The organism is Anaerotignum lactatifermentans, assembly GCF_016902535.1.
Lineage (GTDB): Bacteria > Bacillota > Clostridia > Lachnospirales > Anaerotignaceae > Anaerotignum > Anaerotignum lactatifermentans_A.
Genome location: NZ_JACSNY010000001.1, coordinates 227,836 through 285,506, shown reverse-complemented (window position 1 = coordinate 285,506; position 57,671 = coordinate 227,836). Strand labels below are relative to the sequence as shown.

General features: G+C 50.5%; 51 protein-coding genes, 1 other RNA gene and 1 other annotated feature (2 of these 53 only partly in view). Of the genes, 42 read left to right on the top strand and 10 right to left on the bottom strand.

Translation table 11 applies throughout. The features are described 5' to 3' along the window. The 7 genes from H9X84_RS01365 to H9X84_RS01335 form a co-directional block, all read left to right on the top strand. A protein-coding gene (locus H9X84_RS01365) for a penicillin-binding transpeptidase domain-containing protein (protein ID WP_205132522.1) crosses the window boundary here: on the top strand, positions 1-886 show its 3' end. The gene continues 1,064 nt to the left of window position 1, outside the view; only the last 886 of its 1,950 coding nucleotides appear in the window; its start codon lies beyond the left edge, outside the window; it ends in the stop codon at positions 884-886. A gap of 68 nt (positions 887-954) precedes the next feature. Beyond that, the gene (locus tag H9X84_RS01360; RefSeq protein ID WP_205132521.1) at positions 955-2,409 is read left to right on the top strand and encodes a UDP-N-acetylmuramoyl-L-alanyl-D-glutamate--2,6-diaminopimelate ligase; all 1,455 of its coding nucleotides are present in this window, start codon (positions 955-957) and stop codon (positions 2,407-2,409) included. Then, the gene (locus H9X84_RS01355; protein ID WP_205132520.1) at positions 2,406-3,788 is read left to right on the top strand and encodes a UDP-N-acetylmuramoyl-tripeptide--D-alanyl-D-alanine ligase; all 1,383 of its coding nucleotides are present in this window, start codon (positions 2,406-2,408) and stop codon (positions 3,786-3,788) included. Before H9X84_RS01360 ends, H9X84_RS01355 begins: the two co-directional genes overlap by 4 nt. A 1-nt stretch (position 3,789) precedes the next feature. After that, complete coding sequence (mraY, locus tag H9X84_RS01350; protein ID WP_330612216.1) at positions 3,790-4,776, top strand: phospho-N-acetylmuramoyl-pentapeptide-transferase; 987 nt, start codon at positions 3,790-3,792, stop codon at positions 4,774-4,776. Positions 4,777-4,794: 18 nt separating this feature from the next. Beyond that, positions 4,795-6,153, top strand: a complete 1,359-nt coding sequence (murD, locus tag H9X84_RS01345; protein WP_205132519.1) for a UDP-N-acetylmuramoyl-L-alanine--D-glutamate ligase — start codon at positions 4,795-4,797, stop codon at positions 6,151-6,153. Between the two features lie 21 nt (positions 6,154-6,174). Then, entirely contained in the window at positions 6,175-7,335 is a 1,161-nt protein-coding gene (gene ftsW / locus H9X84_RS01340; RefSeq protein WP_205132518.1) for a putative lipid II flippase FtsW, read from the top strand. A 67-nt stretch (positions 7,336-7,402) separates the two neighbouring features. Beyond that, positions 7,403-7,623 (top strand) — a binding site (T-box leader). A gap of 40 nt (positions 7,624-7,663) precedes the next feature. Further along, positions 7,664-10,294, top strand: coding sequence for a valine--tRNA ligase (locus tag H9X84_RS01335; RefSeq protein WP_205132517.1), 2,631 nt, complete (start codon positions 7,664-7,666; stop codon positions 10,292-10,294). Between the two features lie 238 nt (positions 10,295-10,532). On the opposite strand, the gene H9X84_RS01330 is transcribed toward H9X84_RS01335, so the two are convergent. Next, entirely contained in the window at positions 10,533-11,132 is a 600-nt protein-coding gene (locus tag H9X84_RS01330; RefSeq protein ID WP_205132516.1) for an AAA family ATPase, read from the bottom strand. Positions 11,133-11,331: 199 nt separating this feature from the next. Here H9X84_RS01330 and H9X84_RS01325 point away from each other — a divergent pair, with 199 nt between their 5' ends. From H9X84_RS01325 to ylqF, 12 genes are all read left to right on the top strand, one after another. Beyond that, positions 11,332-11,754, top strand: a complete 423-nt coding sequence (locus H9X84_RS01325) for a MarR family winged helix-turn-helix transcriptional regulator (protein ID WP_205132515.1) — start codon at positions 11,332-11,334, stop codon at positions 11,752-11,754. A 7-nt stretch (positions 11,755-11,761) separates the two neighbouring features. Next, on the top strand, positions 11,762-13,039 hold the full coding sequence (locus tag H9X84_RS01320) for a cytidylate kinase family protein (RefSeq protein WP_205132514.1): 1,278 nt from the start codon (positions 11,762-11,764) through the stop codon (positions 13,037-13,039). Between the two features lie 88 nt (positions 13,040-13,127). Continuing rightward, a complete protein-coding gene (aspS, locus tag H9X84_RS01315; RefSeq protein ID WP_205132513.1) occupies positions 13,128-14,945 on the top strand; it encodes an aspartate--tRNA ligase in 1,818 nt (605 codons plus the stop codon). Between the two features lie 165 nt (positions 14,946-15,110). Then, a complete protein-coding gene (locus H9X84_RS01310; RefSeq protein WP_205132512.1) occupies positions 15,111-15,770 on the top strand; it encodes a hypothetical protein in 660 nt (219 codons plus the stop codon). Positions 15,771-16,130: 360 nt separating this feature from the next. After that, on the top strand, positions 16,131-17,063 hold the full coding sequence (locus tag H9X84_RS01305; protein WP_205132511.1) for an ROK family glucokinase: 933 nt from the start codon (positions 16,131-16,133) through the stop codon (positions 17,061-17,063). 24 nt (positions 17,064-17,087) lie between these two features. Continuing rightward, positions 17,088-18,122, top strand: coding sequence for an aldose epimerase family protein (locus H9X84_RS01300; protein WP_205132510.1), 1,035 nt, complete (start codon positions 17,088-17,090; stop codon positions 18,120-18,122). Positions 18,123-18,206: 84 nt separating this feature from the next. Then, entirely contained in the window at positions 18,207-19,994 is a 1,788-nt protein-coding gene (recJ, locus tag H9X84_RS01295) for a single-stranded-DNA-specific exonuclease RecJ (protein ID WP_205132509.1), read from the top strand. A 5-nt stretch (positions 19,995-19,999) separates the two neighbouring features. Then, entirely contained in the window at positions 20,000-20,512 is a 513-nt protein-coding gene (locus tag H9X84_RS01290; RefSeq protein ID WP_205132508.1) for an adenine phosphoribosyltransferase, read from the top strand. 56 nt (positions 20,513-20,568) lie between these two features. Further along, positions 20,569-21,507: an AEC family transporter gene (locus H9X84_RS01285; RefSeq protein ID WP_205132507.1), complete on the top strand. Its 939-nt coding sequence runs from the start codon at positions 20,569-20,571 to the stop codon at positions 21,505-21,507. Positions 21,508-21,639: 132 nt separating this feature from the next. Continuing rightward, entirely contained in the window at positions 21,640-21,984 is a 345-nt protein-coding gene (rplS, locus tag H9X84_RS01280) for a 50S ribosomal protein L19 (protein ID WP_205132506.1), read from the top strand. A 132-nt stretch (positions 21,985-22,116) separates the two neighbouring features. Then, positions 22,117-22,677, top strand: coding sequence for a signal peptidase I (gene lepB / locus H9X84_RS01275; protein WP_205132505.1), 561 nt, complete (start codon positions 22,117-22,119; stop codon positions 22,675-22,677). 13 nt (positions 22,678-22,690) lie between these two features. Then, complete coding sequence (ylqF, locus tag H9X84_RS01270; RefSeq protein WP_205132504.1) at positions 22,691-23,635, top strand: ribosome biogenesis GTPase YlqF; 945 nt, start codon at positions 22,691-22,693, stop codon at positions 23,633-23,635. 127 nt (positions 23,636-23,762) lie between these two features. On the opposite strand, the gene H9X84_RS01265 is transcribed toward ylqF, so the two are convergent. The 3 genes from H9X84_RS01265 to H9X84_RS01255 are packed head-to-tail and all read right to left on the bottom strand — an operon-like array spanning position 23,763 to position 26,190. Further along, positions 23,763-24,401, bottom strand: a complete 639-nt coding sequence (locus H9X84_RS01265) for an NUDIX hydrolase (RefSeq protein WP_205132503.1) — start codon at positions 24,399-24,401, stop codon at positions 23,763-23,765. A gap of 4 nt (positions 24,402-24,405) precedes the next feature. Further along, positions 24,406-25,461, bottom strand: a complete 1,056-nt coding sequence (locus H9X84_RS01260; RefSeq protein ID WP_205132502.1) for a tyrosine-type recombinase/integrase — start codon at positions 25,459-25,461, stop codon at positions 24,406-24,408. Next, positions 25,462-26,190: a tRNA 2-thiocytidine biosynthesis TtcA family protein gene (locus tag H9X84_RS01255; protein ID WP_205132501.1), complete on the bottom strand. Its 729-nt coding sequence runs from the start codon at positions 26,188-26,190 to the stop codon at positions 25,462-25,464. It abuts the gene before it with no gap. A gap of 128 nt (positions 26,191-26,318) precedes the next feature. Here H9X84_RS01255 and H9X84_RS01250 point away from each other — a divergent pair, with 128 nt between their 5' ends. From H9X84_RS01250 to hisS, 5 genes are all read left to right on the top strand, one after another. Beyond that, a complete protein-coding gene (locus H9X84_RS01250) occupies positions 26,319-27,476 on the top strand; it encodes a glycoside hydrolase family 3 protein (RefSeq protein WP_205132500.1) in 1,158 nt (385 codons plus the stop codon). A 91-nt stretch (positions 27,477-27,567) separates the two neighbouring features. Continuing rightward, positions 27,568-29,823: a RelA/SpoT family protein gene (locus tag H9X84_RS01245; RefSeq protein WP_243423477.1), complete on the top strand. Its 2,256-nt coding sequence runs from the start codon at positions 27,568-27,570 to the stop codon at positions 29,821-29,823. A gap of 19 nt (positions 29,824-29,842) precedes the next feature. Continuing rightward, a complete protein-coding gene (gene dtd / locus H9X84_RS01240; protein WP_205132499.1) occupies positions 29,843-30,295 on the top strand; it encodes a D-aminoacyl-tRNA deacylase in 453 nt (150 codons plus the stop codon). Between the two features lie 21 nt (positions 30,296-30,316). After that, entirely contained in the window at positions 30,317-31,768 is a 1,452-nt protein-coding gene (hemZ, locus tag H9X84_RS01235; RefSeq protein ID WP_205132498.1) for a coproporphyrinogen dehydrogenase HemZ, read from the top strand. Beyond that, complete coding sequence (gene hisS, locus H9X84_RS01230; RefSeq protein WP_205132497.1) at positions 31,765-33,012, top strand: histidine--tRNA ligase; 1,248 nt, start codon at positions 31,765-31,767, stop codon at positions 33,010-33,012. The genes hemZ and hisS overlap by 4 nt, the downstream gene beginning before the upstream one ends. A gap of 54 nt (positions 33,013-33,066) precedes the next feature. Here hisS and H9X84_RS01225 read toward each other — a convergent pair whose 3' ends face one another. From H9X84_RS01225 to fba, 4 genes are all read right to left on the bottom strand, one after another. Continuing rightward, positions 33,067-33,384 carry a hypothetical protein gene (locus tag H9X84_RS01225; protein ID WP_205132496.1) on the bottom strand — a complete coding sequence of 106 codons (318 nt, stop codon included), beginning with the start codon at positions 33,382-33,384 and terminating at the stop codon, positions 33,067-33,069. Positions 33,385-33,396: 12 nt separating this feature from the next. After that, on the bottom strand, positions 33,397-34,752 hold the full coding sequence (locus H9X84_RS01220; protein WP_205132495.1) for an MATE family efflux transporter: 1,356 nt from the start codon (positions 34,750-34,752) through the stop codon (positions 33,397-33,399). A 179-nt stretch (positions 34,753-34,931) separates the two neighbouring features. Then, positions 34,932-35,819: an MBL fold metallo-hydrolase gene (locus H9X84_RS01215; RefSeq protein ID WP_205132494.1), complete on the bottom strand. Its 888-nt coding sequence runs from the start codon at positions 35,817-35,819 to the stop codon at positions 34,932-34,934. Positions 35,820-35,969: 150 nt separating this feature from the next. Next, on the bottom strand, positions 35,970-36,917 hold the full coding sequence (fba, locus tag H9X84_RS01210) for a class II fructose-1,6-bisphosphate aldolase (protein ID WP_205132493.1): 948 nt from the start codon (positions 36,915-36,917) through the stop codon (positions 35,970-35,972). 185 nt (positions 36,918-37,102) lie between these two features. Between fba and lspA the strand changes: the two genes are divergently transcribed. The 3 genes from lspA to H9X84_RS01195 all read left to right on the top strand — a co-directional run bounded on the left by lspA (position 37,103) and on the right by H9X84_RS01195 (position 40,247). Beyond that, on the top strand, positions 37,103-37,552 hold the full coding sequence (lspA, locus tag H9X84_RS01205; RefSeq protein WP_205132492.1) for a signal peptidase II: 450 nt from the start codon (positions 37,103-37,105) through the stop codon (positions 37,550-37,552). 78 nt (positions 37,553-37,630) lie between these two features. Continuing rightward, positions 37,631-37,820: non-coding RNA, 6S RNA (gene ssrS / locus H9X84_RS01200), on the top strand. A 120-nt stretch (positions 37,821-37,940) separates the two neighbouring features. Further along, positions 37,941-40,247 (top strand): SpoIID/LytB domain-containing protein, encoded by a 2,307-nt coding sequence (locus tag H9X84_RS01195; protein WP_205132491.1) that lies wholly within the window; start codon positions 37,941-37,943, stop codon positions 40,245-40,247. A gap of 98 nt (positions 40,248-40,345) precedes the next feature. Here the strand turns inward: H9X84_RS01195 and H9X84_RS01190 are convergent, their stop codons facing one another. After that, positions 40,346-40,795 (bottom strand): RrF2 family transcriptional regulator, encoded by a 450-nt coding sequence (locus H9X84_RS01190; protein WP_205132490.1) that lies wholly within the window; start codon positions 40,793-40,795, stop codon positions 40,346-40,348. A 25-nt stretch (positions 40,796-40,820) separates the two neighbouring features. Continuing rightward, positions 40,821-41,294, bottom strand: coding sequence for a YbaK/EbsC family protein (locus H9X84_RS01185; RefSeq protein WP_205132489.1), 474 nt, complete (start codon positions 41,292-41,294; stop codon positions 40,821-40,823). 427 nt (positions 41,295-41,721) lie between these two features. Here H9X84_RS01185 and metA point away from each other — a divergent pair, with 427 nt between their 5' ends. From metA to H9X84_RS01110, 15 genes are all read left to right on the top strand, one after another. Then, entirely contained in the window at positions 41,722-42,642 is a 921-nt protein-coding gene (metA, locus tag H9X84_RS01180; protein ID WP_205132488.1) for a homoserine O-acetyltransferase MetA, read from the top strand. Between the two features lie 16 nt (positions 42,643-42,658). Beyond that, entirely contained in the window at positions 42,659-43,942 is a 1,284-nt protein-coding gene (locus H9X84_RS01175) for an O-acetylhomoserine aminocarboxypropyltransferase/cysteine synthase family protein (RefSeq protein ID WP_205132487.1), read from the top strand. Between the two features lie 281 nt (positions 43,943-44,223). Beyond that, the gene (locus H9X84_RS01170) at positions 44,224-45,741 is read left to right on the top strand and encodes an amino acid adenylation domain-containing protein (RefSeq protein ID WP_205132486.1); all 1,518 of its coding nucleotides are present in this window, start codon (positions 44,224-44,226) and stop codon (positions 45,739-45,741) included. Further along, positions 45,719-46,513: a GNAT family N-acetyltransferase gene (locus H9X84_RS01165; protein WP_205132485.1), complete on the top strand. Its 795-nt coding sequence runs from the start codon at positions 45,719-45,721 to the stop codon at positions 46,511-46,513. Before H9X84_RS01170 ends, H9X84_RS01165 begins: the two co-directional genes overlap by 23 nt. A gap of 6 nt (positions 46,514-46,519) precedes the next feature. Next, on the top strand, positions 46,520-46,747 hold the full coding sequence (locus H9X84_RS01160; RefSeq protein WP_205132484.1) for an acyl carrier protein: 228 nt from the start codon (positions 46,520-46,522) through the stop codon (positions 46,745-46,747). A gap of 18 nt (positions 46,748-46,765) precedes the next feature. Continuing rightward, positions 46,766-48,364, top strand: a complete 1,599-nt coding sequence (locus H9X84_RS01155; RefSeq protein ID WP_205132483.1) for an MBOAT family O-acyltransferase — start codon at positions 46,766-46,768, stop codon at positions 48,362-48,364. Between the two features lie 3 nt (positions 48,365-48,367). Next, the gene (locus H9X84_RS01150; protein WP_205132482.1) at positions 48,368-49,393 is read left to right on the top strand and encodes a hypothetical protein; all 1,026 of its coding nucleotides are present in this window, start codon (positions 48,368-48,370) and stop codon (positions 49,391-49,393) included. A gap of 405 nt (positions 49,394-49,798) precedes the next feature. Continuing rightward, complete coding sequence (locus tag H9X84_RS01145; protein WP_205132545.1) at positions 49,799-50,488, top strand: ABC transporter ATP-binding protein; 690 nt, start codon at positions 49,799-49,801, stop codon at positions 50,486-50,488. Beyond that, positions 50,466-52,586 (top strand): COG1361 S-layer family protein, encoded by a 2,121-nt coding sequence (locus H9X84_RS01140; protein ID WP_205132481.1) that lies wholly within the window; start codon positions 50,466-50,468, stop codon positions 52,584-52,586. Before H9X84_RS01145 ends, H9X84_RS01140 begins: the two co-directional genes overlap by 23 nt. Next, positions 52,583-53,896, top strand: coding sequence for an ABC transporter permease (locus H9X84_RS01135; protein ID WP_205132480.1), 1,314 nt, complete (start codon positions 52,583-52,585; stop codon positions 53,894-53,896). The genes H9X84_RS01140 and H9X84_RS01135 overlap by 4 nt, the downstream gene beginning before the upstream one ends. Before the next feature lie 364 nt (positions 53,897-54,260). Then, on the top strand, positions 54,261-55,025 hold the full coding sequence (locus H9X84_RS01130) for an S-layer homology domain-containing protein (protein WP_330612220.1): 765 nt from the start codon (positions 54,261-54,263) through the stop codon (positions 55,023-55,025). A 116-nt stretch (positions 55,026-55,141) separates the two neighbouring features. Beyond that, positions 55,142-55,807, top strand: a complete 666-nt coding sequence (locus H9X84_RS01125) for a PrsW family glutamic-type intramembrane protease (protein WP_205132478.1) — start codon at positions 55,142-55,144, stop codon at positions 55,805-55,807. A gap of 107 nt (positions 55,808-55,914) precedes the next feature. Then, positions 55,915-56,373 carry an NUDIX hydrolase gene (locus H9X84_RS01120; RefSeq protein ID WP_205132477.1) on the top strand — a complete coding sequence of 153 codons (459 nt, stop codon included), beginning with the start codon at positions 55,915-55,917 and terminating at the stop codon, positions 56,371-56,373. A 22-nt stretch (positions 56,374-56,395) separates the two neighbouring features. Further along, positions 56,396-56,686 (top strand): hypothetical protein, encoded by a 291-nt coding sequence (locus H9X84_RS01115; protein ID WP_205132476.1) that lies wholly within the window; start codon positions 56,396-56,398, stop codon positions 56,684-56,686. Between the two features lie 148 nt (positions 56,687-56,834). Then, positions 56,835-57,671, top strand: the 5' portion of a protein-coding gene (locus tag H9X84_RS01110) for a sugar-binding transcriptional regulator (RefSeq protein WP_205132475.1). It continues 192 nt past the right edge of the window; only the first 837 of its 1,029 coding nucleotides appear in the window; it begins with the start codon at positions 56,835-56,837; its stop codon lies off the right edge, out of view.

Here is a 57,671-nt window from a genome sequence, read left to right as displayed (position 1 = left end):
GGTACAGAATTCCTGCAATCCCGTCTTTATGGAGGTGGCGGAGCGGCTGGGTGCCGAGACTTTTATGGAATATATGGAGAAATTCGGTTTTACGGAAAAGACCGGTGTGGATTTGGCGGGGGAGGCCGTGGGTATCCTGCATAAAGTGGAAAATGTGGGGCCGGTGGAGCTGGCGACCATGTCCTTCGGCCAGTCCTTCCAGATCACGCCCTTGCAGCTGCTACGGGCGGCCTCCGCTGTGGTCAACGGCGGTTACCTGGTGACGCCCCATTTTGCCATGGGGTTGGCCGATGAGGAAGGCAATCTGACGGAGACCTTTTCTTATGAAAAAGGGGAACAGGTCATTTCCGCCGAAACCTCGGCTCAGATGCGCCAGATTCTGGAAAGCGTTGTTTCCGAGGGAACCGGCAGCAAGGCCGCCATGGAAGGCTATGCCATCGGCGGAAAAACGGCCACTTCCGAAAAGCTGCCCCGGCGCAGCGGAAAGTACATTGCCTCGTTTATGACCTTTGCACCGGCGGATGATCCCCAGGTTATGTTTTTCGTACTCATTGACGAGCCGCAGGGAACGTATTACGGCGGGACTGTGGCGGGACCGGTGATTCTGGAACTGATGGAAAACGTACTGCCCTATCTGGGCTTTTTGCCGGAATATACCACAGAAGAACAGGAGGAACGTCTGACGGCCGTGCCGGATGTGACGGGTATGACAGCGCAGGAAGCGAAAAATGCCCTTTATCAGGCGGGACTTTCGGCGGACTGGAACGGAGACGGCGGTGTGGTGGTCTCTCAGCTGCCGCCGGCAGGGCAAAGGGTCAATAAAGATACCAAGGTGATCCTGACTTTGCAGGAGGAAAGTTTTTTTGAAAATACGGGGGAAAATTAGAAAAAAGTTTGGTTACGGGAGAGAAATGTGCTATAATCAACAGATATGGGTAAAAAGGAGGAAGTACCGTGAAATTGCGAGAACTGCTGGAGCAGATTCCTTATCAAATCATACAGGGCAGTGCGGAGACGGAAGTCAGCACCATTGCCTACGATTCCAGAAAAGTGGAGCGGGGCGGCCTGTTTGTGGCCATTTCCGGCTTTCAGACCGACGGCCATAAATTCATCCCCATGGCGGTGGAAAAGGGCGCGGCGGCCATTTTGGCGGAACATGCCGTAGAGGGCGTTCCGGAAAATATCCCTGTACTGGTAACAGAAAATAACCGGGCGGCGCTGGCGGCCGCGGCGGCGAAATATTACGAAGACCCTACGGCGTCCATGCAGGTCATGGGTGTGACGGGGACCAACGGAAAAACCACTACCACATATCTGGTACGGTCTGTATTGGAGCGCATAGGACGGAAGACTGGTCTTGTGGGCACCATTGAGAACCGCATCGGGGATACGGTGATCCCTACGGAGCGGACGACACCGGAGTCTCTGGAATTACAGGCTTTGTTCCGGCGGATGACCGAAGAAAGGGTAGAGGATGTGGTGATGGAGGTTTCCTCTCATTCTCTGGATTTGCACCGGGTAGACGGCATCCATTTTGATGTGGCGGTATTTACTAACCTGACACAGGACCATCTGGATTATCATAAAACCATGGAAAACTATAAAAAGGCCAAAGGGCTGCTTTTTGCCCGGGCGGATAAATCCGTCATCAATCTGGACGACGAGGCGGGGGCATACATGGCGGACTGCGCAAAAGGCAGCGTCATGACCTATGCCATCGACCATCCGGCGGACCTGCGGGCGGAGGATATTTCCATTACGGCGGAAGGCACCGCTTTTACGCTGGTCTATGAGGGCGGGCGCTATGGGGTGCGTCTGCATACGCCGGGGCGCTTCAGTGTATATAACGCCTTGGGCGCCATCGGCGCCTGCCTGTATCTGGGCGCGCCCATGGAGGAGATTCTGGCGGGACTGGCGGAAAATCCCGGTGTTTCCGGTCGATTCCAGACCATCCGCAGCAAAAAAGGCGTTCAGGCTATTGTGGACTATGCCCACACACCGGATGGACTGGAAAATGTGCTGAATACGGCGGCGGAATTTGTCAAAGGGCGGATTATTACCGTATTTGGCTGCGGCGGCGACCGGGATAAGACAAAGCGGCCCATTATGGGGCGGATCGCCGGGGAACGCTCCGGCTACTGCATCATCACTTCCGACAACCCCAGAACGGAAGACCCGGAACAGATCCTGCGGGATGTGGAAGCGGGCACCAAAGAAACAGGATGCCCGTATGAGAAACAGGTGGATCGAAGAGCGGCCATCTGCCGGGCCGTAGATCTGGCGAAGCCGGGCGATGTGATTGTGATTGCCGGAAAGGGGCATGAGACTTATCAGATCTTCCCGGACAGAACCATTCATTTTGACGATACGGAAGAAATTAGAAAAGCGTTTGGAGAGGACTGCTTATGAAAAAACTGACCATCGGGGATATCGCACAGGCAACCGGAGCGAAAATCCTCACAAAAGAAACGGATAATGTAAAAGAACGCTGTGTCACAAAGGTAATCACCGATTCCCGTCAGGCGGCGGAAGGCGCGCTGTTTGTGCCCTTGAAGGGGGAAAAGACTGACGGCCATCTGTTTATTGACCAGTGTTTTGAAAAAGGCGCGCTGGCCTGCTTTTCCGAGGAGGAACGTCTGCCTGCGGACAAGGGCGTGATTCTGCTGGTGGAAAACTGTGGGCAGGCACTGCTGGACGCGGCTTCTTTTTACCGCGGCAAGTTTGAGATCCCTTTTGTGGGCATCACCGGTAGTGTAGGCAAAACCACCACAAAGGATATGGTGGCTTCTGTCCTTTCTCAGAAATACAATACCCTGTGGACACAGGGCAATTATAATAACGATATTGGTGTGCCGCTGACCCTTTTTGGTCTGGAGGAGAGCCATGAGGCGGCTGTCATCGAAATGGGCATGAACCATTTCGGGGAGATTCGCAGGCTGGCCGCTGCGGCAAGACCGGATATCGGGCTGATCTCCAACGTAGGGGTAGCCCATATCGAATATCTGGGCAGCAGGGAAGGCATTTTGCAGGCGAAGTGCGAAATGTTTGAACATATGGATGAAAAGGGCGTAGCCATCCTCAATGGAGACAACGATATGCTGGTTACCATGGAAGGCAAGCTGCCCCAGAGAATCGTATGGTTCGGCGTGGAAAACAAACGGGATTTCTATGCCGACGGCATCGAGATGGTAGAACTGGAAAAAACAAAATGCACCATCCATACACCCAAGGGCAGTGTGGAGGTCAATATCCCTCTGCCGGGGAACCATATGGTGCTGAACGCTCTTTCCGCGGCGGCGGTAGGCATGGAATTGGGCCTGACGCTAGCGGAAATCAAGGCGGGTATTGAGAATTTCGTACCCACCAAAAACCGCATGGCGGTCATGGAAACAGAGGGCGGATTTACTCTGCTCAACGACGTATATAATGCGAATCCGGTATCGACCAAGGCGTCTTTGGATATTCTGGCCAACGCCAAGGGCAGAAAGGTTGCCTTCCTGGGCTTCATGGGCGAGCTGGGAGAATACGCGCCCCAGATGCATAAGGAAGTGGGCGCCTATGCGGCGGAAAAGAAGATCGACCTGCTGTTCTGTGTGGGAAATTTCTCCACGGATATGGCGGCAGGCGCCAGAGAAGGCGGCATGGAACAGGTATACTGCTATGATACACAGGAAGAATTCTGGGAGAAGGGCATGGACCTGCTCCGGAAAGGGGATACCATATTGCTGAAGGCATCCCGCAGTATGGGATTTGAAAAAACAGTGGAAAAATTGCAAGGAGTGAAATAAAGTGGGTTCTTTGGAACAGGCGGTTTACGCCATTATCATATCATTTGTGCTGGGAGTGATCCTGTGCCCCATTTTGATCCCTCTGCTGCACCGGCTGAAGTTCGGGCAGAACGTCAGGGATGACGGGCCGCAGACACATTTGCAGAAGCAGGGCACGCCGACCATGGGCGGCATTGCCTTTTTGATCGCTTTTGTGGTGGCGTCGCTGTTTTTCCTGAAGGGAAACGCCGATGGCATCGCAGTGGTACTGATGACATTGTGCTATGGTATTATCGGCTTTTTGGATGACTATATCAAAGTGGTGAAAAAACGCTCTCTGGGCTTGCGGGCATGGCAGAAGCTGGCGCTGCAGCTGATTGTGACGGCGGTATTCTGCTGGCACCTGCTCAAAAATGGCACAGGCACAGCCGTTTATATCCCCTTCGCGGGAGGCTATGAACTGGATCTGGGTCTGTTGTTCATTCCCTTCCTCTTTGTGGCGGTACTGGGGACGGTCAATGGCGTAAACCTGACCGACGGTCTGGATGGTCTGGCCGGCGGTGTGACGCTGATCGTAGCGGCTTTCTTTATGATCGTTTCCTGGGCGGCAGGCAGTGCCATTTCGCCTGTGTGCGGCGCTATTGCCGGCGCGCTGCTGGCCTTTTTGATCTTTAACTCCTATCCCGCCAAGGTGTTTATGGGGGATACAGGTTCTCTGGCTTTGGGCGGCTTTGTGGCGTCCGCCGCTTTTGTACTGAAAATGCCCATTTTTATTGTCATTGTCGGCTTTATTTATCTGTGGGAATCCATTACGGTTATGCTGCAGGTAGGTTGGTTCAAGATCACCAAGCGCAAATACGGCGAGGGCAGACGACTGTTTAAAATGGCGCCCTTCCACCATCATCTGGAGCAGTGCGGCTGGAAGGAAACGAAAGTAGTGACACTGTTTTACGTCATTACGGCTATGCTGTGTCTCATCGGCTTTTTGGGCTGTAAATATATGTTTTAACGAAAAGAGGGAAATGACATGAATGTTGCGGGAAAACACGCGCTGGTCTGCGGCATGGCAAAAAGCGGTATTGCCGCTGCCGCTCTGCTGCATCATATGGGGGCGCAGGTCACCTTGCAGGATATGAAAAAAAGAGAGGATGTGCCGGCGGAAGCGCTGGCATTGGAAGAAAAGGGCATTACGCTCTATACGGGACAGAACCCGGATGATATTGCCTGTGCGCAGGATCTGATCGTTTTGAGCCCGGGTATTCCCTGTGACCTGCCTTTTATCGCCGCGGCAGAGGCCGCCGGGGTGGAGGTCATCAGTGAGGTGGAACTGGCATACCGCCAGACACCCTGCCCCATTACTGCCATTACCGGCACCAACGGCAAGACAACTACAACAACACTGACAGGGGAGATCATGAAGATGGTACGCCCCGGCACCGCTGTGGTGGGCAATATTGGTGTGCCTTATTCCGCGGAGGTGGAACGGCTGACGGAAAAAGACTGGGTAGTTGCGGAAATCAGCAGCTTCCAGATGGAAAAAGCCAGAGAATTCCATCCCCACATCAGCGCGGTGCTGAATATCACACCGGATCATCTGAACCGTCATAAGACCATGGAGGTCTATATTGCCATGAAGGAGCGAGTTTTTGCCCGTCAGACGACGGAGGATTTCTGCATCCTGAACCATGGGGATGAGGTCTGCCGCAAAATGGCGGAAAAAACAGCGGCAAAGGTGTTTTTCTTCAGCAGTCAGGAGACTCTGGAAGAGGGCATTTTCCTGCAGGGAAAGGATATTTTCGTAAAATGGCAGGGCATCGACGAAAAGCTGCTGTCTGTAGGTGAATTGCAGATTCTGGGTGTGCATAACTATGAAAATGTCATGGCGGCAGCGGCCATGGGCATCTGCGCCGGCGTTTCTCTGGAAGAAATCCGTACCGTACTGCGGAACTTCAAAGGCGTTGCCCACCGTATTGAATATGTGGCCACAGTAGATGGTGTGGACTACTACAATGATTCCAAGGGCACCAATACGGACGCGTCTATCCGGGCGGTGCTGGCTATGGAAAAGCCCATTGTTCTCATTGGCGGCGGCTACGACAAGGGTGTGTCCTTTGATGACTGGACGAAGCTGTTCCCCGGCAGAGTGAAGCATCTGGTGCTGATCGGCGTAACAGCGCCCCAGATTCGGGCTTCGGCGGAAAAATTTGGCTTTACGGAGATCACGGACTGCGAGACCTTTGCGGAGGCTGTAGACCTTTGCCGCAGCAAGGCCCAGCCGGGAGACTGCGTCCTGCTTTCTCCGGCCTGCGCAAGCTGGGGAATGTTTGATAATTACGAACAGAGAGGAGACCTGTTCAAGGAACAGGTGAAGTCCTATTTGAAATAAAAATCGGAACGAGGTGTGGGCATGAAACGAACAAAACAGGGAAACGCCGCAAGGCGCAGCGGAAGAAAACCGAAAAAAACAGAGCCCTTTGATTTTGCCGTGCTTTTTATTGTGCTGACATTGGTTCTTTTCGGCGTGGTCATGATTTTCAGTTCCAGCTATTATTACACCATGACAAACGCCAATTTTAACAACGATATGTTTTATTTCCTGAAACGGCAGGCGGCATGGGTAGTGATCGGATCTGCCGGGATGTTTATGGCTATGCGGATTCCCTATCAGTTCTGGAAAAGGCTTGCTTTTCCGGCATATCTGCTGTCCAATTTCTTTCTTCTGCTGCTGCCCTTTTTCGGGACAGAGGCCTATGGTCAGAAGCGGTGGCTGGGGATCGGGCCTTTGAGCTTCCAGCCCTCAGAATTTACGAAGATCGCTGTAATTCTGTATCTGTCGTACTATGTTCTGGAGCATAGGAGTGAGCTGGCGAATCTGAAGGGATTTCTGAAAGCTTTGGGCATACTGCTGATTCCGGTGGGCTTGATCGCCGTTTCCAACTTCTCCACGGCCCTTCTGCTGGGGTTGGTAGGCATGGTGATTTTGTTTATTGCCAGTCCAAGAATATGGTACTTTGTGGTAGGGGCGGCTCTGTTGGTGCCTTTGGGCGCGCTGGCGGTATTGATTCCTCAGTTCCGCTATCGTTTGGATCGTATTCTGATCTGGCTGGACCCCTGGTCTGATACACTGGGGGATGGATACCAGATCATACAGTCGCTGTACGCGGTAGCCTCCGGTGGGCTGTTTGGCCTGGGGCTGGGACAAAGCCGGCAAAAAACATTTATCCCGGAACCCTATAACGACTTTATTTTCTCTATTATTTGCGAGGAACTGGGCCTGATCGGCGCCGGACTGGTGGTGGCGCTGCTGGCTGTATTGGTTTGGCGAGGACTTCGGATTGCCATGCGGGCCAGAGATAGTTATGGGATGCTGGTAGCCACTGGCATCACCTCTGTCATCGGATTTCAGTCCCTCATCAATATCGGTGTTGTGACCAATACCATCCCCAATACGGGGCAGCCGCTGCCTTTTATCAGCTACGGCGGCACCTCCCTGATCTTTACCATGGGCATGATGGGGATTTTGATGAATATTTCCAGGTTCCCGAAGGAGCAAAGGAATACAGAATAATTTACAAAAAGCTATTGACAAATTTGGTTGTATTGAATAAAATGCTTACATATAAGCATCAAAAAAGCCAAAGACAAGGAAAAAGAGGAGTATGCGGGAGCCATCCGCCAGAGAGAAAAACCCAGAGGCTGAGAGGTTTTTTCGGGAGTCCGGTCCGCAGAAGGTAGCTTTGGAGTCGCTTTGCTGAACGAAAAGTAGGCAGAGCCGTCTGGTCCCGTTATCGACCGAGAGTGTCCGCCGTTTTTTGCGGCGGGAAATAAGGTGGTACCGCGAGCTTTCGTCCTTTTGGGAGGAAAGCTCTTTTTTATGTGACAAAGGAGGAAAAAAAGTGAGAGAGCTGGCAAAGAATTTTGATCCCGCAGCCGTAGAGGACAGACTCTACGCCATGTGGATGGAAAAGAAATATTTCCACACAAAAATCGACAAAACAAAGAAACCTTACAGCATCGTAATGCCGCCCCCGAATATTACCGGTCAGCTGCATATGGGCCACGCCCTGGACAATACCATGCAGGATATCCTGATCCGCTGGAAAAGAATGGCGGGCTACAACGCATTGTGGGTACCCGGCATTGACCATGCAAGTATTTCCACAGAGCTGAAGGTTGTACAGAAAATGGCTTCCGAGGGCCTGACCAAAGCGGATGTAGGCCGTGAGGGCTTCCTGGAACGTGCCTGGGCGTGGAAGGAAGAATACGGCGGCATCATCCTGAATCAGCTGCGGAAACTGGGCTGCTCCTGTGACTGGGACAGAGTACGTTTTACCATGGACGAAGGATGCTCCGAGGCAGTTCTGGAAGTATTCTGCCGTCTCTATGAAAAAGGCTATATCTACCGTGGGGAAAAGATTATCAACTGGTGTCCTGAGTGCCAGACCACCATTTCCGACGCGGAAGTAAACCATATTGACCAGGAAGGCGCCTTCTACCATATCGAATATCCCATTGTTGGTTCCGATGAAAGACTGCGTCTGGCAACGACCAGACCGGAGACGATGCTGGGCGATACAGCCGTAGCAGTTCATCCCGAGGATGAAAGATATCAGCACCTTATTGGCAAGACCTGTATCCTGCCTCTGCTGAACAAGGAGCTGCCTATTGTTGCCGATGAATATGTTGACCGGGAATTTGGTACCGGCGTTGTAAAGATTACACCGGCCCATGACCCTAACGACTTTGAGGTAGGCGTTCGTCATAACCTGCCCCGCATCAATGTTATGAACGATGACGGCACTATGAATGAAAATGCCGGCGAATACGAAGGCATGGACAGAATGGAAGCAAGAAAAGCCATTGTAGAACGTCTGAAAGAGGAAGGCTATCTGGTTGAGATCGAAAAGATCACCCATGCCGTAGGCTGCCATGAAAGATGCAACACAGCTATTGAGCCTTTGATTAAGCTCCAGTGGTTCGTAAAAATGGATGAACTGGCAAAACCCGCTATGGAAGTATATGAACAGGATAAGCTGCATTTTATCCCCGATCGTTTCGGTAAGATCTATATGCATTGGCTGGAAAATATCCGTGACTGGTGTATTTCCCGTCAGCTGTGGTGGGGTCACCGGATTCCCGCGTACTACTGCCAGGACTGCGGCCATATTACCGTAAACAAGAATACACCGGAAAAATGTGAAAAATGCGGCAGTACCAACCTGAAGCAGGATGAGGATACTCTGGATACATGGTTCAGCTCCGCTCTGTGGCCTTTCTCCACACTGGGCTGGCCTCATGATACGGAAGATCTGAAACAGTTCTATCCTACCAGCACACTGGTAACGGGCTATGATATCATTTTCTTCTGGGTAATCCGTATGGTATTCTCCGGTATGGAAAATATGCATGAGATTCCCTTCCATGATGTATTGATCCATGGTCTGATCCGTGACGATCAGGGCAGAAAGTTCTCCAAATCCCTGGGCAACGGCATTGATCCTCTGGAAGTTATCGCCAACTACGGCGCGGACCCTCTGCGTCTGATGCTCATTACCGGCAACGCGCCTGGCAACGACATGCGTTTCTACTGGGAAAGACTGGAAAACTGCCGGAATTTCTGCAATAAGATCTGGAACGCCAGCCGTTTCGTAATGATGAACATGGAAGACAAGCAGGAGACCAAGCTGCTGATGCTGACTTCCGCCGATAAATGGATTCTGTCCAAGGTAAATACACTGGCGAAGGATGTAGAAGAAAATCTGGAACACTATGAACTGGGTCTGGCGGCACAGAAGATCTATGATTTCCTGTGGGATGAATTCTGTGACTGGTATATCGAGATGGTAAAACCCCGTCTCTACAACAAAGAGGACCAGACAAGAGAAGCGGCCCTGTGGACATTGAAGACCGTTCTCATCAATGCGCTGAAGATGCTCCATCCTTTCATGCCTTTTATTACAGAAGAACTGTTCCTGCATATCCAGGACGAGGAAGAAAGCATCATGATCTCCCAGTGGCCTGTATATAAGGAAGAATGGAACTATCAGGAAAACGAGGAAGAAATCGACGCCATCAAAGAGGCTGTCCGCGCAATCCGTAATATCCGTGCGGAAATGAACGTAGCACCCTCCAAAAAGGCGCAGGTATTCGTTGTATCCGATAAAGAAGAAGTACGCTTCCTGTTTGAACACAGCAAGGTATTCTTCAAGACACTGGCTCACGCCAGCGAAGTAACGGTACAGGCGGATAAAGCCGGCATCGGTGAGGACGCCGTTTCCGTTGTGGTTTCCAACGCAACGATCTATATGCCCTTTGCGGAACTGGTAGACGTGGAAAAAGAACGGGAACGTCTGAACAAAGAAAAAGAAAAAATGCTCAAAGAGATCGAGCGTGTGGAAAAGAAGCTGGCAAATCAGGGCTTCGTAGCCAAAGCGCCGCAGAAGGTCATCGACGAGGAAAAGGCAAAAGAAGAAAAATATCGCGCGATTCTGGCACAGGTAGAAGAACGTCTGGCACAGCTGAAATAAAAAAACAGCGTATCGCATGATATGGATAGCAAAACAGCCGTTATGGGATTTCCCCATAACGGCTGTTTTTGGTTTTTTCAGAGGGAATAAAAAGAAAAGGCGGCACAGGGAGAATATGGATTTCCACAAAAAAAGCTGACGATTCCGGGCGGTTTGGCCCATGAAACATCAGCGATTCTTTTTGCCCAATGGTCAAAGAGATGACAGAAAGCCGTCTTTGACGAAAGAGTGCCTGTTTTTATCTTTTTTCTACATAGGATTTCAGGATCTCCACAACGTCATCCAACGCGATCTTAGAGGTGTTGATGGCAAGGTCGTAGTTTTCCAGCTTGCCCCATTTCTGACCGGTGAAGTAGTTGTAGTAGCCTGCACGCTTTTTATCTGTTTTCAGAACGGCGGATTCTATGTTTTTGGCATCCAGATGGTATAATTCCGTTGCGCGTTTTACCCGATCCTCCAGTTCCGCGTGGATGAATAATTTGATGCAGTTAGGGTTTTCTGCCAGAACATAGTCCGCGGAGCGGCCTACGATGACACAGCTGCCCTGTTCCGCTACTTCTTTGATAACCTGAGACTGGATCAGAAAGATCTTCTCATTCAAAGGCAGACCATAGGAATCGACTGTTGGAGTCAATGTAGTCAGGGAAAGCAGCAGATTTCCGGTAGATACGTTTTCCGCTTCTTTGAAGCAGTCCTTGGACAGGCCGGTCTTTTCTGCCGCCAGATTGATGAGCTCGTTGTCATAAAATGGAATACCCAGCTCGTCTGCCAGTTTTTTGCCGATGATTCTGCCGCCGCTGCCGTACTGACGGCTGATGGTGATGATTTTATGGTTCATGGTAAACTCCCCCTCTAACTGGAAAAAATACTTCTCTATGATGAATTGATCCGGTTCTAAACAATATAAAAACATTATACAACAAAGAAATTCAACTGACAACTCTATTTCTTGCGAATCCTTTGGAATTGCCCATTGACAAACGGGAAAAAAAGCGCATAATATATTTAGCAAGCTAAACAAAAATGGGAGGCATATTATGGAAAAAAGTTTTCATCATTTGCTGCTGCTGGCTCAGACGGCCTTTCAAAAGCAGGTGGTACTGGAGGCGGCGGCCCAGGGGCTTTTGCCGGGGCAATCAAAGATGCTGGATTTTCTGGCGGAGCATGACGGCTGTGAGCAGAAGGTTCTGGGGCAGAAATTCCATCTGGAACCGGCGACGGTAACGGGAATCCTGAAACGAATGGAGGAATCGGGTCTGATTTGCAGGCAGCTGATGGAAGGCAATAAGAAATCACGATATGTCTATCTGACGGAAAAAGGAAAACGGCTGGCCCTTGAGACGGTACGGCCCATTTTTTCGGCCTGTGAGGCCAAAGCCCTGGAAGGGCTGAGCGGGGAGGAGCAGGAATTCCTCCGTGAGATGCTGGAAAAGATCTATGAGAATATGATGAAGGGATGAAGTAAACATGGCGGTAAAAGCAAGGCGGTATTTTGTATTTTTGATTGGGCTGTTTATCAATGCCCTGGGCATTAGTTTTATTACAAAGGCGAATCTGGGAACATCACCTATTTCCAGTATCCCTTATACGTTAAGTTTGTATTTTCCTTTGACATTGGGGCAGTTTACCATTGCCTTCAGTGTGCTGCTGATTGTATTGCAGATAGCGATTCTGCGCAGCAGATTTGAAAAGATACAGCTTCTGCAGATTCCTGTTTCAGTGCTGTTTGGCTATTTTATCGACTTTACCATGGAACTGCTGTTTTTCGTGGCGCCGCAGAATTATCCCGCTAAGATCGTATCTTTATTTATTGGCTGTCTGATTCTGGGCTTCGGTGTTTATACGGAAGTGCTGGCCAATGTAGTGATGCTGCCGGGGGAAGGCTTCGTTAAAGCCTTTTGTACCGCTTTTCATAAGGAATTCGGCAAGATCAAGGTATGTTTTGATGCGACACTGTCCATTTCCGCAGCGGTGATTTCTCTGATCCTGTTCCACCATCTGGAAGGGGTACGGGAAGGCACTATTATTTCCGCATTGCTCATCGGCACCATTGCCAGCTTTTACGGCAGAAAACTGTATTTTCTGGATGGAATGCTCTTTGGCGCCAAAGAAGCGGCAGAAGAGGAACCGGCGGAAGATTCTTCCGGTCTGGTGATTACCATTGCCAGAGAATACGGCAGCGGCGGACATGAGATCGGCAAGGCACTGGCCCAGAAGCTGGGAATGGCCTTTTATGACCGGAACTTGATTGATCTGACGGCCAAAGAAAGCGGTTTGTCCAGAGAATTTATCGAGAAAAACGAGCAGTCTGTGAAAAATCCCATTTTGCAGCAGGTAATTTCCCAGTTTTACGCCTATTCCGGCGACGATATGCCGCCTATGGATCGGCTGTTTCTGGCGGAATGGAAGGTCATTTCCGAAGTGGCGGCCAAAGGCAACTGCGTTATCGTGGGCAGATGCGCTGATGTGATCCTGCGGCAAAGACCTCATACCGTACGATTTTTCATCCATGCGCCGGAGGATTTCCGGGAGGCTCACGCGGCGGCGTCCTACGGACTGACAAAGGAGCAGGCGGCGCTGAAGATCCGGGAAGTCAATGAGGAACGGGCAAAGCACTATAAAAAATATACCGGCGGTACCTGGGAAAGCGCCGAAAACTATCATCTGTCCATCGACAGCGCTCTCTGTGGCATCGATGGCACAGTGGATGTGCTTTACCGCTTTATCAAGGATATGGAAAAATAAGAGTTTTTTTGCCGTTGCGCTTTACTTTTTGGCCAAAGATGGTATGATAGTAAAAGAAAATTTTTATCTGTAAGGAGATTTGTAAGATATGGGAGAATCAATTACCGGCTTGAAAAGAAGCCATATGTGTACGCAAGTCAATGAAACCCTGATCGGCCAGGAAGTGACCGTGATGGGCTGGGTACAGCGCCGCCGTGACCTGGGGCAGCTGATCTTTATTGCTCTGCGCGACAGATCCGGTCTGGTACAGATCGCCATCGATGGCAATACGGCACCCAAGGAGATTTTTGAAAAAGCGGAAACGGTCCGCAGTGAGTATACACTGGCGGTACGCGGCACTGTTACAGCCAGAACAGAAGGCAATATCAACCCCAATATGAAAACAGGGAAGATCGAGATTATCGCTTCTGAGCTGCGTATCCTGTCCGAATCCGAAACCACACCGTTCCAGATCGAGGACAACATTACTGTAAAAGACGACCTGCGTCTGAAATACAGATACCTGGATCTGAGAAGACCTTGCCAGCTGAAGAACATTGTGCTGCGCCATCATGTAGTGCAGGCGCTGCGTTCCTTCCTGAACAGCGAAGGCTTCCTGGAAATCGAGACTCCCATTCTGGGCAAGTCCACACCGGAAGGCGCCAGAGACTATCTGGTTCCCAGCCGTGTGCATCCCGGCAATTTCTACGGCCTGCCTCAGTCCCCTCAGCTGTATAAGCAGCTGCTGATGGTATCCGGTATGGACCGTTATTACCAGATTGCGAAATGCTTCCGTGATGAGGACCTGCGTGCCGACAGACAGCCGGAATTCACACAGGTGGATATGGAGCTGTCCTTTGTGGATGTGGACGATATTCTGGATATCAATGAAAGACTGATGCAGAAGGTATTCAAGGACATCATGAATGTGGATGTACAGATCCCTCTGCAGCGTATGACATATAAAGAAGCTATGGAACGTTTCGGTTCCGATAAGCCGGATGTACGTTTCGGCATGGAACTGGTGAACATTTCCGAAGTGGTGGCCGGTACAGAGTTTGTGGTATTCAAATCCGCGCTGGAGGCAGGCGGCAGTGTTCGTGCCATCAATGCCAAGGGCTGCGGTTCCTTCCCCAGAAAGAAGATCGACTCTCTGGTGGAATTTGTGAAAACTTATCGTGCCAAAGGTCTGGCATGGATCGTGGTCAACGAGGATGGCAGCCTGAAATCTCAGATCGCCAAGTTCTTTACACCGGAGAAGCTGCAGGAGATCGTGGATAAAATGGAAGGCAAGCCCGGTGACCTGATCCTTATTTGTGCTGACAAGGACAAAGTGGTATTCGACGCTCTGGGCGCTCTGCGTCTGGAACTGTCTAAGATTCTGGGTCTGACCAGTCCCGATGACTTCCGGTTCCTGTGGGTAACAGAATTCCCTATGCTGGAATGGGATGAGGAAGAAAACAGATATGTGGCGGTACACCATCCTTTCACAGCGCCCATGGATGAGGATATTGCACTGTTGGATACAGATCCCGGTGCAGTGCGTGCCAAGGCTTATGATATGGTGCTCAACGGCTATGAGCTGGGCGGCGGTTCCATCAGAATCCACCGCAGAGATATCCAGCAGAAAATGTTTGAACTGCTGGGCTTTACCCAGGAGGACGCGCAGGAACGCTTTGGTTTCCTGCTGGATGCCTTCAAATACGGCGTACCCCCTCATGGCGGTCTGGCCTTTGGTCTGGACAGAATCATTATGCTCATGAGCAACGCGCCCAGCATCCGTGACGTCATCGCCTTCCCGAAGGTAAAAGACGCATCCTGCCCTATGACCGATGCACCCAATGTGGTAGATCAGAAGCAGCTGGATGAGCTGGCAATCTCTATTAACGAAGAGATTATCAAAGCGGCGGAAGAAACAGAAGCCTAATATTTGAATAAACAGCGCAGGCGTGAGAGCGAGACTTTCACGCCTGTTTTGCGGATTCTTGCTTTTTTCACGGAAAAAGACTTGCATATAAAGGAAAGCTGTGGTATCCTTCTGCGTGACTGAAACACGGCTTTCATAAGGAATGGGAAAGGACGGAAGACGGAAATGAAGGCAAAAAAGATTTATGGGGCGGCGTTATTTATCTTTATCGTAGCCATTATTGTTTTGGAATCCATGGGGAATATGGGAGACGAGATGTGGATGTTCTACGGCATCGTCATTGCGCTGTTTTTCGTCATCGGCATCAATGTGAACCGGAAATCCTTGGATGAACTGGCGGGAAAACTGGAAGCACTGGAGAACATTCGGCTGGAAGACCCGGATACCTACCTTGTGGAAATGGAGCAGTATTATCAGAAGGAAAAAAATACGGGAAAGGTCATGGAGGCGCGGCTGATGACCAATATTGGCAGCGGCTATATGGCAAAAGGCGATTATGAAACAGCGAAGGATAAACTGCTGACAGTGCCGGAGAAAGGACTGAAGGGGGAAGTGGCCCAGACCTATTACACCAGACTGGCCATGACGCTGTTCCATCTGGATAAGGACGACGCGGCCCGCAAACTCCTGTCCCTGAAGGAGGACCATCTGACGCTGGCACGGCAGAATCCCAAGCTTTCTGTGGAATATCATATCCTTCAGGTGATGCGTTACGCCACCGACGGCAGAAAAAAGGATGCTCGGGAATATTTGGAAAACCATCCGGAAATTGCGGAAACGCCGGGGCATGATGCTGATGTGAAGCTGATGCGGCGCAAACTGTAAATAACCAGAGGGGAAAAAAGAACTCTCCTGAAAAATGAAAACATCAACGGTGGAATCTCCTGTGACTGGGGGATTCCATTGTTTTTTATAAAGGTACGAAAGCGGTCGTTCTCCAGAAAAATTGCTTTCGTGAAAAAGACAGAGGGGGTTCTCTGGGAGAAAAATATCAACGAGCTTTGTTTTTCAGGGGAAAATGCCCCTGGTCCCCCTTCTTTTTTGCCATATTCAGGAAATATGGAAGAAAGAATTGCAAAAAGAACAGATACAGGGTATGATAAACAAAAGGAGTCTGTGCAAAAATCAGCTCCCATTCAGTCTGAGGACAAAAAGCGGCTTTGGGCCGCGAAAGAGGAGAAGGATATGGAATATGTATTTGGTATTGATGTTGGAGGAACATCTGTAAAGCTGGGCCTGTTTACCACAGCGGGGGATCTGCTGGACAAGTGGGAGATCCCGACCAATACAGCGGAAGGCGGAAAAGCCATTCTTCCGGACATTGCCCAGGCATTGCGGCATAAAATGGAAGAAAGGGGTATCCAGTCTGCGCAGGTAAAGGGCGCCGGCATCGGCGTTCCCGGACCGGTGACGGCCGACGGTATCGTAGATCACTGCGTAAACCTGGGCTGGGGCGTTGTGGATATTACAAAGGAAATGGAACGGCTGACAGGTCTGCCTTCCCGGGCGGGAAATGACGCCAATATCGCGGCTTTGGGCGAAGTATGGCAGGGCTGTGGTAAAGGCTACCAGGATGTTCTGATGGTGACCATCGGCACAGGCATTGGCGGCGGACTGGTCTTAGGCGAAAAGATCGTTACCGGCGCCACCGGCAGTGCGGCGGAGATTGGTCATATCTGCGTGAATCCCATGGAAACGGAATCCTGCAACTGCGGCAATCAGGGTTGTCTGGAGCAGTATACTTCCGCCACAGGTATTCTGCGGATGGCGAAAAAACGTCTGGCCCAGGAGGATACCCCTTCGATGCTGCGGGAAAAAGAGCATTTGACAACAAAAGATGTACTGGATGCGGCAAAGGCCGGAGATCCTCTGGCGGCGGAGGTCGTAGACCGTATGGCGAGGATCATGGGCATGGCTTTGGCGGGCTGCTGTGCTGTGACGGATGTGGCGCTGATTATCATTGGCGGCGGCGTATCCAAGGCGGGCGCTTTTTTGACGGATGCCATCCAGTCTTATTATCGGAAGTATGCCTTCCATACACAGAAAGAAACCGCCTTTAAACTGGCGGAGCTGGGAAATGACGCCGGAATCTACGGCGCGGCAAGATTGATGATCTAAAATTTAAGGAGAGAATAGAAAGAAATGGATATTACCAAACATCTTTTTGGGCAGACAAAGACCGGTGAGGCTGTGTTTGCCTTTGAACTGACGAACCGCAACGATATGAAAGTGACTGTGCTGACCTATGGCGCGGCAGTGCAGAGCATCTGCTACGCAGGCAAGGATGTGGTGCTGGGCTTTGAAAATATGGCGGGATATGAGGCGCAGGATAAATTTATGGGCGCCATTGCCGGCAGATTTGCCAACCGCATCGGAAGCGGTGTGTTCCGTTTGAACGGGACTGCATATACCCTGTACTGCAACGATGGGGAAAACCATCTCCACGGCGGCAAGGAAGGCTTTGACAAGAAAAACTGGACAGCGGATATGGAAGAGGACGCACTTTGCCTGCGGTATACCAGCCCCAATGGGGAAGAAGGCTATCCCGGCACACTTTGCACAGAGGTACGCTATATTCTGGATGACGAAGACCGTCTGACCATCGACTATCGCGCCGTCAGCGACGACGATACCATTGTCAATCTCACCAACCACAGCTATTTCAATCTGAAGGGCCATGACGCCGGCACACTGGAGGGTCATCAGGTCATGATTCCCGCTTCTTTCTATACGGAAAACGACAGCGCCTGCCTGCCTACTGGGGTCATTGCCTCTGTGGAAGGCACACCTATGGATTTCCGGACGCCACATGAGATCCTGGAACGGATCGATGAGGATTTCATCCAGCTGAAAAACGGCCATGGCTATGACCACAACTGGATTCCGGACGGATTCGACGGGGAAACGGTGCGTAAATGCGCCGAGGCCTATTGCCCGGAAACCGGCATCTGCATGGAGGTCTTTTCTGACCAGCCGGGGATACAGTTCTATTCCGGCAACTTCCTGGACGGCGAGGTAAAAGGAAAGGATGGAGCCGCATATCCTTACCGCAGCGGCTTCTGCTTCGAGACACAGGGCTTCCCTAACGCGGCGGCTTTTGGACATTTCCCTTCTCCTGTACTGCGTCAGGGAGATTTGTACCATAGACAGACCATTTTTGCTTTTTCCAAAAAGTAATTTATATTTGACAGGAAAATTGATATCCCGGGGAGCCAAAGAGCGTTTCTTTGGCTCCTGTGTTTTTGGAAAGGAGGGAAAAGATTGTATCGCTGGATGATGAAACGGACAAAAGTGGGCACCATACAAATGTGCCAGGAACTGGGTCTCCAGCCGGCAACGGCCTGTGCCCTGTCTCATCGGGGAGCCGGAAGCAGGGAGGAGGCGGAGCGATTCCTCCATCCCAGGCTGGAGGATCTCTGTGACCCGCTTTTGATGAAAGATATGAAGAAGGCGCTGGAATTGGTGGCCGGAGCCATCCGGGAAGGAAAAAAGATTGCTGTTTACGGGGATTACGACGTGGACGGCGTAATGAGTACAACCATATTGACCAGGACTATCCGCCGCTGCGGCGGGGAGGCGGTCTTTTACGTGCCACACCGTCAGAAGGAAGGCTATGGCCTCAACTGTGACGCGGTACGAAAGCTGGCGGAGGAAAGTGTAGGACTTCTTTTCACCTGTGACAATGGCATTGCGGCTATACAGGAAACGAAGCTGGCGAAGGAGTTAGGCATGGAGGTAGTGATTCTGGACCATCATGAGCCTGGCTTTGAGGAGGGCAGAGAAGGAAAACTGCGGGATATCCTGCCTCCTGCGGATGCGGTAGTAGACCCAAAACAACGGCTTTGCACCTATCCCTTTCGGATGCTTTGCGCCGCCGGAATCTCTTATAAATTCGCCCTTTGTCTTTTGAAGGTGTTTGGCACTGCGGATGAGGTGCTGGAAAAGGAACTGCTCTGCTTCGCGGCAGTGGCTACCGTCTGTGATATTGTGGATCTGCTGGAGGAAAACCGGGCCATTGTCAAGGCGGGGCTGGCGGAAATCCAGCATACGACGAATGTGGGACTGCGGGTGCTGCTGGAGGAAACGGGACTGGGAGACAAACAGATTACGGAGTACCATCTGGGCTTTGTGGTCGGTCCCTGTATCAACGCCACCGGCCGGCTGGAAAGCGGCAGACAGGCTGTGGAGCTGTTCTGTGAAACAGACGAAGAAAAGGCGGGAGAAATTGCCAGACGTCTGAAAGAGCTGAACGAAGAGCGGAAGGAACTGACCAAAGAGGCGCTGGAGCGGATCTCCGCTCAGGCGGAAGGAGACGGAAGTCTGTCCCGGCCGGTGCTGGTGCTTTACGACCATACCATTCATGAAAGTGTGGCCGGTATTGTGGCGGGGCGGATCAAGGAAAAGTTTTACCGACCCGTGATTCTGATTACGGACGCGGAGGACGGCGCCAAGGGGTCCGGCCGCAGTATTGAGGGCTACCATTTGTTTGAGGCGCTGTACCGCTGTCGGGAGCTGTTTACCCGGTTCGGCGGACACGCTATGGCGGCGGGCCTGTCCCTGCCCCATGAAAATATTTCGGTGCTGCGGGAACGGCTGAACAAAGAATGTACTCTGACAAAGGAGGATATGGTACCGGTGCTGCGGCTGGAAAAGCAGCTTTCCTTTGGGGAGATCCATCTGGATCTGGCCAAGGAACTGCGCCTTCTGGCGCCCTTTGGCAAGGAGAATCCGGCGCCGCTGTTTGCCTCCAAGGGCATCTGGGTGAAAAACCTGAGTCTTATCGGAAAAGAGAAAAACATCCTGAAAATGACGCTGATGGAGCCGGAAAGCGGCAGGTATCTTCCGGCCATTTCCTTTGACGGCTATGATCGTCTGCTGGAAATCCTGAAAGGATTGTATCCTGGGCAAGATTGTGATAAAATACTGCACAGCGGACATTTGTCCTTTCCCCTGGATTTCGTCTATCGTGTGGAAATCAATTCCTATGGGGGACGGGACAGCGTACAGCTAAATATACAGGATTTCAGAGCGGCGAAACAGGGAGGTTAAAACGCATGGATTTAAAAGAAATGATTAGAGAAATTCCCGATTTTCCGGAAAAAGGCGTACTGTTCCGGGATGTTACCACACTGCTGAAGGACGGAGAAGGTCTTTGCGCGGCGGTGGATCTGATCCAAAAGGAGCTGGAAGGCGTAGAATTTGATGCCGTTCTGGGGCCGGAATCCAGAGGCTTTATTTTTGGGATGCCCGTTGCCTATAATTTGAAAAAGGGCTTTATTCCCGTGCGAAAAAAGGGCAAACTGCCAGCGGAAGTTATCAGCAGGGAGTACGCCCTGGAATATGGCACAGCTACCATTGAAATACACAAAGACGCCATCCATCCCGGCATGAAGCTGGTAGTGATCGATGATCTGATGGCCACAGGCGGCACAGCCAGAGCACTGGTGGACCTGATCCAGGAGGCTGGTGCGGAAGTGGTGAAGCTGGTATTTTTGATTGAGCTGGATGATCTGAAAGGCAGAGAAGTGCTGGAGGGATACGATATCAGCTCGGTGCTGCATTATTAAAAAACAGAAGGAATACCCGTGAAAACGGGTATTTTTTCGGAAAAGAGGATGGAGAGATGTACAGTCGTTTTTTTATACTCTTTGCTATGGTGTCGATAGGGTATTATTGCTACAAAAAAGGATTTATCACCAAGGAGGTCAATAAAGGGCTGGGCAGTATGGTCATGCAGGTGACGATACCGGCGATGCTGGTGACTACTATCGCGGCCATTGATATTACTCATGAGATTCTGCTGGGATTTTTCCTGATGATGGCGGCGCAGGCGGCGGCGATGATCCTGTTTGGCCTGTTTATCCGGCTGTACGGGAAATGGCGGCATATGGACAGCCGTCTGATGGATATGCTGGATATTACGGCCGGGTCCCTGAATAACGGTTTTATCGGTCTGCCGGTGGCCATGATCTTTTTTGGAGATACCGGGGTCATGTATATGTCTGCCGGTGTGCTGGGGCTGAATCTGTATTTATGGAGCTACGGCGTTTATATTTTAAAGGGAAGACAGGGCGGCAGCGCGAAAGAAATGGGACAGACCTTTTTGAAGGGGGCGGTTAATCCCAACTGTATCGCTATTTTCCTGGGACTGGCGCTGACGCTCAGCCATACGGTCTCCTATGTGCCGGAGCCTATCATGGCCTTTTTGGAGGAACTGGGCGGTTTGTCTACGCCGTTGTCTTTGATCTATATTGGCGCACTGGCGGGAAGCAGCGGCATTTTGCAGGTATTCCGGGAAAAGGCGGCGGTGGAGATCAGTTTGGTAAAAATGATTCTGATGCCGTTTCTGGCCTGGCTGGTGATGCTGGTTGTGCCTGCGGGAAGCATGGCGAAATCCGTCTTTCTGGTGACGGCGGCTTTGCCCGCGGCGGTGGTAGTGCCTATGATGGTGGAAAAATATGGCTATGGGGAAAAGATGTCTTCGGATATTGTTATTTTGACTACCATTATTTCTGTGGTGGAACTGCCTGCCTGTGTTTGGCTGACGGGGATTTTATACTGAAAATACCGCAAAAAAACAAAAAAAGTTCTTGCAAAACACGCGGACGCATGGTATAATTTTTCATGTTGATTACGGACGGTCCAATGGCGCAGTATGGCGGTAAGAACGTCTTTGGGGAAAGGAGGAAACAAAATGGATATCATCAGAGAACTGGAAAAAGAACAGCTGAAAAGCGATGTAACTCCTTTTAACGTAGGTGATACGATTCGTGTTTACGCGAAAGTAGTAGAAGGCTCCAGAGAAAGACTGCAGATGTTCGAAGGCGTTGTTATTAAAAGACAGGGCGGCGGCATCAGAGAAACCTTCACAGTAAGACGTATCGCATCCGGCGTTGGCGTGGAAAGAACATGGCCTTTGCATTCTCCCAGAATTGACCGTATCGAAGTAGTAAGACGCGGTATCGTAAGACGCGCGAAACTCTTCTACCTGAGAGATAAGGTTGGTAAGGCAGCAAAGGTTAAAGAAGTACTGAGATAAGAAAAGTGAGCCTTGGTGAGATTTCTCATCAAGGCTTTTTTCGTGAAGGATAAAATGTGTTTTTATATTTGACGAAAAAAGGCCATCGGTGTTATATTGATAGGAGACTTGCGCAGACGGGAGGTTAAGGGCATGGCGGCAAGAAAGAAGGAAAAGGAAGAGAAAAAATGGGGCAGCTTTATTTTGCAGCTGGCGGTGATTATCGTTGTGGTAGTGCTGATCCGCTCCTTTGTCATCGGAACGATTTATGTAAAAGGTTCTTCCATGGAGCCCAATTTCCATCATGGGGATTTTCTGCTGATCAATAAGCTGGAAATGCTGATCTCTGAACCGGAACGGGGAGATATCGTGATTTGCAGCCTCCACGAAAACGGATATGATGAGAATATCATCAAACGGGTCATCGGTGAACCGGGAGATGTGATTGATTTTCGGGAAAATGACGGTTATTACGATATATATATCAACGGAGAAAAGTTGGAAGAGGATTATATCGCGGAGCCAGTGCTTTCCGCGGGAGACTGGGCTTATCCCATGGAAGTGCCGGAGGGCAGCTTCTTTGTAATGGGGGATAACCGCAACGCCAGCTCCGACAGCAGAAAAGAAACCATCGGTCCTGTATCGAAAGAGGATATCATGGGCAAAGTGGTACTGCGGATCTATCCATTCGGCAGTTTTGGCCTGATTTCATAAGGAGGAATTTCAGATGCATATACAGTGGTATCCGGGGCATATGACAAAGACCAGAAGAATGATGGAAGAGACCATTTCTTTGGTGGATATTGTCATCGAGCTGGTAGACGCCCGTATTCCATACAGCAGCAAAAATCCCGATCTGGATGAGCTGGCGAAAAATAAATTCCGGATCATGCTGATGAACAAAAGCGATCTGGCGGACCCTGCTGCGACGGCGGTCTGGACAAAATATTTTGAGGACAAGGGATTCCGTGTCATTGAAATGAACGCGTTGAAGGGCACCGGCATGGGAGAGGTGACCAATGCCGCCCGGGAGCTGATGGCGGAAAAAATCGAGAAGCTCCGCAAACGAGGCCGCATCAATGTGCCCATCCGGGCTATGATCGCCGGGATTCCCAATGTGGGGAAATCCACGTTTATCAATAAATATGTGGGCAAGACCACGGCAAAGACGGGGGATAAGCCCGGCGTCACCAGAGGAAAGCAGTGGATCAAGCTGAAAAAGGATTTTGAACTGCTGGATACGCCCGGTATCCTCTGGCCCAAGTTTGAGGATCAGCAGGTGGGGCTGAAGCTGGCCTTTACGGGAGCCATCAATGATGATATTCTGGACGCGCAGACATTGGCGACAGAATTTATCAATCATATGATGGTGGTGAATCCGGAATGTATCCGGCAGAGATATGGGATCTCATTTGACACCATTGCGGAGCCCCACGAGGTGTTGTGTCAGATCGCCGAAGCCAGAGGTTTTAAATTAAAAGGGAATGAGCCGGATCTGGAACGGGCGGCAAAGATTTTGATGGACGAATACCGAGGCGGCAAGCTGGGCCGCATTACGCTGGAACTGCCGGAGGATATTACGGAAATGCTGGCGGAAAAGGAACAGCGGGAAAAGGAAAAGGCCAAGGCTGACCGGGAAAGAAAAGCTGAATATAAAAAGAAGAAAAATTGAGGATGAAAAAAACGCCCTGCGGCCTTTGGAAATCATCGCATAAAATATAACAGCTGGAATGCTTTTTTGCAAAGCGTCCAGCTGTTTTTTTGTTTTCTTAGGAAGACACCCTCAAAGGGTGTCGTTTTTATCTCTGCGCTTGATGTTGGGGTAGTTCCTTGACGATGCTTTCGATGATCTGCGCTGTCAGCCCCCAAATGGTGCGGCCTTCGTAAAAATAAAACAGTTCCGGTATTTTGCAGCTGCTGAAGGGGTATTCCCTGCCGTTTTCGATGCGGTCATAGGGAAAATCCACAGACATATCCGCGTGCCAGTACATATAGTGTACCTCTGGCTGGTGTTCCAGAAAGAAAGAGACCGGGACGGTGAATACTTCCGCCACTTCTTCCTTCTGACAGCGCAGACGGCGGAAATCCTCGTAGGAGACCAGACCGATATAAGGCTGCACCAAACCGCCGTAAACGGTCAGCATAAAATTGCTCCGGCCCAAAATTTGAATCTGTTCCGCCGGAAGCCCCAGTTCTTCCTCCGTTTCCCGCAGGGCGGTGTGCTTCAGGTTTTCATCTTTTTCCTGATGGCCGCCAGGAAAGCAGATATCACCTGGCTGGCGCACGTGGGCAGCCCGTTTGGTCAGTACAAAGTGCAGGACGCCATCGATTTTAGTCATCAGAGCCAGAATACCGAATTTGCGCAGCTTTAAAATCGGTTCCGGCTGTTTTTGGCCGAAGGCGGACTGAAAGTCACGGGGAGACGGTTCATATGCCATAGGATCATTCCTTTCTCAGCTTGATATAGGAAGCGGCTTTGCGCCGATGGTCTTCCTCCATTTTGGCGTAATGTTTGGTGGTGGTATTGACGTCGGCGTGGCCCAGGGCATCGGCCACCAGATAAATATCGCCTGTTTCCAGATAAAGATTGGTGCCGTAGGTGCTGCGCAGCTTATGGGGCGTGATATGCTTCAAGGTGACGCCGCTGGCGTATTTTTTTACCAGATTCTGTACGGCCCGCACCCCCAGACGTTTGTTCTGGGAGGAAAGAAAGAGAGCGTCTTCGCCTTCTTCTTTTGGTACTATTTTGTTCCGCTCCTCCAGATAGTCCAGAAGGGCCTCCCGCACCTCGTCGCCGAAGTAAAGCAGGACCTCGTTTCCGCCTTTTCGCAGGACCTTGACGGCATTGTTCTGGAAATCCAGATCCTTTCGATTGATGCCCACACATTCGGAAACACGCATCCCGGTGCCCAGCATCAGCGTCATCAGAGCCAGATCCCGTTTTTTCATTTTTTCATGGCGGGCCTGCTGTCGTTTTGTGAGATTTTCGCCGGATTCCACCGCGTCCAGAAGCTCTGCTACCTCGTTTACGTCCAGACGGGTAATGGTTTTTTCGTGGATTTTGGGAGTATCCACAATGGCGGCGGGATTGGCGGAAATGGCCCCCTTTTTATAGAAATATTTGAACATGGAACGGACAGAAGCCAGTTTTCTGGCCTTGCCCCGTTCGTCGTTGTGGTATTCCGCCTTCCGGGTCTGGGCCTGGGGATTGATGTAGTAGGACAGATATTCCATGAATTCATCAATGTCCTCTGTGGTGATCTGATTCAGGTCTTCTGCTTTCAGATCTTTGGCGGGAATCCCGCCTAAGGAGCGGTGTTCCTCGTAGAGATAGCGGAAAAACACCCGCAGGTCGTAGGCATAGTTCAGACGTGTTTTGGCTGAGGTGGTCTGCGCGATACTGCGGAAAAACTGCGCCAGAAAAGGCGGAAGGTCCCGTAGGACTTCCCGCAGCAGCTGAGTATCTCTGACTTTTATTTCCTCATGGTACACAGACATTTATTCCACCTCGTTCTGGTTCCAGCCTTTGATTTTGGAGCGCTGGATGGCGCTGAATACCTTCCCCTGCAAATTGTCGTAGCGCTGGGAAAGCTCCGCCAAAAGCTCCTTGGTTTCCTGGCGTTTGGTGTTGCCGTCCGCCAGACAGGGGTTTTTGACGATCTGGATGCCGCTGTGGTTGACAAAGCTGCGGCACTCCCATTCGGGAATGTACATCAGCGGCCGGATAGAGTAGAGCTTGCTCCGATCCAGATAGCTGACGGGGGAGAAGCAGTTGATGCGCCCCTCGTAAAACAGGGACATGAAGAAGGTTTCTACCACATCATCCTTGTTATGGCCCAAAGCCACTTTATTGCAGCCCAGTTCCTCCGCCTTTGTATTCAATGCGCCCTTGCGCATTTTGGCGCAGAGAGAGCAGGGATTTTTTTCTTTTCGTTCCTCGAATATGATCTGCCCGATGTCTGTATGGACCACGGAATAATGGACGCCCAGTTCGTCGCAAAGCGCCTGGATATCTCCGTATTCCGCTCCGGGCAGCCCCAGAGAAACGGTAATAGCCTCCAGTTTGAAACGCTTGGGGTAAAACCGCTGTAAATGCTTCAGGGCGATCAGCAGGCAGATGCTGTCTTTCCCCCCGGAAACACCTACGGCGATTCTGTCTCCTTCCTCGATCATATGGTAATCGTCCACCGCACGGCGGACATAACTCAGCAGTTTTTGCAGCTTCATAAAAAATGATTCCTCCTGTTGTTCTCTTCTGTTTCATTATATCGAAATTCGGGGAAAAATAAAAGGAATACTGTTCATTTTTTGTGAAAAGGGATATAATGGTATCAATATGGAAGGGGGATGGAAGTATGGCGAAACGAGGCTTTTTCAGGCGGGGGCTGGCCTTGGCCCTGACAGTTTTTCTGCTGGGCGGATGCGGCGCCAAACAGGGAACGGACAGCGCCGGCGCAGAAAAAACACCAGAGCAGATGGAAACAGAGTGGATTGAGGAAACGCTGGCGGACATGACGCTGGAGGAAAAGGTCGGCCAGATGCTGATGATGGATTTCCGAAATCTTTCGGACGGCACACCTATGACGGAGCTTTCTGAGGACGCGGCGGAGCAGATCGAGGAATACCATTTGGGCGGCGTAATCCTTTTCGCGGAAAATCTGGATACGGCGAAGCAGACCAAAGCATTGACGGCGCAGATGCAGGAAGCGGCGGATCTGCCCCTGTGGATCGGCATAGACGAGGAAGGGGGCATTGTGTCTCGTCTGGATAAAAGCAACATCCCCCATGAACAGATCCCTTCGGCGGCACTGATGGAAGGGGATACCGCCCAGGCGGAAGAGGCCGGCAGAACCATCGGAAGGGAATTGAGAGAACTTGGCGTTAACGTGGATTTCGCGCCGGTGGCGGATATTTATACGAACCCGGAAAATACTGTCATTGGGGAACGGGCCTTTGGCACTGACGCCCAGACCGTTTCCGATATGGCGTCCGCCTTTGCGGCGGGATTGGCGGAGGAAGGCGTTCTGGCGGCGGCCAAGCATTTCCCCGGCCATGGCGATACGGCGACAGATTCCCATTATGGGGTGGCTATGGCGGAACAAACGCTGGAGGAACTGCGGACGGTGGAATTTGTTCCGTTCCAGCGGCTCATTGACGAAGGCATCCCCTTTGTGATGGTGGGCCATATTACGACACCGAATGCCACGAAGGACGGACTTCCCGCCAGTCTTTCGGCGGAAACGATAGGCCTGCTGCGGCAGGAACTGGGCTTTGACGGCATTGTTATTACGGATGCCATGAATATGGGGGCTATTACAGAGGCCTTTTCTACCGGAGAAAGCGCGGTGATGGCAGTCAAAGCGGGCGTGGATATGGTACTGATGCCGGCGGATCTGCCGGCGGCCTATGAAGGGCTTTTGGCGGCGGTTTCTGACGGGGAAATCACACAGAAGCGTCTGGATGAAAGCGTGCGCAGGATTTTGGAAGCAAAATATGACGCCGGACTGCTGTAAGAACAAGGGAAAGTATTGAAAATTCAACATAAAATTGATATAATTTAATTTAACGTTTTTAAATTTTGAGAAGGGAAATGGGGAAGGATTTATGACGAATGAAAAAGAAAGAGGGGTGACGAATATGGCAATCGGCGATGAATTATATCAGGAACTGGTAGAGCGGATCAAGACCTATCATCCTGCCAAGGATTATGATATGGTGGAAAAGGCATACCGTCTGGCTGCGGACGCCCATAAGGAGCAGAAAAGAAAATCCGGCGAGCCATATATCATCCATCCTTTGAAGGTAGCATATATCCTGGCGGAACTGGAACTGGATATGGAATCCATCGTGGCCGGCATCCTTCATGACACCATAGAGGATACACCGTATACCTATGAGGATATCAGCAATATTTTCAGCGAGGAAATTGCCATACTGGTAGACGGCGTAACCAAATTAGGGAAGTTGTCCTATTCTACCAAAGAGGAGATTCAGGCGGAGAACTACCGGAAAATGTTCCTGGCTATGGCGAAGGATATTCGCGTGATTCTGATTAAACTGGCGGACAGACTCCACAACATGCGGACGCTGAACTACATGACGCCGGAAAAACAGCGGGAAAAGGCACAGGAGACTCTGGATATTTACGCGCCGCTGGCGCATCGTCTGGGTATTTCCAAGATCCGGACGGAAATGGAGGATCTTTGCTTTAAATATCTGAATCCGGACGCTTATTTCGATCTGGCGGCAAAGATCGAGAAAAAGCGGATCGAGCGGGAATCCTTTGTGGCGGATATTGTCAAGGAAGTCCGGACCAAAATGGAAGAGGCCGGCATCCAGGGCAAGATCGAAGGCCGCAGCAAGCATTTTTTCAGTATTTATAAGAAAATGGTAAACCAGAACAAAACACTGGATCAGATTTATGACCTGTTTGCCGTTCGTGCCATTGTGGATACGGTCAAGGACTGCTACGCGGTGCTGGGTATTGTCCATACCATGTATAAGCCCATGCCGGGGCGGTTCAAGGATTATATTGCCATGCCCAAGCCCAATATGTATCAGTCTTTGCATAATACGCTGATCGGGCCTTCCGGCCAGCCTTTTGAGATACAGATTCGTACCTGGGAAATGCATCGTACCAGCGAATACGGTATCGCGGCGCACTGGAAGTATAAAGAAGGCAAAAGCGGCGATAAATCCAGCAGCAAGGAAGAGGCAAAGCTGGCCTGGCTGCGTCAGATTCTGGAATGGCAGAAGGATATGTCTGATAACAAAGAGTATCTGGATACCATCAAGCTGGACCTGAATATTTTTACAGACCAGGTATATGCCTTTACGCCTCAGGGCGAGGTAATCCAGCTGCCCAAAGGCTCTACGCCCATTGACTTTGCCTATATGATCCATTCGGCGGTAGGCAACAAAATGGTAGGCGCCAGAGTCAATAACCGTATGGTGACCATTGACTATAAGATCCAGAACGGGGATATTGTGGAGATTATGACGTCTCAGAACTCCAAAGGCCCCAGCCGGGACTGGCTGACACTGGTGAAGAGTTCTCAGGCCCGCACAAAGATCAAACAGTGGTTCAAGAAGGAAGAGAAAGAAGAAAATATCATCCGCGGCAGAGAAATGATTCTGGCGGATATGCGCAAAAAAGGCTATCAGGCTTCGGATCTGCTTCGTCCCGAGTGGCAGGAGCTGGTGATTGCCAAGTACGACTTTAAAAACTGGGATGCTGTTCTGGCGGCCATCGGCTACGGCGGTCTGAAGGAAGGGCAGGTAGTCAACCGCCTGCGGGATGAATATTTAAAGGAACAGCGAAAGAAACAGACGGCGGAGGATATCCTTCAGGATTTCGAAAAGAAGGTAGACCAGAAGCCTCTGAAGAAAAAGAGCAAAAGCGGTATTGTGGTGGAAGGCATCGGCGATGTGGCCGTGCGCTTTTCCAAGTGCTGCAGCCCTGTGCCGGGGGATGAGATTGTGGGCTTTGTTACCAGAGGCCGCGGCGTGACCATCCACAGAACGGACTGCATCAATGTGCTGAACCTCAGTGATGAGGAGAGAGGCCGCCTCATCAATGCGGAATGGGATGTACAGTACACCCATGGCGAGGTAGCGGCGTCCTATCTGGCGGAGATCCGTGTCATTGCCAATGACAGAGTGGGTCTGCTGCTGGAAATCAGCCGCCATCTGGCAGATGAGGATATTTCTGTCAAGGGCTTCAATATCCGCACTACAAAGGATATGACGGCAATTTTCAATATTACTATGGAAATCAGAACAAAAGACCAGTTGGAACGTGTGACCAAGCGTCTGAGAGGCATCAAGGACATTGTGGACATCGAACGTGTAACAGGTTAAGGGATACAGGAGGAGAACTATGCGCGCAGTATTGCAGAGAGTGTCACAGGCAAGCGTGACCGTAGACGGACAGGTGATCGGTGAGATCGGAAAAGGTGTGATGGTATTGTTTGGAATGCTGGGAACAGACGATGACAAGACCATTGAATATATGCTGGACAAGGTTGTGAACCTGCGTATTTTTGAGGATGAAAACGGCAAAATGAATCTGTCCCTGCTGGACATTGACGGAGAACTTTTGATTGTGCCTAACTTTACCCTGTACGGGGATACCAGAAAGGGCAGACGTCCCGGCTATTCTTCCGGCGCAGCGCCGGATGTGGCGGCGGATCTGTTCGAACGTCTGTGTGCCAAGGCAAAGACTATGCCTGTGAAAAAAGTAGCCACAGGCCAGTTCCAGGCGGATATGAAGGTGGCCCTTATCAATGACGGCCCTGTAACACTGCTGCTGGACAGCGAGAAAGTATTCTAAGAGAAAAAAGGATTTTTACGGATGATAGAATATATTTTACGGGGGCATCACCTGCCCAATGATGTACAAACCATGATTCAGGTGTTCTGCCCCAATCTGCATTATTATCAGACGGAAACCCCTTCTTCGGAAGGGATGACGGTAGAAAGCCGATGGGAAGGCGGGCAGGTGTCCGCTCTTCTTTATGAAAACGGCAGGGAAAAGGCCTGCTGGCGGATAGGGGCGGCGGAGGATATGGACGAAAAAGAATTAAAGCGGCTGGTGAAGCTGAGTCTGTTCGCCCTTCTTTCCAATGAAACGGGTATCGTGCCGCGCTGGGGTCTTTTGACGGGCGTCCGTCCGGCGAAGATTGTCAACGCCCTGCTGGATGAAGGGGCGGAGGATGCGGAATGTATGGCGTATCTGACCCAGAAGTATCTGGTCCATCCCCAGAAGGCGGCATTGACGCTGGAGGTGGCAAAGGCGGAGCGGTGTTTGCTGGCCGCCAATGGGAAAGAGGACATCAGCCTGTATATCGGTATCCCCTTTTGTCCGACCCGATGTCTGTACTGCTCCTTTACGGCCTATCCGCTGGCGCAGTATAAAAGCAGGGTGGAGGAGTATCTGGATGCCATGTTCCGGGAACTGGACTATCTGGCGGAATACGCCAAAAGGTTCCGTATGAAAAATATTTATATCGGCGGCGGCACACCTACCTCTTTGACGGAGGCGCAGCTGGAGCGTCTGCTGAAAAAGGTGGAAGAGCTGTTCCATCCCACGGAGGAAATGGAGTATACCGTGGAAGCGGGACGCCCTGATACCATCACAAAGGAAAAGCTGCGGCTGATGAAGGCATACGGCGTTAACCGTATTTCCATCAATCCCCAGACCATGAATGACGGGACATTGAAGCGCATCGGCAGAAAGCATACGGTGGAGGATATCCGCCGGGTATTCTATGAAGCCAGAGAGGTGGGCCATGACAACATCAATATGGACCTGATTCTGGGCCTGCCGGAGGAAACGCCGGAGGATGTGCGTCATACCATGGAGGAGATCATGGCACTGGACCCGGACAATGTGACGGTGCATACGCTGGCGGTGAAGCGGGCTTCCCGGCTCAAGGAGCAGTTTGATCTGTATACCATGACCACTGCCCAGACGCTGGAGGAAATGCTGGGGATCACAGCGCAATACGCAAAAAAAATGGGGCTTTCCCCTTACTATATGTACCGCCAGAAAAATATGGTGGGAAATTTTGAGAATGTGGGCTACTGCAAGCCGGGCAAGGAAGGCGTTTACAATATCCAGATCATGGAGGAAAAACAGACCATCCTGGCGGCAGGGGCAGGCGCCAGCACAAAGACCGTGGACCCGGAAACAGACCGGATCGAGCGGGTATTCAATGTAAAAAGTGTCGAGGACTACATCGGCAGGATCGAGGAAATGATAGACAGAAAGCGGCAGGGACTGCCGCAGGGAGGTAAGATATGATTCAGTTGGTAAAAGGCACCAAGGATATTTACGGCGCTGAGGTGAAGGCATGGCAGAGTATCGAGGGCAAAATGCGCAGACTTTGTGAGACCTTTGGCATTGGCGAGATCAGAACACCCGCCTTTGAGTTTACGGAATTGTTTGTCAGAGGCGTAGGGGAGACCACAGACATTGTGCAGAAGGAAATGTACACCTTTACCGATGACGGTGACCGAAGCCTGACACTGCGCCCCGAGGGAACCGCGGGGGTAGTGCGGGCCTATATCGAGCATGGGATGCATAACAACGCACAGCCCACAAAGCTGTATTATATTTCCCCTACCTTCCGCTGTGAAAATACACAGGCCGGCAGACAGAGACAGTTCCATCAGTTTGGCGTGGAAATGCTGGGCTCTTACAGCGCGGCGCAGGACGCGGAGGCTATTTCCGTGGCGGCGGCACTTCTGGAGGAAATGGGTGTAAAGGGCGTAGAGCTTCGGATCAACAGTCTGGGCTGCCCCGAATGCCGCGGCAGATACAACAAAAAATTGAGAGAGTTCATCGGCAGCAATCTGGATCGTCTCTGCCCTACCTGCAAGGAGCGTTTTGAGAAAAATCCTCTGCGTGTGCTGGACTGCAAGGAGGAAAGCTGTCAGGCAGTTATCGCCAACGCGCCTTCCGTGCTGGATTGTCTGGATGAGGAATGTACGGCGCATTTCCAGAAGGTGCAGGATATCCTGACAGAAATGGGTATCCCCTTTGTGGTAGACCCGAAGATCGTTCGTGGTCTGGATTACTACACCAGAACCGTATTTGAGTTTGTTTCCGACGGCCTGACAGTCTGCGGCGGCGGCAGATACGACAATCTGGTAGAGGAATGCGGCGGCAAGCCTACAGGTGCCGTTGGCTTTGGTCTGGGGATTGAAAGACTGGTAATGATTCTGGAAAAACAGAACGGCGCCATTGAGGAGCATCCGGAACGGGATGTATATATTGGTTCCATGGGCGAAAAGGGTCTGATCCGTGCCCAGGGCATTACGCTGGCACTGCGGAAAGCAGGCGTCCGGGCGGAATGTGACACAGTGGAACGCAGTGTAAAAGCGCAGATGAAATATGCCAATAAGATCGGTGCGAAATATTCCGTGATTCTGGGGGATTCCGAGCTGGAAAGCGGCCAGGTGGAACTGAAGGAAATGGAAACGGGGGAAAAAGAAACGGTTTCTCTGGCGGAATTGGCAGAGGTACTGCTGAAAAAAGTAAAATAAGGATAACAAAAAGGACGGAGATCTCTTTGATGAGATATTCCGTCCTTTGTTTTTTTATTTGTATTTTTGCAGACCATGGAGTTTCAGCATCGCCGCAATAAAGGCGATGGTATACAGCAGTATGGACAGTACGGCGGGCAGCCGGTACAGACTGCTTTCGGCAAAGCGGAAAAGGAAATAGGACAGGAGCATCAGCACGCCGCTGATGCCGGCGCAGATACCCACTGCACACAAAAGAGATCCGATTCGATTTGCCATATTGTCATCCGTACAGTATTCCATGGTAAAAGAGCAGTTTTTCGCTTTCGTTTCCTTGCCAAAGCGAAGGCCGAAGTAGGCCAGAACCGCCATCACAATGATATAAAGCAGCATGGGCATCCTCCTTTAGAAGTCCAGCAGTTTCATGATCTTGCGCAGGAAGAACAGACACAGCAGCAGGGCCGCAACTTCCGCGATGGGGAAGGCCAGCCAGATTTTGCCCAGTGTGGCGATCTTAGACAGCAGGAAAGCCACGGGAACCAGTACCACCAGCTGACGGACTACGGAAACGATCAGACTGAATACGCCGTTGCCCAATGCCTGGAACACGGAGGAACAGATGATGTTGAAGCCTGCCAGCACAAAGCTGATGGAAATGAGCCGCAGCGCGGGCACACCGATAGAGAGCATGTTGTCTGACGCGTCAAAGAGCAGCAGCAGCTTGTCCGGGATGATTTGGAAAATCACCAGACCAATGAGCATCATAACGGTGGCGTAGGTTACAGCCAGTTTTATGGTGTGCAGGATACGCTCCCGCTTTCTTGCGCCGTAGTTATAGGCAATAATGGGCACCATACCGTTGTTCATGCCGAAGATGGGCATAAAGATGAAGCTCTGGAGCTTGAAGTATACGCCGAATACGGCAATAGCCGTGGGAGTGAATACACCCAGAATACGGTTCATGAAGAACATCATGACGGAACCGATGGATACCATCAGGATAGAAGGAATAGCCACCTTGTAAATATTGTAAACAATAAATTTGGTAGGAAGCATGTTCCGGAAATCAAATTTGATATCGTGGTTTTTCGTCAGGTTAAAGAATAAAGCCAGACCTGCCGCTACAAACTGGCCGCAGACGGTGGCGATGGCCGCACCGGCAACACCTAATTCCGGCATCCCAAAAAGACCAAAAATCAGGATGGGATCCAGAATGATATTGACGATGGCGCCGCTGGCCTGTGTAATCATGGTATAAAAGGTACGGCCCGTAGCCTGGAGCAGTCGTTCCAGAGCGATTTCCGCATAGATACCCAGAGAAGCCACACAGCAGATACGCAGATAGGTATTGCCGTAATCCACGATCTCGCCGACGTTGGTCTGGCCGGCCAAAAAGGGCTTGGCAATAAATAAACCGATGATGATAAACAGAATCCAGTTCATGAATACCAGAAACATGCTGATATTTGCTGTTTTATTGGCGATCTTAATCCGTTTTGCCCCCAGGCTCTTGGAAAGCAGGGCGTTTACGCCGACACCGGTACCAGTCCCCACGGCGATCATAAAGTTCTGCATGGGGAAAGCCAGGGAAACGGCGGAAAGGGCGTTTTCGCTGATCTGTGCCACGAACATACTGTCAATGATGTTATACAATGCCTGGATCAGCATAGCGATCATCATGGGCAGGGACATGTTCAGAAGCAGTTTGTTGATGGGCATGGTACCCATTTTGTTTTCCTTGGTTGCTGCGGCAGCGCTCATACCATTTTTCCTCCTGTAAAGTAAAATCATTTTGAGACAGATATGGATAGCACTGCCGAAGCAGTGCTATCCAAAAATTATCTATGCAATATGATAAAACCAGATAGGGAAACTTGTCAACCAAAAACAGGAAATCTGCTGACAGAATCTGGCGAAAAACAGAGTGTTTTTTCAGCAGATTACACAGTGGGCACCGTTTTCCACAAAAGCAGGTTGTCCTCTACGTAAGCCTCTATTTTTCCGTTGTCAAAAAGATAGGAAAGATAGGAGCGAATGGTGCTGCCTATCAGAACATACTGGGCGTAGTCCATGGTCAGATCGAAGGAAACAAAGATCTCCTGCAGGATACGCTCGAAATTTTTGGGCTCCTGACAGATTTCCAGCAGTTTGTCCAGAATCTCCATGGATTTGTCCCGGTTGACCTTGACCAGAGCACAGACATCGGTGGTAGGCTCCGCGTGGGCGGGAATACACAGCTTGCCCTGGAACTGCTCCACATAGTCCATGGTATCCAGAAAGGCCTGGAGATCATAGACAAAGGAAACATGATATTTGGAAACGATGTTTTCGCCGAAAATACAGTCGGCCAGGAAATAAACGTCATCCGGTGTTTTGACACCGATCATCTGCCAGAAATGGCCGCCCAGCGGCAGGATTTCCATACCCTCCGGCAGTTTAGCCCCGGCAATATCCTGGGCCTTGGAGGGAGTCGCCATGAGGAATTTGCTCCGCAGCTTTTTAAAAGGATAGCCGCCGTAAAGGAAGGAAGGCTCCAGAATGGGCGCTTCAATGACGGCGTTTTCCATCGGTGTGGAGTATACGGCGCAGCCCAGACGATTTTGCAGCAGGGTATTGCCGCCCACATGATCCGCGTTGGAATGGGTATTGATGATGGCAGTCAGTTTCCAGCCCTGGGCCTCCAGAATTTTCTGTACCTTTCTGCCGGCGTCCTTGTCGTTGCCGCTGTCAATAAGCCAGACATCATCATCGCTGACACGATAGACCCCCATTTTTGAGGGACTGTTGATATAATATGTGTTTGCAGCTACCTGCACCAGTTCATACATAAAAACTCCTCCTTTTTCTTCCAATTTGATTCTATTGTAGCGAATGGAACGGGAAATAACAAGAGGATGTACCTTTTTTCATACAAAAAAATAAGGCACGAAAGCCTGTTTTGAAATCAGACTTTCGTGCCAAAAAGACGATTTTTTTGATTATTTCATGGAGTCTGTGGAACCGATGACGTTTTTAATCTTGTCTTCTACCAGTTCCTGGATCAGGTTTCTTGCATCGCCCAGATAGCCTCTGGGATCGAATGCTTCGGGCTTTTCGCCGAAGGATTTCCGGATGGCCGCAGTCATAGCCAGACGCAGGTCGGTATCCATGTTGATTTTGCAGACAGCCATGGAGGATGCTTTTCTCAGCATTTCCGCGGGAATACCTTTGGCGCCGTCGATCTTGCCGCCGTATTCATTGCACATTGCCACACATCTCTGGTCTACGGAAGAAGCGCCGTGGAGCACGATGGGGAAGTTGTGGAAGCCGGCAGCCTCCAGCTTTTTGGTGATGGTTTCCAGCCGGTCAAAGTCCAGCTTTGCTTCGCCTTTGAATTTATACGCGCCGTGGCTGGTACCGATGGCGATGGCCAGAGAGTCTACGCCGGTGCGCGTTACAAAGTCCACTGCCTGATCGGGGTCAGTATAGGTAGCGTTTGCGGCGTCAACTTTGACATCATCCTCTACGCCGGCCAGCTTGCCCAGTTCCGCTTCGACTACAACGCCGTGTGCGTGGGCGTATTCTACTACTGCTTTGGTAGTGGCTACGTTTTCTTCATAATCCAGATGGGAACCGTCATACATTACAGATGTGAAGCCTACTTCGATACATTCCTTGCAGGTTTCGAAATCCGGGCCGTGATCCAGATGCAGCGCAATGTCCAGACCGGTTTCTTCCACGGCCGCGTCTACCATTGCTTTCAGGTATTTGGGATGCGCGTATTTCAGCGCGCTTTTGGATACCTGCAGGATGACAGCGGAGTTCTGTGCCTTTGCGGCAGCTACAACACCCTGTACGATCTCCATGTTGTTGATATTGAACGCGCCGATGGCATAGCCGCCAACAAACGCCTTTTCAAACATTTCCTTTGTTGTTACTAAACCCATTGTAAACACCTCTTTCTCTTTTTAAAGACAAATATCTTTCTTAAGGAAATTATAATACCTATGGCAGGGCTGTGGCAAGCTATTTTCCGAGGAAAGGGGGAATTCTTTCGACGGGAAATCTGTTTTTGGCGGGATTTGACAGGAGACGTCAGGATGTGTAAACTGGGGAAAAGGAGGAGGACGGTATGAAGGAAGCGGGTATGGTTGCCGGGATTCTGGGGCTGGATGCGGTCACGAAGTATCTGGCGGCAAAAAAACTGCCTTTGGGCGGCAGAAAAGAAATTGTAAAAAACAGGTTCTATCTCAGGCACATAAAAAACGCGGGAATGGCATATAATCTTGGCGAGGAACATCCCAAAGGTGTTCTGGCGGCAACGGGAGCGATGATATCCTATGGTTTCTGGAAGCTGTTTCGCCTGAAACGGGAAAAAGATCCCGCGGCGCTCTGGATGGCGGTGCTGCTGGGCGGCGCATTGGGAAACTTTCTGGAACGGCTGTGCTTTGGCAGAGTAACAGATTTTCTGTATGTAAAAATAAAAAAAGCTCCGATTTTCAATATTGCTGATGTGGCCATTGCTCTGGGCGCGCTGGGGATTCTGGCCGTTTCAGGGGTAAAAAAGGACAAATCATCATAATTTCTGATGAATTTTCCAGAAAAAGTGTATAGATTGCTATTGAAGAATGGAGAAAAACGTAGTATAATATGCTCAGGAAACATCCTGAAATGCTCGATAGCCCATCATAATTGAACCTACATGACTGAAAAGGGATTCCTATACGCATAAGATATGTCAGGCCTCTTCATAATTCCCTTTGGGCGGAGGAAGGCAGATTCTTAAGCTGCGGTTGCCCACCTGGCTTAGGCTAGGTGTCAAGAGATGGGAACGGCATTTCGGGATCTCCGACCGCAAAGACAAAAGGAAAGGCAATGCCTTTCCTTTTTTGCGTTTCCGGAAAAAATCTTTCTATTTTTCTGCCTTCCCGCATAGACTTGTACAAAGTTTGGAAGAGGGAGTGTAGAGAATGCGAAGGATTCTTTTTTTATGTCTGGGGTTATTGCTGCTTTGCGGATGTGCCCAGCAAACGGTAGACAGAGCTGTCCAGGGCAGGATTGGCGATGAACGTGCCGTCAGCCGGGCGGAAGCGGCAAAAATGATTTCTCTGGCCTTTTATGGGCCGGAGGAGTTGGCGGAATTGGAACAAACGGCGGAATTTCCCGATGTTTCCAAAGATGGAGACCAATATGCTTATATCAATGGCGCCGTGTCCATGGGATTTTTTTCCGGGGATGAGGATGGGAATTTCTATCCGGAAAAGGAACTGACCCTGACCCAGGCCCAGTTTCTGGTGGACAGGCTGGCGCCGGAGTTTGACAGCCAGATTATCCTAACAGAGGAAAATAAAAATCTGCCCGTTTCTTACAGTCTGTGGGTACAGCTGTGGGAAACGGCGCTGGAACACCGCAGGGGAGAGGAGGACCTTTCTTCCTACGGCATAGAGGAGCAGGAAAGCCTGCTCCTGAAAACGCAAGAGGAAAGCGGCTGGTTTGACAAAGGAAACTATTGGGCCGCGGGGATAGAGTTGATGCCCTATCTGGGAGAAACGCTGCGGTTCTGGCAAAAGGACGGAGAAATCGTGGCACTGCTGGAGGTGACAGAGGAAAACGGAACGGCGGAAAATGTATATTGTCATGCAACTGGCGGAAGGCTTCAGCTGGAAACAGGAAATGGAACGGTCAGCCTGCCTTACAGCGGTGAAACAGTGGATGGCATCTGTGATGTAGTCTGGCAAGAGGGGGCCCTTTCGGAAGTGATACCGGCCCAGACCATTGGATTGTGTACCGTCAAGCGGGTCAATGGACAGGAGATCTATCTGGGAGAACAAGGGCTGTTTTCCTGGGCGGAAGGATATCGCGTCTATGACGGCAGAACGGAAGAGGCGGAAGAAAAGACCGTTTCCGCCCTGATCTGCGGCATGGCGGAGGCGGAATATTTCATGAAGGATGGGAAAATCTGCGGTGCTGTACTGCGGGAGAGGGAGAATGTGGAGAACATCCGGGTGCTGGTAGGGGGCACGGATGGGCAGAAGGTGACTCTTTCGGCAGAGGGGGGATTTACCCTTTCCAGCAGTCAGACAGAAAAGGAATTTATGGATGCGGCGGCACTTTCCCAGGAAATGCCATGGTTCGATCACGGCATCGTAACGGCCAAAGGCAAAAATGGCGGCCCTATGAAAGTGGTGTTTTCCGACGGCACTGTCCGCAGTTACTACGGTACGCTGGAACTGGAGCGGCGGCAGGAGAAGCTCATCGTTATCAATGAACTGTCCATGGAAACGTATCTGAAAGGTGTGGTACCCCATGAGATGCCGGTTTCCTTTGGAGAGACGGCGCTGGAGGCCCAGGCCATTACTGCCAGAAGCTATGCCTATAACCGGATTTTTTCCAATGAGCTGTGCGGCTACGGTGCTCATGTGGACGATACTGTCAGCAGTCAGGTTTATCTGGGTGCGGAGGGAAACAGCCTTTCCGACGAAGCCGTTGACACCACAAGGGGGCTTTGCCTGACGTCAGGAAACGCTGTGGTTACTACGTATTTTTATTCTACTTCCTGCGGTTATGGCGCTTCCGCGGCAGAGGTATGGCAGTCAGAAGGAGAGGAAAAGACTTACCTTATTGGCGGCGTACATGGAGTGACGGGAACAAAGCCGGAAACAGAGGAGGAATGGCTGGAATTCTGGCAGGATTGGGATGCAGAAGGCTATGACAAGGACTCGCCCTGGTTTCGCTGGAAGGTCTACTTTGGAGTACGGCAGTTATCGGAGATTACAGCGGCCAAGCTGGCCCAGACGGCGAAAACCAGCCCAGGAAAAGTGGAAATCCGGCAGGAGGATGATTCCTGGAAACAGGGGACGCCGGAAAAGACGGGACTGCTAAAGAATATTTCCGTGGAGGAGCGGGGAGAGAGCGGTGTTGTCAAATCTCTTTTGCTGGAATATGAAAATGGGACCGTACGGGTGAAGGGAGAATATGCCATTCGTCAGGTGCTGTCTCCTATGAGGATGACCATTGGCGATCCTGTCTATCTGCAAAAATATGATGGGACTTCCACAACAGATGCCACTATGCTGCCCAGCGGATTTTTTGCCGTCAAAGCGATGACGAACGAGGAAGGTCGGATGACTGGGGCCGCTTTTTACGGCGGAGGAAGCGGCCATGGCGTCGGCATGAGCCAGTATGGGGCAAAGTCGCTGGCGGAGCAGGGGAAAACCGCCGCCGAGATTCTGGAATTTTACTATCCGGGCACGCAGGTACAGCAGGTGTACCAGTAATGCCCGCAGAAAAATCATGATGAAAAAAATCGCTGGAATCCTGTGTGCAAGGGATTTCAGCGATTTTTGATTTCTGATGAAAGTGTCAGACCTTCATGTTATTTTTTTACACAGCCGCCTGCGGGCTCTCCGTCAGGATGCTTTTCTTTGTATTCCTCTGCCAGATCCGCCAGAGAAATATTGTCAACGACATCATCCAGCGCTTCCTTCATTTTCTTCCATACGGAAAGGGAAACACAGGTATCGGAATTGGGGCACATGGGGTTGTCCACGCAGTCCACGGGAGACAGGGAGCCTTCCAAAAGACGGAGCACCTCTCCAATGGTAATTTCCATGGGGTTTCTGGTGAGGATATAGCCGCCCTGAGCGCCCCGGTAGCTTTTGACCAGACCGGATTTTGTCAGAGGGTTGATGATCTGTTCCAGATATTTTTCAGAGATGTCCTGTTCTCTGGCAATGGACTTTAAGGCCAGTGTGCCTTTTTCATAATGGAGCGCCAGACTTAACATCAGGCGGATGCCGTAACGGCCTTTTGTAGAGATTTTCATAGACTACTCCTTGTTCGTTTGGAATTTATTCTTCCCAGCCTTTGCAGACGTCTACCCATGCGGTGCATTTTCCATAGAGGTACAGCTCGTCACAGGTCAGCTCCACAGCGGAGTTGCTGCTGCCGGCGGCGGGAAATACAGTGTCGAAACGCTTCATGGAAACATCGGCGTATGCCTTTGTGCCTTCCGGCAGGGCAAAAGGACAGACCCCGCCAATGGCATGGCCTGTTGCTTCCAGAGTTTCCTCGGGAGAGAGCATTTTGGCTTTCAGGCCAAAGGTGTCTTTAAATTTCCGGTTGTCGATCTTCGCGTCCCCTGCAACGGCGATGACGATAGGGCCTTCCTTGGACATCAGGCAAAGTGTTTTTGTAATGCGCGCGGGAATCACGCCTGCTGCCTGCGCCGCCAGTTCAACCGTAGCGCTGGAGGTGGAAAATTCGATCACGTCTTTGGGACAATTCATTTCTTTCAGATATGCTCTTACTTTTTCGATAGACATTTTTGCTACATCTCCTCATTCGACAGTATTTTCATTATAAGAAATAGCATAGCAGAAACCTAGTATTTATGCAAGGGAAAAAGTATAAAAAGATGGAAAGAAAAGGAAACGGCCAAAGAAAGAAAAAAAGTGTTGACAGAGTACGGACACATGTTTATAATGTACAGAAAACAGTACAGAAGCAGGAGAGGTTTTTGCCATGAGACATTCTTTCTTTGACGCAAAACTTCATATGGGTATGATGATGAGCATGGGCATGATGATGTCTATGCTTTTTGTGATGTTCATATTGCGGGGACCATGGTTCTGAGACTGAAAACAAACTGGTAAAAAATGAAACGGCTCGGAAGCGGGGCCGTTTTTTTATTTCCCGGGAAAGGGAAAAACGGCACTCTTCCGGCTTACAAAAAGAAAGGGAGTGCTGTACATGCCTATTATCATCAAGGAAGAATTGCCTGCGTATCAGGTGCTCAACAAGGAAAATGTATTTCTGGTAACACCAGAACGGGCGGTCCATCAGGATATCCGGCCTTTAAAGATTGCCATTTTGAATCTGATGCCCAATAAGATCGAAACAGAGGTCCAGCTGATGCGTCTGTTAAGCAATACGCCTTTGCAGGTAGAGATCGAACTGCTGCAGATGAAGACACATAATTCCAAGAATACCTCTGCCGAGTATCTGGATTCTTTTTATAAAACATTTGATGATGTGAAGGAGGAGAAATTTGACGGCCTGATTATTACCGGCGCACCCATTGAGAATTACGATTTTCAGGAAGTGGATTTCTGGCCGGAGCTGTGTGAGATTCTGGAATGGGAGAAAAGCCATGTATTCAGTGTCCTTCATATTTGCTGGGGAGCGCAGGCGGCGTTAAATTATTTCTATGATATTCCAAAGTATTCTCTGTCGGCGAAAAAATTCGGCATTTATCCCCACAGGGTAGAGAAAAAAGACCATATTTTGATGCGGGGATTTGATGATGTGTTCTATTGCCCTCATTCCCGCCATACAGAGGTACGCTCCAGAGATATCCAGAAGGTGGAGGATCTGGAGATTCTGGCGGAATCCAAAGGGGCGGGGCCCCACATTATTGCCGATAAATCCGGCCGTCGGATCTTTATTACAGGTCATTTTGAATATGACGCCGATTCTCTGGCTAAGGAATTCTACCGGGATCTGGACCGGGGGCTGCCCATCCAGCTGCCCTATGGCTATTTCCCTGATGATGACCCGAAACAGGCGCCGACCATGCGCTGGAAGGCCCATGCCAATCAGTTTTATTCCAACTGGCTGAATTATTATGTATATCAGGAAACACCCTACAATATTAACGACATCAAGGAATGAAAGGCAGGAGAGGAACATGAAGGATTTACACATCGAAACAAAATGCATCCAGGCGGGCTATATGCCTAAAAACGGGGAGAGCCGTCTCATCCCCATTGTCCAGAGCACTACATTCAAATATGATACCAGCGAGGAAATGGGCAAGCTCTTCGATCTGGAGGCGTCCGGATATTTCTATACGAGACTGCAAAATCCCACCAGTGACTATGTGGCGGCAAAGATCTGCGAACTGGAGGGCGGTACAGCGGCGATGCTGACTTCCTCCGGCCAGGCGGCGTCTTTTTATTCTATATTCAATCTCTGCCAGGCAGGGGATCATGTGGTAGCCTCCGCCACCATTTACGGCGGTACCTATAATCTGTTTGCCGTAACCATGAAGAAAATGGGCATTTCCTTTACCTTTGTTCATCCTGACTGCAGTGACGAGGAACTGGAGGCAGCTTTCCAGCCTAATACGAAAGCGGTCTTTGGCGAGACCATTGCCAACCCCGCGCTGGTGGTACTGGATATCGAGCGTTTTGCCAAAGCGGCCCATGCCCATGGGGTACCTCTGATCGTAGATAATACTTTCGCCACCCCTGTCAACTGCCGGCCTTTTGAATGGGGCGCCGATATTGTTATCCATTCCACCACAAAATATATGGACGGCCATGACGCTACCGTAGGCGGCTGTATCGTGGATTCCGGAAATTTCGACTGGATGGCCCACAAGGAAAAATTCCCCGGCCTGACCACACCGGATGATTCCTATCACGGCATCACCTATGCAGAGAAATTTGGGCAGGGCGGCGCTTATATCACAAAGGCCACAGCCCAGCTCATGCGTGACCTTGGCTCTACGCCCGCGCCCATGAACGCTTTTTTGCTGAATCTGGGTCTGGAAACATTGGCCCTGCGGGTAGAGCGCCACTGCCAGAACGCCCAGAAGGTGGCGGAATACCTGAACGCTCATGAAAAGATCGCCTGGGTAAACTATGCCGGTCTGGAAGGAAACAAATATTATGAGCGGGCGAAGAAATATATGCCCAATGGCACCTGCGGCGTCATCTCCTTTGGCATCAAAGGCGGCAGAACGGCGGCGGAAAAATTTATGTCCAGGCTGGAGAGAGCCATCATTGCTACCCATGTGGCGGACGCAAGGACCTGTATTCTGCATCCCGCTTCCTCTACCCATCGTCAGATGACGGACGAGGAACTGGTGGCGGCAGGTGTTGGTCCCGATCTGGTACGTCTTTCCGTGGGCATTGAAAATGCGGAGGATATTATCGCTGACGTGGCACAGGCGCTGGCTTCTGTATAATGTGGAAAAAAACATTGTTTTCTCGCTGGTCCTATGGTATACTCAAAACCGATAGAAACTATCGGTATTGTTTGTGCAAAGTCTTTACCATCTGACCATGCGAGAGACAGAGCAATAATGATACACTGAAAATGAAGCTATGATACATTCCCCGTGTGTATAGCTTCATTTTTTTGCTCTGTGAAGTGGCGGATAGATTGTTGACTTGATTTTATGAAGGTGATATACTTTTTTGAGACTGCGCGTAGAAAAGGATGCGCAATCGGAATTGAGGGATTTAGATGATTCGGAATATCTTAGAATACGCCGAGGAGACGGCCCGCCGTTTCCCCGAGAAAACAGCTTTTGCCACGGATAAGGAAAGCATGACCTTTTCCCAGCTGGTGCAGAAGGCCAGACAGATCGGCACGGCCTTGACGGCGTTGGAAAAACACAACGCGCCCATTGCCGTCATGACGGAAAAAACGCCTGCTATGGTGGCGGCCTTTCTGGGCTGTGTATACAGCGGGAATTTTTATACGCCCATTGATACCACCATGCCGAAGGAGCGGATACAGTCTATTTTCACGACACTGCGGCCGGTGGCTTTGCTCATAGATGAAAAAAGCCGGAAACTGGCGGAAAATCTGGGATATGAGGGACAGACCTTCTCCTTGGAAGAGATCCCCCAGAATGTGGCGGAGGACAAGCTGGCAAAGATTCGCAGAAGGGCCATTGACACAGATCCGCTGTATGCCCTCTTTACTTCCGGCTCCACCGGTGTTCCCAAGGGGGTTGTGATTCCCCATCAGGCTGTTGTGAACCTGATCGAGTGGTATACGGAGACCTTTGACATCACAGAGCAGGAGATTATCGGAAATCAGGCGCCTTTTTACTTCGATTCTTCCGTAAAGGATATTTACGCTGTATTAAAAACAGGCGCTACTATGGAGATTATCCCGAAACAGCTTTTTTCCTTCCCGGTGAAGCTGCTGCCATATCTGGAGGAAAAAAAGATCAACTATATCGACTGGGTGCCCTCGGCACTGTGCATCATTGCCAATACCGATGCGCTGGAAAAGGTACGGCCCTCCGGCCTGAAAAAGATCATGTTTGTGGGCGAGGCTATGCCCACAAAGCAGTTTAATTACTGGCGGCGTCATTATCCGGAGGCACTGTTTGCCAATATCTACGGCCCTACGGAAACGACAGTGGATTGTACCTATTATATTGTAGACAGAGAATTTTCCGATGAGGAGCCCCTGCCCATCGGATACCCCTGCCGGAATACGGATATCTTCATATTAAAAGACGGCCGTCTGGCGGAGGAAGGAGAAAGCGGGGAATTATGCGTTAGAGGACGCTGTCTGGCACCGGGATATTACAATAACCCGGAAAAAACGGTGGAAGCCTTCCAGCAGAACCCTCTGAACCCCTATTATCCGGAAATGATTTATAAAACAGGGGATATTGCGAAGTATAATGAATATGGTGAGATCGTCTTTCTGGCCAGAAAGGATCACCAGATCAAGCATATGGGGCATCGTATTGAATTAGGTGAAATCGAGACGGCGGTGCGTTCCATCGACCTGGTGGAGGAAGGCGTCTGCCTGTATGATGAAAGCAGCCAGAAAATACTGCTGTTTTACTGCGGAAAAGAGGCGACACAGGCCTATATCCTGAAAAAACTGCGGGATAAGGTGCCGAAATATATGTTCCCTAATGTGATGATCCAGATGGAGGAACTGCCGCATACGCTTAACGGAAAGATCGACCGGCTGCGGCTGAAGGAGTATTATGATAACGAGTATCAAAGATAAAAAAACAATGGAGTCCATTGTCCGGGCCTGGCACAGCAAACGGACCCAGACCAATTTTCTGCTGCCGGAGGAGGTCTATCTGAAGGCGGCGGCGGAAAAACGGTGCTCCGTAGACCGATTTGAAGGTGGGTGCTACCTGTTTTTTCAGCAGGAGCGCCATATAGATTTTTATTTTTTTCTGGAAAAAGGAACGGCGCCGGTGGAGATTCCGGCTCTGCCCCTGCCTTTGGTGATGGAGCAGGTCTGTCTGGAGAAAAAAGGCCAGGAGCCGAAGGCTTCTCTTTGGGAGAAGGTAGGCTTTCGGCCCTATCTGGAGCGAAAGCGGCTGGTGATGCCTATTGTGGAAGGCGTTTCCGGAAGCAGGACCATCGTTTACGCCGAAGCGGCCCATGCCCGTCAGATTCTGGAAATGATGGAAGAAAGCTTTGAGCCGTATACCTCCGCACTGCCGGATGAAAAGACTCTGCTGGAATCTATTGCCCGCAGAGAAGTGCTGGCGGAGATCCGGGACGGCAGACTGGTGGGATTCCTCCGGTTTGGATGGGAGAAAAAGAACTGCGTTTTGTGGCAGATCGCCGTTCTGGAATCGGAAAAAGGCAAGGGCATCGGCAAGAAGCTGGTGCGGGACTGGGTATGGCTGGTAAGCCCGGAGGCGCTTCGATGTCAGCTCTGGGTACGCACAGACAATCCGGCGGCTATGAGAATGTATGAAAAAACGGGGTTTTTGCCCGATGGCAGAATCGCCCCGGTAATGATAAAAGAGAAAGGATAATGTGAAATGGAAAGCTTATTAAAAATTTTGGCAGAGATCAGACCTGATGTAGACTTCGAGGGCAACCAGGAACTGGTAGACAGCGGCGAGCTGGATTCCTTCGATATTGTGACCCTGGTAGGGGAACTGTGCGAGGAATATGATATCGAAATCGGCGCCGACGACATCGTTCCGGAGAACTTCAACTCCGTAGAAGCCATCATGGCGCTGGTAACAAGACTGCAGGAAGACTAAGGACAGGGAGAACAGGCTATGGCATTTACATCCATGGAGTTTGTGATGTTTCTGATCCTAGCTGTCGCCGCATATTATGTGACACCGAAGCGTTGCCGTTGGGTAACGCTTTTGGTTGTTAATTATGTCTTTTATTATTTCGCGGGGGTAAAGTATTTTGCCTACCTGCTGGCGACCACAGTGACCACGTACATCGCGACCAGAAAACTGGGAAAAATGGCGGAGGAAAACAAAGCCGCCTATAATGCCGTGAAAGCGGGACTGGATAAGGAAGGAAAAAAGAGCTGGAAAGCGGCTTTTACCAAAAAAAAGCGCAGAGTGCTGATTCCAACGCTGGTATTTAACTTTGGGATATTGGCGGTGCTGAAATATTCTGGCTTTGTCAGCGAGAACCTGAATGCGCTGTTCGTGCGGCTGTCGGCGCCGGTGGAACTGCCGGTGTTCCATTTTCTGCTGCCTTTGGGCATTTCCTTCTATACCTTCCAGACCATGGGGTATCTCATTGATGTATACCGGGAGAAAACACCGCCGGAAAAAAATATCGGGAAACTGGCGTTGTTTATTTCTTTTTTCCCCCAGATCGTGCAGGGGCCTATCGGGCGGTTCCAGACCTTATCGAAACAGCTCTTTGAGGGGAATTCCTTTTCTTATGAACGGACGAAATTCGGTGTACAGCTGATGATGTGGGGTGCTTTTAAGAAGTTGGTCATTGCGGACCGTGCGTCGGTAATGGTAGACAATATTTTTGGATTCCCCGATACTTTTGGGGGGACTTATGTGGCGGTTGCGGCGCTGATTTACTGCATCCAGCTGTATGGGGACTTTTCCGGCGGCATTGACATTGCCACCGGCGCGGCCCAGCTTTTTGGCGTGGATCTGGACAAGAACTTCGAGCGGCCCTATCTGGCGACCAGCATTCCCGATTTCTGGCGGAGATGGCACATCACGCTAGGGGCATGGTTCCGGGATTATGTGTTCTATCCGCTGTCGTTGTCCAAATTCTTTATGAAGGTGGGCAAAAAGGGCAGACAGGTGCTGGGCAATTATGTGGGCAAGCTCCTGCCGGTGCTGATTCCACAGTTTATTGTGTTTTTCCTCATCGGTATCTGGCATGGGGCGGAATGGAAATATATCGCCTTTGGTTTTTATAACGGTACCCTCATCGTACTGGGGATATTGTTTGAACAGCCTTTGCAGGACCTGGCGAAAAAGCTGGGGATTCGGACGGAATGCTTCAGCTGGCATTTGTTTCGTATCCTGCGGACGCTGGTACTGGTAGCGTTGGGCAAGATCATTACCCGTGCCGCTGGGTTCAGTATTTCTGTTGCCATGATAAAGTCTATGATCCTCAACTGGGATACGGATATTTTATGGAACGGCGGCCTTTTGCAGCTGGGGCTGGATGGGCCGGATATGTGGGTATTATTCCTTTCCTGTCTGGTACTGCTGGCAGTCAGCATTATGCAGGAAAAGGGCATCCATGTTCGGGAGACGCTGGCCAAGCAGAATCTGTATTTCCGCTGGGTCGTTTACCTGGGCGGCATTTTTACACTGATTATTTTTGGCGTATACGGTTTGAACTATAACGCTGCGGACTTTATTTACAGGGGGTTCTGAGATATGGGGAAAAAAATAAATATCATTGCCAGATGCTCTGCCTTCTGTCTGGTCTTTGCGCTGGTCTTTACGCAGATGACCCAGATGTATATCCGCAGAGACGACGAAACAAACGAGATCCACGCTTTTTACGGCGAGGAAGAAAATACGGTAGACGTGCTGTGCGTAGGCAGCAGTCCCCTGCTGCGGGGTGTATCGCCTATGCTCATGTACCGGGATCATGGCTTTACGGGCTATGTGCGGGCCTCGGCTTTGCAGGCGCCTTCGGTGACTTACGGCCTGCTGGAGGAATCTCTGAATTATCAAAGCCCGCAGGTAGTCATTTTGGGCTGCGATAATCTGTTCCAGAATTATGACTACGCTGAACGGGAGGGGGATCTGCGCCGGGCGCTGGATGGCATGAAGCTGTCCGGTTATAAATGGCGGATCATCCGGGAGGTGACAGAGGCCGATGAACGGCAGACAGAGCTTTCCTATATTTTCCCTTTGCTGCGGTATCATGAAAGATGGAAGGAAGTCAATCTGGCAGAGGTGGAAACAGAGCCGCTGATGCAGCATTCCTTCAAAAAAGGCCATGTTTACCTGCGGCAGGCGGAACCGCAGGCGTATCCGGAAAACTTCATGGAGCCTACGGGAGAAACAGTGGCTTTTGATGAAAGCGCGCTGGAATATACAAAAAAGAGTATTGCGCTTTGCAAGGAAAGGGACATTGAGGTGGTTATTCTCCATCTGCCGAAGATGAGCTGGACCTATGAAATGAGCCAGGCATTGGAGGAATTTGCCCAGGAGCAGGGCGTGGCCTATGTGGATCTGGACCGGGAGGAAATACGAAATGAAATCGGTCTGGACCCAGAGACAGAATACTACGATCAGGGCCATGTGAACCTGGCGGGATCTGTGAAAGTCACAGCCTGGCTGGGGGAATATCTGAAGGAGCATTATGATTTGCCGGACCACCGGGGGGATGAGAATTATGCCCAGTGGGACGCGGATCTGGCACAGTATCTGGAGGTTTCCGGCGTTTCCTGAAAAACAGCATCAAAAGAATCAGGTCAGGACAGCAGTATGTCCTGGCCTTTTTGTATGCGGAAAAATGTCTGTTTTCTATGGCGAAAATCTCCTGAGAATGGGCAGTTTTTAAGATGTTGGGTCAAAAAATATGAAATAATCCACAAAAGAAAATGGTAAAAAGAGGCAGATATTAAGAAAATTGTAAATAAACCATGGTTGTTTTGTAATAACTCTATGCTATAATAGGAAAAAATTAAAAAAGGATTAGAACAAAATGAAAAAAAGATAAGCAGCTTTTTTTCTGTGCCGAAAGCTGAGAAGCGTTCCGGCACTCATTTTTTCGTCCTTTTATTTTCTGGGCAGGGAGTGTGAAGCGTGGGAAAAAGTGTAATTATCATCAAAGACGTGACGAAAGTCTACCAGATGGGGAAGGAGTCCATCCGGGCAGTCAACGGCATCAGTCTTCGGATTCGTCAGGGGGAAGTCTGCTGTCTTTTGGGAAAATCCGGCTCGGGAAAATCTACATTATTAAATTTGATTGCGGGGCTGGAAAAACCCACCAGCGGCCAGATCATATTCAATAAAAAACATATCGAGCGGATGAATGAGGATCAGCTGGCCAGCTTCCGGCAGAAATACGTTGGTTTTGTATTTCAGTCCTATAACCTGCTGCCAACATTGACAGCGTTGGAAAATGTGACGCTGCCCCTGATTTTTAAAGGGGTGCCCGTCAAGGAGCGCAACGAGCGTGCCATGGAAATGCTGAAGGCTGTGGGGCTGGAGGAGCGGGCCCATCATAAGCCCAGCGAGATGAGCGGCGGCCAGCAGCAGAGAGTCAGTATTGCCCGGGCCTTTATCAATCAGCCCCAGGTGGTGTTTGCCGACGAGCCCACGGGAAATCTGGATACGAAGACCACTTATGAAATGATGGATTTGATTACAGGGCTGGCGAAGGAATACCACCAAACGTTGGTGATTGTAACCCATGATTTGGAATTGTCGGAGTATGCCGACCGGATTGTAATGCTGATGGACGGCAAGATTGAGAAAATAGAGGAAAGAATACCTTCAGAAGGAGGCATGGTGAAAAATGAGGAAAAGACCACTGTATAAAATATTTGCGATATTGCTGGCACTGACGGTGCTTATGGGGATACCTGCGCCGTCTTTTGCGGCGGATTTGGATGGAAGGCCCAGTGTTTTTGTATCGGGAGACGGTGTATATGAGATTGACGCAGCGAAAGAAACACGGCTTACGATACAGGTAAAAAATAAAGGCGGAGCATTGGCAGAATCCATTGTGATGCGTGCCAAAAGTGATGAGGCCATTCCACCGTTTAAGATCAATTTCTCGGCGGGGGAAAATGTGGGAAGCCTTGGTGCGAATGGCGTAAAGTCTTTGAATATGTATGTAGAAATCACAGGTACAGTGGAAAAAGCCAGCTATCCGATAACAATCTCCTACACCTATCAGGATGCAGCAGGCGGTTCTTACAGCGGTTCCGATACCATTTACCTCCGTATGAAGGGTTTCAACACAGAGCCGGATTATACCTTTGACCAGATGAAGCTGGCGCCGGAAAGCATGTCCCCTGGAACGGCGGCCACCCTCAGTGGTATTGTGAAGAATACAGGCAGTCAGGATATGTATATGACAGAAGTGTCTTTGAGCAATCTGTCTACGGAAGGCATTACCATCAGCGGTGGTTTTAATACGGTACAGGTGGGCAAGCTGACAGTGGGCCAGACAGCCAGCTTTTCCTTCCAGCTGGCATCCAGCGCGGATATGGTGGCGGGGAACTATCCTGTGACCATCCAGCTGAAATATCAGGATGCCTATGGCAAGGAATTTACCAAGGAACAGCAGTATTATGTGAATGTGGGTGGTGTTGGCGGCAAAACCTCCCAGCTGGAGATCCGCAATATGAAGGAGCCCCATGGTGTCTATGGCGTTAACCAGAATTTCCCGGTGCAGTTTGAACTGTATAACGCCGGACAGGTAGCGGCAAAGGATATTGTCATTACGGCGGAGGCGCTGGACCCTACGGCGGTTGTGCCCAAATCCAGCAGTGTAAAGACATTGTCTTCTCTGGCGCCGGGCGCTTCTATGCCTCTGAGCTTCACCTTCGCGGGTACCAATCAGGCTACCAGCCAGAATTATGCCATCCAATTTTTAGTGGAATATACCTCCGGCGGTACAAAGGTACATAGCTTCAAACAGTATGCGGGCGCTAACATCAGCAACCCGGAAAAAGATAAAGAGGGCGAGGAAGAAAATCCCAGCAAGCCCAAGATCATTGTCAGCAATTATGTCTGCGACCCTCTGATCGTTATGGCGGGACAGGAGTTTGACCTGAATCTTACGCTGACCAATACCCATGCGGCCAAGGGCGTAAAAAATATCAAAATGTTCCTGACACTGGCGGAAGAAACCTCTTCCGAAACAGAAAAATCCGGCAATATCTTTACGCCGGTCAACAGCAGCAATACCTTCTATTTTGACGCCATTTCTCCGAAAGGTACTGTGGAAAAGGATCTGCGGCTGTATGTAGTACCCAATGCCCAGCCCAAAACATATACGCTGACCGTCAACTTTGAGTATGAGGATGCGGAGGGCAAGGAATATACGGCCAAAGAACTTCTGGGCATCAATGTGGAGCAGGAGACAGAACTGAGCATTGATGAGTTCGTGCTTCCGGATACTGTGGATCAGTATACCCCACTTACGGTTTCTTTCAGTTATTACAATACGGGCAAAGTTGCCCTCAGCAATCTGATGTTTAAGGTGGAAGGCGATGTGGACTGTTCCCAGAGAAGCACCTATATCGGCAATCTGGATTCTGGTTCCAGCGACTATTATGAAGTGAGCTTTACACCCACAACCATTGGGGAAGTGCCTGTGGATATTGTAGCCGTTTACGAAGATCCCAGCGGTGAAACACAGGAGATCCGCCGTTCCTTCATTTTGAATGTTGTGGAACCGGTCATGGTGGACGAAACAGAAGGGGAACAGCCACAAACCGCGCTCAATATCAAAAATGTGGGCATTGCCATTGCCGTGCTGGTGGTACTGGCGGCGGCGCTGTTCTTCTTCATTAAAAAGCAGAAGGAAGACCCTGATGCCTTCGCGGAAAGTATGGCAAATGACGAGGACCTGGACGAAGAACTGGAAGAAGATGAGGATGAGGACGAAGAAGGGATGCCCTTATGAGTACGAGAGATCTGATCCTGATGGCAGTGCGTAATCTTTGGAAAAGAAAGCTGCGTACTTTTCTGACGGTGTTGGGCGTTGTTATTGGCACAACTTCTATCGTTGTTATGGTTTCCATTGGTATCGGCATGAATGAGAGTTTCCAGAAACAGGTGGAAGAATGGGGCAGTTTGCAGGTCATTGATGTTTACAGCAGCAGCGGCTATTATTACAGTGATGACAGCAGTCAAAAAGGCCCTAAAAAGGAAGTTCTGCTGGATGCGGCGGCAGTGGAGCAGTTTCGGCAGATGGAATATGTGGAGGCGGTCTCTCCCGTGATCCGGGAAAGCATGATGATCGTCTGTGGGAAATATGTCAATTCCGCCAGCTTTGTTGGTATCGACCCGGCGGCCATGGAGGCACTGGGCTACAAAGTAGAGGAAGGCAGGACACTGACGGCGGAGGATAAGGAAGGCATCGTTGTGGGCCGGGCGGTCCTCAATCAGATGTATAACCCCAAACTCAACTGGCAGATGCAGATGGAGGCGGGAACGCCGGAAATTGATGTTTTCAACGACAAGGTTATGCTGACGTATGACTGGAGCTATGGCAGCCGCTATGCCGACAAATCCATCAAGCCTATCAAGACCCAGGTGCTGGGGATTATGCCAGACGGCGGCAATAACAGCTATTCTGTGGTAATGCCCATCAAGCAGATGGAAAAAATACAGAAGGATAAACAGGCCTGGGAGAAAAAGCAGGGGTATTCCAATTCTTCCAGCCAGCAGAAAAAGAAGGAATACCAGCAGGTTTCCGTAAAGGTCAATGATCTGAATAAGGTGCAGGAGGTACAGCAGCAGATCAAGGACATGGGATTCCAGGCCTCCAGTCTGACAGACCAGCTGGAAGCTATGAAAGAGACCACCAAAATGCTGCGTATGGTGCTGGGAGCCATTGGGGCGGTATCCCTGATCGTGGCGGCCATCGGCATCACCAACACCATGGTTATGGCCATTTATGAACGAACCAGAGAGATCGGTATTATGAAGGTCATCGGCGCGTCTTTGCGGGACATCAAACTGCTGTTTTTGACAGAGGCGGCTTTTATCGGATTTGCCGGCGGCGTAGTGGGGATTCTGACCAGTTTTCTCATGTCGCTGGTGGTTAACGCCGTGGCTACGGGACAGGGGAGCGATATGAAATCCTCCATCCCCATCTGGCTGTATCTGGCGGCGGTGGCCTTTGCGACGGTCATCGGTGTGCTGTCCGGGTACCTTCCGGCGAAACGCGCCATGAAGCTGAGCGCGCTGACAGCCATCAAAACAGAATAAGAATATGCTATGGGGAGCCTTTCCGGGAGAAAGGCTCCTTTTTCCATGCCGGAAAGCAGATACAGAAAAAGAGTGCAGAAAAAAGAAAGGTATGGTATAATTTAGAAAATACGGCACAAAAAGGGGGCTTGACCGCTATGGTACTGACCCGTAAAATCTTGACAGACAGACAGACAGACAGACAGACAGACAGACAGACAGACAGACAGACAGACAGACAGACAGAATAAGTCTGTTCTTTTGTGCTGCTTAAAATTTAATATCCCTGTATTCAAAGGCGCGCTGCGTCTGCGGTTTTCCCGTGGGCGTGACGGGCCTTTTTTGCGTATGTCAAAGGCTCTGAACAGCGGATGACAGGAAATCCATTGATCTGGACAAGTACGTTCCTACCCGGGACGGTTACGAATTCGTGGGTTGGTACGCCGACGAGGCTCTGACAAAGCCCATTGACGAGATCACCCTGACAGGAGGCGCTACCATCTACGCCAAGTGGGAAAAGATAGAGGAAGAACTCGAAGAAGAGGAAGAACTTGAGGAAGAGGAAGAAATCATCGAGGAAGAGCAGGAGGAAAGTCTGTCCTTCTCCGACGTGCGGAGGGGAGACTGGTTCTATGACGCGGTATATTACGCAGTCGGCCACGACCTCATGAGCGGCATGGGCGGCGGTATTTTCTCTCCCAATACGCCTTTGCAGAGGGAAATGTTCGCCGTGATCCTCTGGAACCTGGAAGGCAATCCGGCGCCGGAGGATGTGGCGAAGTTTTTGGATGTGACCAGCGATAAATATTATGCCGAAGCCATTGCCTGGGCAAACGAAAACGGCATTGTGGCGGGCTTTGGCGATACCTTTGGTGTGGGCCTGCCTATCACCAGAGAGCAGTTCGCCGTGATGCTCCATAACTATGCACAGTACAAGGACTATGATGTTTCCGTGGGCGAGGATACCAATATCCTGTCCTATCCTGACGCTCTGGAGATCAGCGAGTACGCCTTCCCCGCCATGCAGTGGGCCTGCGGCGCGGGCATTATGGGCGGCAATGACGACGGCACCCTGAACCCTCAGGGCCGGGCCACCAGAGCCGAGGCGGCGACGATGCTCATGAATTTTTGTGAGAATATAGCAAAATAAAGCATACGAAAAGGATCGGAGAAATATCTCCGGTCCTTTTTTCCTGATTTTGGCGGAGGAGAATGGCGGAAAAGCGGGATATGATAACAGCAGGACAAAAAAAGGAGGAAAAAGGGATGGTTCTGTTCCAGTTGGCTTCCGCGCCGGTGCTGGCGGGAATTTTTTATCTGTATATCCGGGACAGGTACGAAAAGGAACCGTGGCGGATGGTGGCGGCGGGCACTGTCTATGGCTGGATCTCCGCTTTTTTGACTTATGGCGCGGGGACGTTGCTGGAAGGACTGCTGCCCCACGAGGAAACGCCTTTTTATACGGCTTTTTTCAGTGCGGCATTGATAGAGGAAGGTGTCAAGTTTTTACTGATGCTGGGCCTGATCCTTCCTAACCGCCAGTTTAATGAGCCGTTCGACGGCATTGTTTATGCCGTTTTTTTGTCACTGGGCTTTGCCTGGGTGGAAAATCTGGTGTATGTGGTCCATCCGGTTATGGGCGGCTATGGCACGGCCCTTTCCAGAGCGGTGCTGTCTGTGCCGGGGCATGGTCTGTTTGGGGTGCAGATGGGGTATTATCTGGGACGGCGGAAGTTTGGCGGTGGCAGATGGCAGAGATGGGCCGCTTTTATGGTGCCCTTTGCGCTGCATGGCGCATACGACTATTTCCTGCTCCGGCCGGAAAGATTCTGGGATATTCCTTTCTGGGGACTGGAGGTTTTCCTTTGGATACTGGGCCTTCGGCGGATGCGGGAATTGCTGGAAAGGTCCCCTTTTCGTCCCACAGGATAAAATTTGCCCCGATCCTGGGGAAAATTTCCGCTTTGTCTTGAAAAGGAGGGCAAAAAGCGGTATACTGATACAAAAAGCAGATAAAATAATATAGCGGAGGGAATGCGGTGATCGAAGCAGTAAGCTGCGGCGGCGTTGTGATACACAGGTGGAAGATCCTCCTGCTGTATAAGAACCAGAACGGCAGGTATATGGGCTGGGTACTGCCCAAGGGTACTGTGGAAGAAAACGAATCCTATCGGCAGACGGCACTGCGGGAGGTCAAGGAGGAATCCGGGGCCACCGGGGAGATCATCAAATATGTAGGAAAGACCCAGTATACCTTTAAGGGCGGCGAGGATACCGTCAATAAAACGGTGCATTGGTATTTGATGAGCACAAATTCCTTTTACTGCAAGCCCCAGAGCGAGGAGTACTTTGCCGACGCGGGATTTTATAAGTTCCATGAGGCCTATCATCTGCTGAAGTTTAACGACGAACGCCAGATTTTGAAAAAAGCATATTACGAATATAGTGAAATGCGTAAGAACAAGGAATTTTTGAAAAAGAAATTTATGCAAAAATAAAAGCGCAAAGGAGAGAGGAATTATGAAAAAATATTTTGAAGTAAGACCCAGCTTTGGCGATCTGAAGGAGAAGATCGTAGTATTGCAGGATAAAGACGAAAAGAAGACCCTGTTCATCGCGCTGGCAGTGGCTGCGGCTGTACTGGCTGTGGTTGCTCTGGGCGTGGTTTATCTGCTCAAGACCAAAATGGACGATGAGTATGATGAGGACTGGGACTATGACTGGGATGATCTGGATGACGAATGCTGTGATGATGAATGCTGCTGCACAGACAAAGACGTGGATGATTCCGTAAAGGTAGAACAGGTTTAATTAAGAAGCAAAAAGACAGCAGGTCTTTGCGCGGCTGATATGAGAAGAGAAGGGTTTTGCCGTTGGGTTTCTTATGTCAGCCGTTTTTTCAATAAAGGCGGGACAAAAAATGCAGATTGGGACGAAATGTGACCTATGAGGTGATAAAATGGAAGACAAACTGCATCTGGCAAGAAAGATCGTGCCGGATCTGACCGACGAACTTATCAAAAGATACCGCATTTTGAAAACGGTCAAGCTGTTGGAGCCCTGCGGACGCAGGCTGGTGGTGGTCTCTCTGGGCATGACGGAGAGAACGGTACGCAGTGAGATCGAAAAACTGAACGCCCAGGGGCTGGTAAAAGTCTCTAAAACGGGTATGGCCGTAACGGAAGACGGCATGGAGGTGCTGGATGGTCTCCATCATCTGTTTTCCGCTCTGACGGGTTTGACGGAGCTGGAGGAACAGGTCCGGGAGATTCTGGGCGTCAAAAGGGTCTATCTGGCCCAGGGAGATGTGGACGAAAGCGAGCGTACCCGCAAGGAAATGGCCCAGATCGGCGCCAGAGTGCTGCTGGATATGACAAGGAAGAGCAGTCATATTGCCATTACCGGTGGTTCTACCATGGCGGAACTGGTAGAGGCTGTGCCTATGATGTCCATGCCCAAGGCGGAAATGATTCTGCCGGCAAGAGGCAGTATCGGCAGAAAACTGGAGGTGCAGGCGGATACTTTGGCGGCCAAGCTGGCGGAAAAGCTGGAAGCCGATTATCGTATGCTGCATCTGCCGGATAATCTGAGCAGCAACGTACTGGAAGAAATGAGGGAAGAGCCGGAGGTGGCGGAGACCATAGAGGAAATGAAACGGGCCACCATCCTTCTGCTGGGGGTAGGCAACGCCATGGATATGGCCCAAAGACGCAGGCTGGACAAGAAGATCTGCGCGCTGCTGGAAGAAAAGAAGGCGGCGGCGGAGGCCTGCGGCTATTATTTCAACCATGATGGG

Bases quoted from the DNA above. Each gene is read 5' to 3' on its own strand.
- rplS (WP_205132506.1), top strand. From the start codon at position 21,640: ATGGATATCATCAGAGAACTGGAAAAAGAACAGCTGAAAAGCGATGTA.
- H9X84_RS01285 (WP_205132507.1), top strand. From the start codon at position 20,569: ATGTACAGTCGTTTTTTTATACTCTTTGCTATGGTGTCGATAGGGTAT.
- H9X84_RS01355 (WP_205132520.1), top strand. From the start codon at position 2,406: ATGAAAAAACTGACCATCGGGGATATCGCACAGGCAACCGGAGCGAAA.
- H9X84_RS01115 (WP_205132476.1), top strand. From the start codon at position 56,396: ATGAAAAAATATTTTGAAGTAAGACCCAGCTTTGGCGATCTGAAGGAG.
- H9X84_RS01170 (WP_205132486.1), top strand. From the start codon at position 44,224: ATGATTCGGAATATCTTAGAATACGCCGAGGAGACGGCCCGCCGTTTC.
- H9X84_RS01165 (WP_205132485.1), top strand. From the start codon at position 45,719: ATGATAACGAGTATCAAAGATAAAAAAACAATGGAGTCCATTGTCCGG.
- H9X84_RS01260 (WP_205132502.1), bottom strand. From the start codon at position 25,461: ATGTCTGTGTACCATGAGGAAATAAAAGTCAGAGATACTCAGCTGCTG.
- H9X84_RS01195 (WP_205132491.1), top strand. From the start codon at position 37,941: ATGCGAAGGATTCTTTTTTTATGTCTGGGGTTATTGCTGCTTTGCGGA.
- ylqF (WP_205132504.1), top strand. From the start codon at position 22,691: ATGCATATACAGTGGTATCCGGGGCATATGACAAAGACCAGAAGAATG.
- H9X84_RS01245 (WP_243423477.1), top strand. From the start codon at position 27,568: ATGACGAATGAAAAAGAAAGAGGGGTGACGAATATGGCAATCGGCGAT.
- H9X84_RS01310 (WP_205132512.1), top strand. From the start codon at position 15,111: ATGAAGGCAAAAAAGATTTATGGGGCGGCGTTATTTATCTTTATCGTA.
- H9X84_RS01250 (WP_205132500.1), top strand. From the start codon at position 26,319: ATGGCGAAACGAGGCTTTTTCAGGCGGGGGCTGGCCTTGGCCCTGACA.
- H9X84_RS01160 (WP_205132484.1), top strand. From the start codon at position 46,520: ATGGAAAGCTTATTAAAAATTTTGGCAGAGATCAGACCTGATGTAGAC.
- H9X84_RS01325 (WP_205132515.1), top strand. From the start codon at position 11,332: ATGGAAAAAAGTTTTCATCATTTGCTGCTGCTGGCTCAGACGGCCTTT.
- aspS (WP_205132513.1), top strand. From the start codon at position 13,128: ATGGGAGAATCAATTACCGGCTTGAAAAGAAGCCATATGTGTACGCAA.
- H9X84_RS01155 (WP_205132483.1), top strand. From the start codon at position 46,766: ATGGCATTTACATCCATGGAGTTTGTGATGTTTCTGATCCTAGCTGTC.
- H9X84_RS01300 (WP_205132510.1), top strand. From the start codon at position 17,088: ATGGATATTACCAAACATCTTTTTGGGCAGACAAAGACCGGTGAGGCT.
- H9X84_RS01140 (WP_205132481.1), top strand. From the start codon at position 50,466: ATGAGGAAAAGACCACTGTATAAAATATTTGCGATATTGCTGGCACTG.
- lspA (WP_205132492.1), top strand. From the start codon at position 37,103: ATGAAGGAAGCGGGTATGGTTGCCGGGATTCTGGGGCTGGATGCGGTC.
- H9X84_RS01125 (WP_205132478.1), top strand. From the start codon at position 55,142: ATGGTTCTGTTCCAGTTGGCTTCCGCGCCGGTGCTGGCGGGAATTTTT.
- H9X84_RS01215 (WP_205132494.1), bottom strand. From the start codon at position 35,819: ATGTATGAACTGGTGCAGGTAGCTGCAAACACATATTATATCAACAGT.
- H9X84_RS01145 (WP_205132545.1), top strand. From the start codon at position 49,799: ATGGGGAAGGAGTCCATCCGGGCAGTCAACGGCATCAGTCTTCGGATT.
- H9X84_RS01190 (WP_205132490.1), bottom strand. From the start codon at position 40,795: ATGAAAATCTCTACAAAAGGCCGTTACGGCATCCGCCTGATGTTAAGT.
- hisS (WP_205132497.1), top strand. From the start codon at position 31,765: ATGATTCAGTTGGTAAAAGGCACCAAGGATATTTACGGCGCTGAGGTG.
- H9X84_RS01290 (WP_205132508.1), top strand. From the start codon at position 20,000: ATGGATTTAAAAGAAATGATTAGAGAAATTCCCGATTTTCCGGAAAAA.
- H9X84_RS01320 (WP_205132514.1), top strand. From the start codon at position 11,762: ATGGCGGTAAAAGCAAGGCGGTATTTTGTATTTTTGATTGGGCTGTTT.
- fba (WP_205132493.1), bottom strand. From the start codon at position 36,917: ATGGGTTTAGTAACAACAAAGGAAATGTTTGAAAAGGCGTTTGTTGGC.
- H9X84_RS01255 (WP_205132501.1), bottom strand. From the start codon at position 26,190: ATGAAGCTGCAAAAACTGCTGAGTTATGTCCGCCGTGCGGTGGACGAT.
- H9X84_RS01175 (WP_205132487.1), top strand. From the start codon at position 42,659: ATGAAGGATTTACACATCGAAACAAAATGCATCCAGGCGGGCTATATG.
- H9X84_RS01330 (WP_205132516.1), bottom strand. From the start codon at position 11,132: ATGAACCATAAAATCATCACCATCAGCCGTCAGTACGGCAGCGGCGGC.
- H9X84_RS01150 (WP_205132482.1), top strand. From the start codon at position 48,368: ATGGGGAAAAAAATAAATATCATTGCCAGATGCTCTGCCTTCTGTCTG.
- H9X84_RS01185 (WP_205132489.1), bottom strand. From the start codon at position 41,294: ATGTCTATCGAAAAAGTAAGAGCATATCTGAAAGAAATGAATTGTCCC.
- lepB (WP_205132505.1), top strand. From the start codon at position 22,117: ATGGCGGCAAGAAAGAAGGAAAAGGAAGAGAAAAAATGGGGCAGCTTT.
- ftsW (WP_205132518.1), top strand. From the start codon at position 6,175: ATGAAACGAACAAAACAGGGAAACGCCGCAAGGCGCAGCGGAAGAAAA.
- H9X84_RS01305 (WP_205132511.1), top strand. From the start codon at position 16,131: ATGGAATATGTATTTGGTATTGATGTTGGAGGAACATCTGTAAAGCTG.
- dtd (WP_205132499.1), top strand. From the start codon at position 29,843: ATGCGCGCAGTATTGCAGAGAGTGTCACAGGCAAGCGTGACCGTAGAC.
- H9X84_RS01135 (WP_205132480.1), top strand. From the start codon at position 52,583: ATGAGTACGAGAGATCTGATCCTGATGGCAGTGCGTAATCTTTGGAAA.
- metA (WP_205132488.1), top strand. From the start codon at position 41,722: ATGCCTATTATCATCAAGGAAGAATTGCCTGCGTATCAGGTGCTCAAC.
- H9X84_RS01220 (WP_205132495.1), bottom strand. From the start codon at position 34,752: ATGAGCGCTGCCGCAGCAACCAAGGAAAACAAAATGGGTACCATGCCC.
- H9X84_RS01225 (WP_205132496.1), bottom strand. From the start codon at position 33,384: ATGCTGCTTTATATCATTGTGATGGCGGTTCTGGCCTACTTCGGCCTT.
- hemZ (WP_205132498.1), top strand. From the start codon at position 30,317: ATGATAGAATATATTTTACGGGGGCATCACCTGCCCAATGATGTACAA.
- H9X84_RS01265 (WP_205132503.1), bottom strand. From the start codon at position 24,401: ATGGCATATGAACCGTCTCCCCGTGACTTTCAGTCCGCCTTCGGCCAA.
- murD (WP_205132519.1), top strand. From the start codon at position 4,795: ATGAATGTTGCGGGAAAACACGCGCTGGTCTGCGGCATGGCAAAAAGC.